Origin of the sequence: Bradyrhizobium sp. LVM 105, from assembly GCF_003957705.1 — a bacterium.
Classification (GTDB): domain Bacteria; phylum Pseudomonadota; class Alphaproteobacteria; order Rhizobiales; family Xanthobacteraceae; genus Bradyrhizobium; species Bradyrhizobium frederickii.
This window is the reverse complement of the sequence record NZ_QZMV01000002.1, coordinates 284,836-342,506: the sequence shown is the minus strand read 5'-3', so window position 1 is coordinate 342,506 and position 57,671 is coordinate 284,836. Positions and strand designations below refer to the sequence as shown.

Genomic DNA, 57,671 nt, shown 5'->3' with positions numbered 1-57,671 from the left:
CGCCGAATCGAAGCGGCCGCGAGTGGGGGTGTCCTCGACGTCGCAATAACTAAACAAGCGGGGATGGCAGGGGATGCCACAATGAACACGCCCGAATGCTATACCGTGATGGTCACTTGCGGCTCGTCTCTTGCGATTGTCGTCCTAATGGCTCGGGGCTTGGTAGGCGCGCACAAGCGCGGTGCTTGCGTACGGCAGACAGCCGCCCAGGCGAAGGCCCCGCTAGACCTGCCGGCATGGAGCCGACGTTCCTCCTGACCGCCGAATTGGAGCTCGCCAGCTTCGCCTGGCGCGCGCTGCGCCGCCACTTCCCCTCCGTGACACCACACTCCTGAAGGCAAGCCGTCCACTTTCAACCGCCAGTGGTTGTATCGGTGTTACTTTACGCTTCAGCCCTCGCGTGTGATTTCGGTAGCGTCCCGATGAAATTGCGTCTAGCCTATTGTCGATTGGTTCAAACGACGAGGCTTGTTAGGCGAGATTGTTGAATCCGCCAACGAGCGCGACATTCTTCGCGAGGATCAATGAAATCAGTGCCTTCGAACGTTGCTCCATGCTCGCCGAACACTGCCAATGACGGCGGTGTGACGACGTTGAGCAGTTGTGCGCAGCAGGACTCTGATCCCTCAATAAGCGCTGTCCCCGAGTTCGAAAGACCTTTCCGAGCCGTTCTTGTGGCTGACGTGGTCAGCTACACTCGGCTTATGGAAGCTGCGGAGGTCGAGACGCATAGTCGTTATCGGACCCTTCGTGTCAGCGTAATAGACCCCGCCTTGGTTAGTCGAAGAGGCGAGATTGTTAAAAATACTGGTGATGGTTTCGTTGCGGTGTTCGAGAGCCCGCGGGACGCCCTCCGCTGCGCCTCTGAGCTGCAGCGGGAAGTCACTGGGTTTGAGGCTCAGCAACCTCCCGAGCGCCGCATCGCTTTTCGCATCGGTGTCCATTGGGAGCCAGTTATCTTTGATCTGAACGATGTTTATGGACATGGCGTCAATATCGCAGCACGCCTGCAATCCGTCGCTCCCGCTGGCGGCGTTGTGGTCTCCTCTGTCCTTCTGCGGGTGGCCTCGGATCTGAGCGAGTTCAAGTTCGACGACTTGGGCGAACTCCATCTCAAGAACCTGTCACGGCCTGTTCATGCCTTTCTCCTCCTCATGCCGGGAGTAGACCGCAGTACAGTGCTTGGCGCTTCCAGCAAAGCCACGGGGCGCGCCAAGTTACCTTCCATAGCTGTTCTTCCATTCACGAATATCTCCTCGGAGGTTGGCGACAGCTATTTTGCTGAAGGCTTCGTCGAAGACATTATTGTAAGCTTGAGCAATATTCAGGAGCTCCTGGTCGTATCACGTGGGTCGACGATGCCATTTCGGCGGCGAATGATCGATCCCATTGAGGTGAGCGAAAAGCTCGGAGTTCGCTATTTCGTCAGCGGTCGCGTTCGCCGGTCGGGGAAGCGGATCCGGCTCTCGGTCGATTTGGTCGATGTCACCTCCGGCGCCGTAGTGTGGGCGGAAAATTATGACACGGACCTCGCGGAGGTCTTCGGTGTACAGGATGAAATCGCCACTCGCATCGTCGAGAAAATCGCCGCATATGTCCGCCGGGCCGAAGTCAAACGTGCGCTGCGAAAGCCTCCCAAGAGCCTGAACGCATATGACTATCTCCTCCGTGCGCTTGACCTGCTCTACAAATTTGATTTCGCGAGCTTTTCGCAAGCCAGGGGACTGCTCGAGAAGGCCATAGAGGAAGACCCTGAGTACGCGGCACCGTACGCGTATTCTGCGAAATGGCACAATTTCAACATCGCAGAGGGCTGGTCGGTAGATTTCGATGCGGATTCGGCTGAGGTGATCCGGCTGTCCAATTGCGCCATCGAAAGAGACCCGCACAACGCTCTCGCGCTCGCGATACAGGGGCACGGAAAGAGCATGTTCTTTCGCGACTACGACAGCGGATTGGATCTGTGTGAGCGTGCTCTCGCCGTATCCCCCAGCAACTCGTGGGCATGGGTGTTCAGTAGTGGGACTCCCGGATTCATCGGCGATGCTCTAACCGGAATTGCCCGGGCGGAACGCGCGATCCGGCTGTCCCCGCTTGGCCAACAGGCGTTTTTCAATTTCTGCCTGCTCGGCCAAAATCATTATCTGAACGCAGCTTTTGATGATGCCATCCGCTGGTCGAAAAAGTCTTTGAACCTCAGTCCGCGTTTTGGAAACGCCGCACGAGTCTTGGCCGCCAGCCTGGTCGCTGTTGGTCGCATGGATGAGGCGCGGCAAGTGTCGCTGCACCACAAGCACATCTTGCCCGCCTTTAGGGTATCGGACTACGCACGCCGTTGTCCGTTCAAGGAGCCTCAGGGGTCATTGTATGTGGAGCGTTTAAGAGCAGCTGGGCTGCCGGATTAAAGGGGCAGGAGCCCGGCTCAGGTTGTTAGCCCCACGATGGAGAGCAACTATGACTGATGTCGAAGGCGGCGGAGTCGGTGGTGGCGGTGGCGGTGGCGGTGGCGGCGGTGGCGGTGGCGGCGGTGGTGGTGGCGGCAACGGTTCAGTGAGCGGCGGCTACGTCGGCGGCGGAGTCCCCCCACGTCCCTTCCCAATCTTCGAGGGCCTGTGTTCCATCCAGCCTGACCGCTTGAATTACGAAGCGACATTCCCCGAATCCGCTTGGCGGCCTGACTTTTTTGCTCAGATAGCATTGGCCGAATTCGGCAGAACTGATTGGCAAAGCATAGATGTCAGGGGGCCGCCGACCAATCACGCTGTCATTTTTGCGGAAATCGAGGATCTTCTTGGGCCGGCGATGGATGATCGCGACGATTTGGCAAATGAGATCATTGACCAGGACGTCAGACTCGTCGGCTATTTTGCGCAGGTCCTCATGCTCTCGCCGTCGGCGCATCCCAATACGATCAAGATCATTGAGATGGCTGACCATGTCGGGCTGATGGTCGCCGTCTATTATAAGCTCAAGTTCAATCGTGGGCGGCCGCAACAGGTGTGTCCAGCGCTTTTCCCAATGATTGCCTCTCCCTGGCACGCCTCCTATCCAAGCGGACATTCGCTTGAGGGCCACCTGATGGCGTTGTCGCTGGGAGAGATTATGCCCGGCGCTAAGAGCGCACTGATGGCACTGGCCGCGCGCATCGGAAAGAATCGCGAGATCGCCGGCGTCCACTACTCAAGTGACACCGTTGCTGGGAAGGAAATTGCTGAATCCGTGTTTCCGTACCTCAAGGATTGCGCCACTTTTAGCGCGGTGCTCGATGCTGCAAAAAAAGAGCACTGAACGGAGTCCAACGCCGCGCCGCTGAAGTTGCATCCTTGACTGTGCGACGAAGCACCAAGCGACGAGCAGTACTTGAAATTGACTTATCGATTCCAGCCTCGAGGGGATTGCCATGGGCGAGTTGGAGGAAGTTTCCGTAATTGACAGAACGCGGATTCCGCTGGACCTGGGTTATGAGGAGCCGGAGCTGGAGACGACAACCGAGGCGCTGCATCCCAATTTTACGATGCAGCAACAGTGTCACACCTACTGGTGCTGGGCAGCCGTCGCTGCCAGCGTCTCGGGTTTTTACGATGAGGCCAGTCCATTCACGCAGTGCCTCATCGCCAATCTCGTGCTTAACCGGCAAGATTGCTGCGATTTCGCTTGCGGCGTTCCGAATTTGGAATTCGATGTGCCGCACACGCTTGGGTCACCACTCAACCAAGTCGGTTGCCTCGGTAAATTGGCCCTCGACCACCGCGCGACACGAATCGACGTGCAGCAGGAGATCAACGCAGGCCGGCCCCTTTGTGTACGCACGGTTTGGTCCGGTGGAAATGGAGGGGCGCACTTCCTGGCGATAGTTGGATATCTGCCGGATACTGACAGTTTGGTTCTTGAGGATCCCTTTTACGGCCCGACACCCGAGATCAACTATGACCTATTTTGCACACGGTACCAGCACGCGCGCGGTGTTTGGACGGATTCCTACTTCACAAAGGCTCCTGACTAGCAAATTGCCTCTACGGAAGGAGAGAACGAGATGCCAATTCATCCCAGCGATCCTCCGGCGGCCGCCGTCGAAGCCGTGAAACGAGCAGTGGCCAGCCGCGCGGGCAAATCGAGATTTCCGCGGTCCAATCTTTCCGTTGCAGACCTCGGTGCGGTCTCAATTTCTATGCCGCATCAGGTCGCCCACCTGCCACTTGGCAATATCCATCGCGCAGCCAGCCTCAGGATGGCCGCGATACTGGGTGACTGGAGATTTCTTGTTCATGAGACGAAGCGGCGCATCGTCGCCGACAATGATGAACGAGAGGAGCGCGTGCCAATTGCTGCTGCCACAATGGTCATGACCGCGACGGGGACGTATGAATTAGGTGAGTTGAATGAAGGGCCGTTCGTGGCGGCGACCGAGGAAGCGATTCGCCGCGCCGAGAAACTCCCCGAGGTTCAGAAAGGACGCTTCGAGGCCGTATTGCTCATCGTGCCGGCGGTCTACGTGGTAGCGCTCTGGCTACAAGATCGCGATGGCGATGCGGACCTATTGTTGACGATGCCGCCCTCGAACCCGGCGTTGATGCCGTACCGGCCGATGACGTCGCCCGCATTCCTCGACATCGTGCACAAGCTTGCTCAGAAGGCTCCTTCCGATGGCGTTACGAGAGGGTGACCGCGGTCCCCTCTTTTCGGGCGTCATGATCGAAATATTGAGAGTGTAAGCAATGCGCGAGAAACGGGGCGAAGGCGGCGCGACTTCACCAGGGCAGTCCGGAATTCGTCAAATGATGTGAGGCGCACGAAAATCCGCAGCACCGACTTCAGCCGCAAGGTGATGCAGTCGAGGCCATGGAAAAAGGATGCCGATAGGGTGTTTCGGGCGCTCAGAGGAAGCGAACGCGGTGCTGTGGCTATGCAGCGACGCTGCGAGCTATGTGACCGGCCAGTCCATCTCGGTCGACGGCGGCTTCGTCATGCGTTGAAGTCGTCTTCTGGCCTGTTGCTGACCTGTCGCGTGCCCGCCGATCCGGGGGCTTGTGACCCAAGGCGACTTTGAGTGCGCCAGTTGAATAAATTGTTAGGGAGATGCCGTACGCTAAATTCGTATGGGCACTAAACAATTCATTGCGCAAGCTTACGGCTCTTCAAAGATGAAGCGATTTCAGACACCACTGGTCCATCCACTCCCGGTCAAGCGGCCTCGTTTGGCTTGACGTTCTTCCTGTGCCAATGGCAGGACCGGCCTATGTGTCGCTGCACGACCCTCAGCCACCGGGCGTCTGGATCGGTGACGGGATCGAGCCGACATTGGTCGCCGGGCGCTCTATGAGTCCGCGGCAGAAGCCCAATGATTTCAATGCCCCCGCTACTGTGCATGGGGTTGTTTTCGCGCTTTTTGTTTTGAAGGTGCCGAGCCAGCCGCGCGTCAACGCCGTCCGCGCGGCGCCTCGGCCTTGGCCGGCGGCTCGGTCTGCGGCGCGCAGGTCGCGGCCTGCAGGGTTGCCTGCGCCTGCGGCATCAGGCCGGGCTCGGGGGCGAGCGCCTTCATCACGATCAGGCCGGTGGTGGTCGGGGAATCGATGATCAGGCGGTCGGCCGCGGTGACCTCTTCGTCCTCGGGCAGCTCGTTGTGCTGCGCCTCCGTCATCAGATCGAGCTCGATCACCTTGCGGCCCGCCGAGCGGTCGTTGATGGCGTAATAGGCGATCTCGTTACGGGTGTAGAACGACACCGAGGTGTAGGCCTGGCTGACGGGCACGGTGAGCTTGATCGGTCCGCCCGAGAGGTCGTAGCGGCAGATCGCCAGCGCAAAGGCCGGGTCCATGAACGGCATCGGCGACGTGTTGGGATCGGTGAGGGGAAGCTGGCTGACGCCGTTCACCTTCGTCATCGGCGTCAGCCGCGAATAGGCGTCCTGCGTCGCGATCCGCGGCAGCGCCAGCACGCTGACGAGATGGACCACGAGGCCCAGAACGATGCCGGCAACGATGGTGAACAGCAGCCGGATCATGAGCAGCCCACCGTCGAGATGCTGGGCATCGGCGCATCGCGCTGGGTGCGCGTGGCGACGCCGACCGGCGTGTCGTAGAGGCGCAGCATCAGGGCGTAGCGCTCGATGCCGCCGGTCGGCAGCCAGTTGCCGGCGCGCGAGCGCGAGGCGATGCGGATCTCGAACGAGCCGTCGGAGGACCGCACGATCTCCTGGCTGGTGAAGCCGTAGCGCTGCAGCGAATTGGCGACGAGATGGCCCTTGCGGTCGTAGAGCGTCAGCGTCCAGAACCGCGCCGGCGGCGTCACGCCGGAGACGATCACGTCGCAGCGGCCGTCGAGCGCCTTCTTCTTGTCGTCGGTGGTGGCGGTGAAGGCGACGCCGTCGCCGGTGCCGATCGGCAGCTCGCCGTTGCGCACGATGGTGGCGCGCGAATAGGGATCGACGTCGGCGGTGCCGGTGCGCGGCCGCGCGGTCCAGGCGCCGATGGTCAGCGCGCCGATCTCGGTGCCGCGCGTCGTCGTCATCCAGGTCGCGCCGACGCCGACCACCGTCGCGAGCAGAAGAGCCGTCAATGTGATCAGGATCAGACGCACGGGTTTCGATCAGTTCTTGCGCGGAGCCGAGGCGTTGGCATTCTCTTCCGCGTAGTTCTGCGGGAAGGCGAGCGCACTCGTCGCCGCGGATGGTTTGCTGTCGGCATCCGCCGATTTCTTGGCCGTCCGGGCGGCGTCATCCAGCAGCTTCTCGACCCGCACCAGGATGTCGGCGCCGCGCTTGGTCAGCACCGGCGGCGGACCGGGCTTGGTCTCCAGGATCTTCGGCGCCGCATTGGCCTGCGCGTTGCTGACATGCTGCGGCGGCAGCTTCTGGCCCATGCCGATGCCGGGGATCTCCCGGACCTCGACGCCCTGATGCGCCGCGAGCATGATGTCGTGCCAGGTCTGCGCCGGCAGCGAGCCGCCGGTCATGCGGTTGGTCGGCGAGTAATCGTCGTTGCCGTACCAGACCGCGCAGGTGAAATTGCCGGTGTAGCCGACGAACCAGGCGTCGCGATAGGCATTGGTCGTGCCGGTCTTGCCCGCGGTCGGAATGCCGTCGAGCGCGGCGCGGCGTGCGGTGCCTTCGCTGACGACGTGGCTCATCATGCCGGCCATGTCGGCGGCGACGGACGCGGGGATCGCCTGCCGCGGCTTCGGTCCGTCGCGGTCCCAGCGCCAGACGAGATCGCCGGTGCCGGTGCGCACTTCGAGCACCGCATGCGGCGTCACCGCCTTGCCGCGGTTGGGGAAGGTTGCGTAGGCCACGGCGTGCTCGAGCACGGTGACTTCGTCCGAGCCAATCGGCAGTGACGGCGTGTCCGGCAGCGGCGCCTTGAGGCCGAAGCGGCGCGCGACCTCGACGATCTTGGCGCGGCCGATCTTGGCCGGGTTCGGCGCCTTCGGCTGCTCCTTCTGGCCGATCGCGATCGAGAGCTTCACCGGCACGACGTTGATCGAGCGGGTGATCGCCTGCGTCAGCGTCACCGAGCCGGAATAGGAATGGCCATAATTCTGCGGGCACCAATTGCCGATGCAGACCGGGCCGTCGACCACGATCGAGTTCGGCGTGTAACCGTTCAGCAGCGCCGTCGTGTAGACGTAGGGCTTGAACGAGGAGCCGGGCTGGCGATAGGCGTCGGTGGCGCGGTTGAACTGGCTGGCGCCGTAGTCGCGGCCGCCGACCATGGCGCGGATGCCGCCGTCGAGATCGGCGACGACGGTCGCAGCCTGGGTCGCGTGATAGTCGCGGCCGAACTGGCGCAGCTGGTTCTCGACCGCGTCTTCCGCCGCCTTCTGCACGTTGGTGTCGATGGCGAGGCGCACCACGAAGACGCGCTCGCTGTAGGACTTCGGGAAGGTGTCGACCAGCTTGCGCATCTCGTCGAAGGCGTAGTCCAGATAATAGTTCGGCGAGGCCTCGTCGCGGCGGTCGACCGCGAAAGCCGGATTGCGGCGGGCGCCGAACACCTGGCCCTCGGTCATGAAGCCGGCATCGACGAGATTGTCGAGCACGACGTTGGCGCGGGCGCGGGCGGCGGGCAGGTTGATGTGGGGTGCGTACTTGGTCGGGGCCTTGAACAGGCCGGCGAGCATCGCGGCTTCCGCCAAGGTCACGTCGCGTGCCGACTTGTTGAAGTAGAAATGCGCCGCGCCGTCGACGCCGAAGGTGCCGCCGCCCATATAGGCGCGGTCGAGATACAGCTTGAGGATCTCGTTCTTGGTCAGACGCCATTCCAGCCAGATCGCGAGGAAGGCCTCGTTGACCTTGCGCTCGATGGTGCGCTCGTTGCTCAGGAACAGGTTCTTGGCGAGCTGCTGGGTGATCGAGGAGCCGCCCTGGCGGACGCCGCCGGCCTGCGCGTTGGTGACGAGGGCGCGCGCGGTGCCGGCGATGTCGATGCCGAAATGCTCGTAGAAGCGGCGGTCTTCGGTCGCCAGCGTCGCCTTGATCAGCACGTCGGGAAAGTCTTCCAGCGGGATCGAGTCGTTGTGCTTGATGCCGCGGCTGCCGATCGGGTTGCCGTAGCGGTCGAGGAAGGTCACCGCCAGATCGGACTTCTTCAGCCAGTCCTCGTCCGCGGTCTCGCGGAAGGCGGGGATGGCGAGGGCGAGCATCACGACCAGGCCGCCGAGGCCCAGCGTCGCCGCCTCCGACAGCGGCTCGATGAACACCCAGCGCTTCCAGCGCCCGACATAGAACCGGTCCATGAAGGTCGAGTAGCGCTCGTAGAGTTCGCGGATGCCCTTGGCCGAGGAGAACAGCGAGGAGTCGATGCGCGCATCGAGATCCAGGAAGAAATTCCGGATCCTCTGCTTCCAATGCGATGGTATGATCTGGCGCACCTGGAACCTTTGAGGCTCGCTTCAACAGCGTTCAAGCACCCGGCCGGGGCGGCGTCGAGACGTCTTGGGGGAATGTTGCGGCAAACCCAAGGCGCCCGGCCAGCATCCGAGGGACTTGCTGTTCCTTCTAGCCGAGCGGGGCCCATAAACCAATGGTCACGCTCGCGATTTTGAACAACAGGCCTAATTGACCCCGGTTCATTACGGGCCTCAAAGGCGCCTTGCTTGCACCATCGCGGCCGCACGCCCTAGAAGGCGTGGCCGTCACTTTTTCGAACCTTTGTTGAGGCGCATGACCGCAGCTCCCAAACGACCTTCAGGCCAGGAAGGATTCTTCTGGAAAACCAAGACGTTGGAAGAGATGTCGGCGGGCGAATGGGAAAGCCTGTGCGACGGCTGCGGCCGCTGCTGCCTGAACAAGCTCGAGGACGAGGACACCGGGCAGATCTATTTCACCCATGTCGGCTGCAAGCTGCTCGATGGCGCGAGCTGCGCCTGCAAGGACTATCCGAATCGGTCCGACAAGGTTCCGGATTGCGTCCGCCTGACGCCGGCCAATGTCCGCACCCTGAACTGGCTGCCGCCGAGCTGCGGCTACAAGCTCGTCGCCGAGGGGCGGGACCTCTATTGGTGGCATCCGCTGGTGTCAGGCGATCCCAACACCGTGCATGAAGCCGGCGTCTCCGTGCGCGGCCGGGTTGAAGGCAGCGAGGAGGAGATCCCGGACCAGGAGCTCGAGGACCACATCGTGCAATGGCCGGCCGTGCTGCCGAGACGGGCTCGCCTGAAGCGACCTCCGAAGGACTGAGCCGCCTTCCAGGGCAGGATCAGTCCTTTCGAGCGAAAACTCGTCATGCCCGGGCTTGTCCCGGGCATCCACGTTCTCCGTACCGCGCGAAAGATCGTGGATGGCCGGGACAAGCCCGGCCATGACGACGGAGACAGGTCCGACGTCGTTCATTCGGCTGATCAATTGTTCGGGATGGCCCGGGGGCGGGATGCACCCATGCGCGGCGGTGCCTGCCTGGGAAGGACTTTGCTGTCTACATTGGGCTGCATAGAACGAATCCTTCGCGGCGTTGCGCCGCCACACGACGTCCGAGCGAAATGAACAAGTTCGACCGGCAGGGCGCTTCTGCCGACCTCCAGACTTTGCCCGACGACATCGCCGAGGAGCTGTCCCGGCTGCCGAGCGAGGTCATCAGCGTCGACGACGCCCCGTCCATCACGCCGCCGGCGCCGCTGTCGCAGGACGAGGTCCGCACCATCGTCATCAGCCTGATGCTGACGATGTTCCTGGCGGCGCTCGATCAGACCATCGTTGCGACCGCGCTGCCGACCATCGGGCGCCAGTTCCAGGACGTCTCCAATCTCTCCTGGGTCATCACCGCCTATCTGCTCGCCTCGACCGCGGTCGCGCCGGTGTTCGGCACGCTCAGCGACATCTACGGCCGCCGCGCCATGATCATCATCTCGCTCAGCCTGTTCGTGGCGGGCTCGGTGCTGTGCGCGATCGCGCCGAACATGCCGATGCTGATCCTGGCGCGCGGCCTTCAGGGGCTCGGCGGCGGCGGCATCATGCCGGTGGTGCAGACCGTGATCTCCGACGTGGTGAGCCCGCGCGAGCGCGGCCAGTACCAGGCCTATTTCTCCAGCGTCTGGATGGTCGGCGGCATTTTGGGCCCCGTCATCGGCGGCGTGTTCGCCGAGCATCTGCACTGGTCGATGATCTTCTGGATCAACCTGCCGCTCGCGGCTGCGGCCATCGTGATGCTGCTGCCGAAGATGAAGAAGATCCCCGTGTTCCACCGCAAGCGCAAGGTCGACTGGCTCGGCGGCGTGCTGCTGATGGCCTCGGCCGTCGTCTTCATGCTGGTGCTGACCTGGGGCGGCACGCGCTATGCCTGGCTGTCGCCGACCGTGCTGGCGCTGGTGGGCGGCGCCGTCGCGCTCGCGGTCAGCTTCGTGTGGCACGCGCGCCGCGCCGACGAGCCGTTCCTGCCGCTGAAGCTGTTGACCGGATCGGTGGCGCCTTTCGCGCTGACCGCCGGCGGCTGCGGGCTCGGGGCGATCACCGGCCTCACGGTGCAGCTGCCGCTCTATTACGAGTCGGTCTACCATTTGAGCGCAAGCGAGGCGGGTCTTGCCCTGATCCCGCTTGCGGCGGTCTCGACCGTCGGCGCGGCCGTTGCCGGCCGCACCATGGCCCGTGCGAAACACTACAAGCGCGTCGCCATCGTCGGCACCTCCTGGGCCGCGCTGTGCGGCCTCGGCCTCACGTTGACCACCTTGCCGCTCTGGGGCCTGTTGACGCTGATGGCGGCGTTCGCACTCGGGCTCGGCACCACCTTTCCGGTCTGCGTGGTGTCGCTGCAGAACTCGGTCGCGCGCCCGCAGGTCGGCACCATCACCGGGGCGATGAACTTCTTCCGCTCGCTGATGTCCTCGTTCACGGTGGCCGCCTTCGCGGCGATCCTGCTTATCGCGCTCGGCGTCGACGTTCCGCTCGCCGGCGAGCATCACGCCGCGGGCAGCGTTGCGATCCCCGCCGACGATATGCGGCACGCCTTCCGCTACGTGTTCGGCGCCGCCACCGCGCTGATGACCACCGCGGCGCTGTGCCTGATCGCGATGGAGGAGCGGCCGCTGGCCGGGCCGTCGGCGCAGCAACCCGTCGAGATGGCGGAGTAGGGCTCAGCCCGCACCATCCGGCAAGCTGCTCTTCCGCGGCAGCAGAATCGTGAATTCGCTGAACTCGCCGGGCTTGGTCGCGACGTCGATCGTGCCGCCATGCTGCTTCACCACGATGTCGTGGCTCATCGACAATCCGAGGCCGGTGCCTTCACCGGCCGGCTTGGTGGTGAAGAACGGATTGAACATCTTCTCCTTCACCTCGTCCGGGATGCCGGTGCCGTTGTCGCGAATGCGGATCTCGACCTGATCGCCGCGGTCGCGGGTCGCGGCGGTCACGACCGGCTCGTAACCGGCCGCCTCGCTCTCCGCCTTGCGCTTGGCGACCGCATGGAATCCGTTTCCGATCAGGTTCAGAAGCACCCGCGTGATCTCCTGCGGGAACACATCGGCCGAGCCGGCCGCCGGATCGAGGTCGCGTTCGAGCGTCACGTCGAATTGCGGCTGCTCGGCGCGGGCGCCGTGATAGGCGAGGGTGAGGCTCTCTTCCACCACCGCGTTGATGTCGCTGATCCGATGCTCGCCGCCGCCTTCGCGCGAATGCAGCAGCATGTTCTTGACGATGGAATCGGCGCGCCGTCCGTGCTGCACGACCTTGCCGAGATTGTCCTTGAGAAGCCCCGTCAGCTCGTCGACCTCGGCGCGAATGTCGGCTGCGAGGCTGACCGGTGCCAGCACCTCGTTCAGCTCGTCGGTCAATTCGGCGGAGACCGAGGCAAAATTGTTGACGAAGTTGAGCGGGTTCTTGATCTCGTGCGCGATGCCGGCGGTGAGCTGGCCGAGCGAAGCCAGCTTCTCGGTCTGGACCAGCCGGTCCTGCGCCGCGCGCAGATCGTCGAGCGACTTGGCGAGCTCCCCGGTGCGGCTCGCGACTTCGTTGAACAGGCTGACATTCTTGATCGCGATCACGGCCTGATCGGCGAAGGTCTGCAGCAGGCGCACGTGATGCTCGGCGAAGGCACCGGTCGCACGGCGCGTCGCGATGATGATGCCGATGGCCTCGCCCTCGCTCATCAAGGGCGCGAACAGCATGCTGCGATAGCCGCGGGCGCGCGCGATGTCGCGCGCGGCCGGCTCGAGCTCGGTGTCGGGTAATTGCGCCGCCGCGCCATTGGCTACGAGCCCGTAAGGCGGAAACTGGGCGAACGGCACCGGAAACGAGGCCTGCAGCACGCGATCGCCGGCCGGATCGGTCGGTGTGAACGCGGCAAGGTGCGCGGCGCCGTCGGCATAGCGCAGCACCGCCGTGGAGAAGCCGCCGATCAGCCGGTTGGCGTTGGCGGCGATAGCGTCGAACACCGGCTGCACGTCGGACGGCGAGGCGGCCATTACCTTCAGGATGTCGGCCGTCGCAGTCTGGCGCTCCAGCGCCGCTTTCGTCTCGTTGAACAGGCGCGCATTCTCGATCGCGATCACGGCCTGGTCGGCAAAGGTCTGGAGCAGCTGCACGAGGTCGGGCGCGAACGCGCCTGTTACAGTGCGCGTGACGCTGATCATGCCGACCGGCGTGCCCCGGTTCATCAGCGGCATGAACAGCACGCTGCGGAAGCCGCGCAGCCGTGCAAGGTCCCGGTTCAGCTCAGGGACGTCGTCGGCCTCGCTGTCGGGAAACTGGATCGTCTCGCCGCCGCGCACCAGCGCGAAGGTCGGAAACTCCGTGATCTTGCGCGGGAAGGAGGCCTTCAGCCCTTCGTCCGCCTCCGGGCTGGTCGGCGTGTAGGCAACGAGGTGCAACTCGTCGCCGATGAACTGCAGCACGGTGGCGGAGAAGCCGCCCAGCAAGCGCTTGGAGCTCGAGGCAATCGCCTCGAACACCGGACGGGCATCCGAGGGCGAGGCCGCGATGGTGCGCAGGATCTCGGCGCTGGCGCTCTGACGATCCCGCGCAATCGCCAGCTCGCTGCGCAGCCGCGCATTCTCGGCTGCGAGTTCATCGGCGATATTGTTCGGAGAGTTGGTCATTCCTGATCCGGCCTGATGCCGCGACGCGCGCGGCACCCGGCCGGATTATCACATCTTTCGCGGCGGGAGCCAGCGCCGGGGTTCACCTCTCCCGAAGGGAGAAGTCGGATCGCATCGAAGATGCGGTCCGGGTGAGGGGTTACTGTCTCACGATGCGTTGCGGCCCCTCACCCGGATTGCACTGGACGGTGCTCCGCATCGCCAGGCGCAATCCGACCTCTCCCCGCTGGGCAGGGCTATCGCATATGGCGCTTTGCGGGGACCTGAGCGCACGCCTCGTCCTTCGAGACGCTTGCTACGCAAGCTCCTCAGGATGAGGCTAAGCAGCATTGGTGCCTGTTGAAACTCGTGCCACGCACCCGCATCCTCATCCTGAGGGCCCGCCAACGGCGGGCGTCTCGAAGGATGGCCACAGGCGAGATCGGCTCCATATGCGATTGCCCTGCCCGCTGGGGAGAGGTGGACCGCGGCGCAAGCAGTTGGACTCCATCGTCGGCGCCCGCCTCACGTGCCCGGCCGCGACACGTCCGTCTCCTTGCTGGTGATGAACTCGAGCAGCACCGGGACGCCATCCTGCGTCTTCTGGATGCCGCGCCTGATCGCGGGGACGATGTCCTCCGGCCGCGTCACCCGCTCGCCGTAGCCGCCGAAGGCGCGCGCCATCGCGGCGTAATCGCCGGAAATGTCGGTCGAGCGATATTTTTCGGTCGAGACCGGCATCACCTTCAACTCGATCGCCATCGAGAAATTGTTGAGCAGGATCGACATGATCGGGATGCGCTCGCGCACCGCGGTCTCGAAATCCATGCCGGTGAAACCAATGGCGGCATCGCCCCAGACGTTGATGCAGAGCTTGTCGGGCTTGGCAAGCTTGGCGCCCATCGCCAGCCCAAGGCCGTAGCCAAGTTGCGTCGTCTTGCCCCAGCCGAGATAGGTGAGGGGCTTTGTCGATTTCCAGAACGGCGAAAGCTGGTCGCGCGGGCTGCCGGCATCGTGCGTGATGATGGTGTTGTCGACGTCGACGGTATGCTGCAAATCCCACAGCACGCGATAGGGGCTCAAGGGGGCGTCGTTGCTGGTGAGCTTCGGCATCCATTTCGCCAGCCACTCCTGGTGCGAGGCCGCGATCTCGGCCGCGACGGCCGAGGCGTCGCGATCCGACGTGACGGTCTTGCCGATCTCCTCCAGCAGTGCGTCGAGCACCAGGCCCGCATCGCCGACCAGGCCGATTTTAGCCTCCACATCCTTGTTGAGGTGGTTGGGATCGAGCGTGGAATGGATAATGGTCTTGCCCTTCGGCATCGCGATGCCGAAATTCGTTTCCGTGAACGAGCAGCCGATGCCGAAGATGACGTCGGCTTCGCCGAGGAATTTCGGCACCGCGCGCGGCACCGCAAGGCCGCCGCTGCCGAGCGAGAGCGGATGCGTCTCCGGGAACGAGGATTTGCCGCCCAAGCTGGTGGTGACGGGGGTCGCCAGCCGTTCGGCGAGCCGCTTCAGCTGCGGCCAGGCCTGCGCGTAATGCACGCCCTGGCCGGCATAGATCACCGGCCGCTTCGCGTTGACGAGCAGGCTGGCGGCTTCCTTGACATGAACGGGATCGGCGCCGTAGCGGGTGCGCAGCACCGGCGTGTAGTCGAGCGGCTCCGGCACCTCCTCGTTCCACATGTCCGAGGGGATCTCGACGATCACAGGCCCGCCGCGGCCGTTCTTCAGCCTGGTGAAGGCGCGGCGAAAGATATTGGCGACCTCAGCCGCCAGGATGATCGGCTCGGACGATTTCGAAAACGGCTTCATCGCCTCGCTGGAATTGAAGCTCGGCTCGATATGCGCAAGCCTGCGCTGATAGCCCATCGGCAGCACCAGCACCGGCACGGATTCGCCGAAGCATTGCGCGACGCCGCCCATCGCATTCTCCGCACCCGGCCCGTGCTGCATGCAGAACGCGCCGATGCTGCGCCCCGACGTGACCCGCGAGATCGCATCCGCCATGTGGATGCCGACGCGCTCCTGCCGCACCATCACGGGGCGGATCTCGGCTTTCGCCGCGTGCTCGATCAGATGGTTGACCGGATAGCCGCAGAGGATCTCGATCCCCTCGCGCCGCATGATTTCCGCGATCGCGGTCCCGAGCTTCATGGCGTCTCTCTCCCTGGCGAGGCCGGTTGATCCGGCTGGTTGGGAAGAGAGGATCAGGAATTACGCGAGGCGTAAAGCGCGCGCGGCAGGTGCGGCGGTAGGCCAGCTATGCATCGCGGGCGTGCACTGGGTTCGGCTGGCGATGATGGCCGCAGCCGCTCGCCCTCGGCGGCACGCGCTCCAGCAGGCGAGAGGCCGCAACCAGATCCGGCGTCTCGAAGCCCTCGGCGAAGCCTTCATAGATCGGGGCCAGCAATCGGACAGCCTTGACCCTGCGGCCGGTCTCGATCCAGTGTGCGGCGAGATCGGTGGCGATGCGCAATTCGAATGTCGCCGCTCCGATGGCGCGTGCTTCGGCGAGTGCCTGTTGCAGCCGTTTTTCAGCGCGTAGCGGCTCGCCGGAATGGAGAAGGACCGCTGCGTCGACCCGCTGAAGTTCTGACCGGCACCAGCGTTCACCCTGACGTTCCTGATGGCCGATCGCCCGCGTGATGGCCTCGCGCGCCTCCGCGATCCGCCCTTGCCGCAAATAGGCGCGGGCGAGGACCGCGAGATAGCTGCCGATCCGCATCAGGAAGCGAGATTCGATCAACTCTTCGATCGCGGCTCGAATATACTCCACAGCGCGCGGATCGCCACGCAAGTCGCGAAGGCAGGCGGAGAAATAGCGCTCGACCGGAACCCAGCGCGAGATGCGCTCGCGTTCCAGGTTGCGACGCAGCCGCATCGTGTAGCTCTCGAGCGCGTCCAGATTGCCGGTTTCGAACGCCACAGGAAGGGCGGCGAGCCCAAGTGCGTTCGATTGCGACACCCAATGACCACTGCGGTCCGCGGCATCGACGGCGTCTTGGGCCAGCCTCGCCGCGTAGTCGGCCTGTCCTTGCATCCAGGCCACGAAGGGCAGGTTGAAGCGGACGGTGATGAACCGGTAGACCTCGTTCGCGTTCTTGCGCGAACGGCCCTCTGCCAGGGAATAGGTTGCCGCAAGACGATCCAGAACAGGGCGGCTCTTGCTCAATTGGCCGGCAAACGCGCGGGCCCAGGCCAGTGCCCGGTCGGCTTCGGACGTTGCCGTCAGGTCACGTTCCCGGTCGGCCAGCGCGGTGGCCTCCTCGAGATAGGTTATGGCGCGCGGGAGCTGGCCGATCTGCAACAGGTAAAAGGCAAAGCCCACCAGCGCACGTTGCTGATACTCGATGTTGCCGGCCCGCCGTGCAAAGGCGATCGCATCGAGCCAGGCAACCTCGTTCTCATTCGACATGTTGCGGGCGTAGAACAGGCTCCATCCAAGGGCGCAGGCGAGCTTTGCCTTCGACAGATCATCGCACGCGACCGTCTTGGCCAAAGCGAGCGCATCGTTCAACCGTGCCTGCGCTTCCGACAGGATGGAGGTTTCCGACCACAAGGTGATCGCCGCGACCGTGAGCCTGATTCCCAGGTGGGCATCGCCTGCGTCTCCGAATGCCCAAGAAAGCGCAGCTCTCAGATCGGCAATGCGACCGAGGTAGCGCTGGGTCCAATCGGCCGGCTCGCGCCAGTTCCACTCCACCTCGGACTGCTCGAACAGCGCGAGGACGCATTCTGCATGGCGGCGCAGTGCCTGGCCGCAGGCCGGATCGGCCAGGCGCCGCTCGGCGGCATACCGCCGCGTGCTGTCGAGCAGCCGATAGCGCAGGCTTGCGCCGCGTGCCTGCGCACTCAACAGCGATTTGGCGACGAGACTGCCGAGGCCGGTGACGACGTCGACCGGGGCGATCCCCGCCGCCTCCGCGACGAAAACCGCATCCTCGGCGTCAAAGGCTTCACTGAACACCGAAAGCAGGCAGAATAGTCTCGCTTCGTTCTGCGGCAGCAGACGGAAGCTCCAGTCGATTGTCGCCATCAGGGTTTCATGTCGCGGCGGCGCGCCCTCGGTGTCGGGGGCGCGAAAACCCAATTTCCGATCGAGCAGCGCCACCAATTCGCGAGGGGTGAACTTGCCGATCTGGGCCGCCGCCAGTTCGATCGCCAGCGGAAGGCCGTCGAGAGCGTGACAGATCGAGGCGACGTCCCCGCAATCGTCACCGGCGAACTGGTAGTCCGACCATTCGGCGGCGCGACGGACGAACAGCTGCACCGCTGGAAACCTGACGGCCTGATCGACGGTCAGGGCGAGGCCGGATTTCGGTGAGGCCAGCGAACCAAGCCGCACGATATGCTCGGTGGCGGTGCCGAGCGGCTCGCGGCTCGTCGCAAGCAGCCTGGACGGCGATGTATCCGTCATGAACTTGCCGGCAAAGATCGTGGCGGCGGGCAGCACATGCTCGCAATTGTCCAGGATGAGCAGCATCTGCCGCGGCCTCAAATAATCGAGAGCCGCAGCCAGATCGTTGTCCGTATTGCCTCTGACGCCCAGCGCCGTCAGCAGCGCCGCGCCGAACAGCGTCGGATCGGAGATCGTGGCGAGGTCGACGAAGCAGACGCCGTCGCGGCACCGTGGTGCAAACGCCTGGGCGACGGCCACCGCAACCGTCGTCTTGCCGATCCCTCCCGTGCCAGCCAAGGTCACGTGCCTGTTGTCGGCCAACAGATCCGCGATTTCGACGATGTCCGCTTCGCGACCAACGATGCCGCGCAACAATGGCGGATTGGACAGGGAAAGCGGATCGGCAAGCGCCAGATCGTCCTCGACGTCGCCGATGCCGATTTGCACGTCCGCGATGAACTTGTAACCGCGGCGCGCCACGGTCGCGATGTAGACGGGCTCGATCTGGGTATCCCCCAGCGAGCGCCGCAGGCTCCACATGTTGACCTTGAGATTGCTGTCGTGGAGGAAGGTACCCGGCCAGGCCGCCGCCATCAGGTCATTCTTGCTGACCAGATCGCCGCAGCGCTGCACCAGCACCTGCAGGAGCTCGAATGCGCGTCCGCCCAGCTTGACGGGGCGCCCCTCGAGAAGGAGCAACTGGCGGCGGGGAACCAGTCGAAATGGGCCGAAGCAGTATGTGAGTTCCCGTCGGCGTGTGCCCCGTTGTCGTGTCTCCGTGGCAGCCCGCATTGACCATTGCCATTCGATCGAAAAGATCGCCTGCAATTATCATGCGCTGCAAAGCTGTTGAAGTGAGCGGTTCTGAATTCGCACGATTGCCGCCGGAATTTGCCGGCAGAATGACTGCGACAAAACCGCTCGCGCGGGCCGGCTATTTCTTGGGCACGCCAAGAACCGCCATGCGCATGACTTCGACGCCGCCATCGGCAAGTTCCGGAAGCTTGGCGAACCACGCCTGCACATAAGGCATGGCATTATGTGCGTCGAAATCGGCTTGGCTGGCGAACACCTCGTAGAAGATGAAATGACCCGGTTTGGCGCGGTCTTCCTGGAGAAAATAGACCAGGTTCTTGGGATCGCCGCGAACCAGGTCGATCAGCGGAAGCGTGGCCGCACGCAACGCGTCTTCCTTCCCGGCCTTGGCGCGCACCTGGGCGACCACCGAATAGGCGCCTTCCGGAATCTCCTGATAGCGCACGCGCGGGGCTTCCTGGGCGACGACCGATGCCGCCGTCGTGGCCATCGAGGCAGCGAAGAGCAGGGCGCCAAGCGAATTGCAGACGAGCTTTTGCATGATGCAGTCCTTCACATTGAGATCATGGGCGCCTCGGCGGGCGACCAGCGGAAGCCGGTCGCCCGACGATTGATGGTCAGCGCACGATTGTCTGCTGGCGCTTTGCCAGGGCCTCGCTGAAGCGCTGCTTGACCGGGCCGAGCGCTTTGACGAATTCGAGCTGCTCGCCCTCAGGCCCCTTGCAATAGATCAGCTCCCAGCCGTTCGAGGGTTCCGCGGTCACCCGGTTCGTGTTGGCGCTGCGCGGAGCGGCCTTGCGATCCGCCTCCGTCATGACGCGGATGGTCCGGTTCGCTCTCACCTGCGTCATGCCGCGGCGCGCGGATTCGGCTTCGAGGTCGGCGATGAACTTGTTGAAGTCGACGTCGTCGCGAACGTAGAAGCAGATGTGCATCATGCGCGGGAAAGCCGGGCTCATGTGCTCCAACGGCTCGGCAAAGCTCTTCGCGCTGCCCATGGGCTGGTCGGCCTCGCGATATTGCAACAGTTCGAGCACCATGTTGTCGAACTGGATGAAGCGGACATCGAGCCGCTGCGCTCCGCTTCTGAGGTCGGGAACGCCGATGGTCCGCGGATTGACCCCGCGCACGTTCGCCTCGATCTCCTGGTCGGCCAGCAGCGTGTTCTGCACCCCGTCGCCCTGGAAGTCGCCGTGACGGAAGACCTCGGAGCCGCCCAGCACCTCCGTATAGAACTGATAGGCCCGCTCCATGTTCTGCACCGTCAGCCCGAAATGCTGGACGCCCTGCAGCCGCGCACCGAGCGGCGCCTCGTTGCGCTCGGCTGACGACATGCCGTCCGGCGCCGCGGACGCGGCTGACGGCATGCTTCCGACCGCAAGACCGGTGATCATCGCGGCGCCTGCCGTGCGAAGCAGGCTGCGGCGCTCGATTTCGGCAACGTTGCAGGTTTCGTCGGTCATTCTCGTCTCCTCGGTCTGTGGGTGATGTCATGTGCCGGTCAGCCGGCGTCCGGAAGCGGAGCCGCCGGATTGACGAGACCGGCCGATCGAAGTTCGCGCCAGAAATCGCCGGGTATTGATTGGTCAAGGGCCGCGCGATCCTCGGCGATGCGGCCCGGGCGACTCGCACCGGGAATGACGGCCGCCACCACCGGATTGGCGAGCGCGAACTGCAGGCCTGCCGCCTTCATGCTGATGCCGTAGCGGTCGGCGATCGCCTTGATGCGCGCCACCTTGTTGAGGATTTCCGCCGGCGCCGGCGCATATTCGAAATTCGGGCCGCCGACGAGCGCGCCCGAACTATAGGGGCCGCCGACGACGATCGCGAGTTCGTGTTCCGCCACCATCGGCATCACCCGCTGGAGCGCCCTTGCATGATCGAGCAGCGTGTAGCGGCCCGCGAGCAGGAAGGCATCGGGGCGCGGCTCTTCGAGCGCGAGCAGCAGTTCGATCGGCTCGACCCGATTGACGCCGAGGCCCCATGCCTTGATCACGCCCTCGTCGCGCAGCCGGTCGAGCGCTTTGAATGCACCCTTGCGCGCGCTTTCGAACACCGAAAGCCATTCGTCGCCGTAAAAGTCCTGCGCGACGTCGTGCACGAAGGCGATGTCGATGTGGGAGGTGCCGAGCCGCTTCAGGCTGTCTTCGATCGAGCGCAACGTCCCGTCCCGGGAATAGTCGTTCACGATCCTGTTCGGGCGCCCGTATTGGAAGACGCCGCCCTTCTCGCCGAGGTCGCGGGCGCCGACATCCTCGATCTCGTCCAGGATCAGGCGTCCGACCTTGGTGCTCACGACATAGTCGCTGCGCGGCCGGCCGGCGAGCGCAGCGCCCATGCGGATCTCGGCCAGACCTGCGCCATAGAACGGCGCGGTGTCGAAATAGCGGATGCCGTCGTCCCAGGCCGCATTCACCGTCGCGAGCGCTTCCTGCTCCGGGATGTCGCGGAACATGTTGCCGAGCGGCGCCGCACCGAAACCCAGTCTTCCCGGCAGAATATCCTTGAGGGCCATATTGCGAGTCCTTCGTCTGTGACCGCCGAGATCATCCGTGCGGCGCGACCGATCTCAGTCGGCTGCGGATGTGTCTGCGCTTCTGATGAACGCGGCGACCTCGCGCGGATGCGACAGCATCACCGCGTGGCTGCTTTTCATCTCCGTCACCTTCGCGCCCGAACGCTTGGCCATGGTGCGCTGTGCGGTCGGGGGGATCATGTGATCCTCGCTCGTCACCATGTAATGGGTCGGCTTCGTCTTCCAGGCGACGCGATCGACCTTGGTCTGCACCGCCTGCAATCCCCAGGGCAGCTGCGCCGCATTCATGAAACGGGTCGTGGCCGGGTCGACATCGGCCGCGAAGGAGGTGGGGAATTTGTCGCGGTCGACGAGGAGATAATTGCCTTCGGCGACCAGCGGAGCCTTGTGCTCGCCGGCCGGTGCCGGCGCTTCCGCCAGCGTGCTGACCGACTCCCCGACGTCGGGAGCAAATGCCGCGAGATAGACGAGGCTGCGAACCTTCGGATTGTCGCCGGCTTCCGTAATGACCATTCCACCATAGGAGTGCCCGACCAGAATGACCGGATGCCGCGCCTTGGCGATCACGCGTTCGGTCTCCGCGACATCGTCTCGCAGCGTGATCGTCGGCTGCTGGACGACCAGCACCTCATAGCCCGCCTTCGAGAGGATGTCGTAGGTGTCCTTCCAGCCCGAGCCGTCGACGAAGGCGCCATGGACAAGGACGATGGAAACGGCCCTCTCGGCCGCGACCGCGGGGAAGGCCGTTGCGATCGACATTGCGGCAAGCGCCGAGACAAGCGTCTTCATACCAGGCTCCATTCTCGATACGGCGGCGTTGCCGTTGATGAGCGCTTCATAGCGTTCGCGAGCACTGCGGTATTTCCGATTCCTGCGCGATGACCGACGCATCTTGCTCATCCGCAGCGCGATCGGCTTTCCAAGCCCGATCGCGCCGCGTTCCAAGCCTTTGCTTTGTCTGCCTTTTACCTCTTTTAACCGCGCCGCCTCTGGACTTCGCTATCGCCGCTTGTGAGAAATTCATAGATCGGCGTGGCGGCGGCCGGGGCCGCAACTCACCACCGGATGGAATGATCGCTCGCTCGCGATACGGAGCCGGGATTCGCCGCAACGAAGCGGAGGTCATGATGGCGCTCGTGACGCATGGAGATCAGAAATATCAGAACAGCGAGAAGCTCGCGGCGACGAGCGATTGGCCGGGGCTGAGCATCGAGCATCGCAAGTTCGAGGCGGGGCGCCAGGCAACGCCTGTCCCCATCTGCACCGAGCTCGTCATGCTGCTGTCAGGCGGCGGGATGGTGTGCCGCGCCGGCAATGGCGAAGTCCAGAAGAGCCTCGCCCGGCCGGGCATGAGCTACCTCGTGCCGGTGGGGACGCAGGAGAGTCACCTCGAGCTTTCGGACCGGATGGAATGTCTTCATCTCTATCTGCCGCCGGAGCTGCTGGATCAGAGCGCGCTTGCGGACTTCGATATCGATCCGGCGAAAGTCGAGATCGCCTACGCGCACGGTCTGGCGGACCAGATCCTCTTCCACATCTGCTCGCCGCTTCGCGACCTGCTCCATCGCCCGCGCCAGCCGACCGACGCGCTGTTCGTGGAGGGAATCCAGGTTGCGCTCGCGGCTCATCTTCTCGGGAGTTATACGATCGACCGCTGGCGCGCACCTGACAAGTCGCCGTCGCTCGATCCCAGGCGTCTCCAGCGCGTGCTGGACTACATCGGGGCTTCTCTTGCCGGCGATATCAGGCTCGAGGATCTGGCGGCCCAGGCTTGCCTCAGCCCGTATCATTTCTCCCGGTTGTTTCGCGAGGCGACCGGATTGTCGCCGCACCGTTACGTGACCGATCGCCGCGTCCAGGCTGCGCGGCACGAACTCGCGCGCGACCGCTTGTCCCTGGTCGAAATCGCCCTGGAATTCGGCTTCGGCTCCCAGGCCAATTTCACGCGCGTGTTCCGCAAGGCCGCCAGTCTTACGCCCGGGCAGTATCGCGAATTGTGCTGCGGCCAAGCCGAGGTGAAAGCCGATCCGGCAATCCGCAGGGATTGCGCATGATTCCGCAGGAATCGGGAATACGGCTCGGTGTGCATCAGGCAGTGCTGTTGTGCCGACGAGGTCCGCTAGGGGATATACCGACATGATCGAGCTCACGGTGAACGGGATCAAGCGCCAGGTCGACGTCGTCCCCGAGATGCCCTTGCTTTGGGTGCTGCGCGACGAGCTCGATATCACCAGTGCCAAATACGGCTGCGGGGTCGCGCAATGCGGCGCCTGCACCGTTCATATCGACGGCAAGGCGGTGCGGTCATGCCAGTCGCATATCGGCGAGGTCGCGGGCAAATCGGTCGTCACGCTCGAAGGCCTCGACAACAAGGACCAGCACCCGGTGATCCAGGCCTGGATCGAGCATCAGGTGCCGCAATGCGGCTACTGCCAGGCCGGACAGATCATGCAGGCCATCTCGCTTCTTGCACGGATCTCCAAGCCGACCGACGAGCAGATCAACCAGGTGATGTCCGGCAATCTCTGCCGCTGCGGAACCTATCCGCGCATCCGCGCGGCGATCCATGCGGCGGCGTCCAGGAAGATGGCGGAGAAGTGAGATGGGCCACATGCAGAGCCTTTCCCGTCGCGCCTTCGTTTTCGGCTCCGCCGCCGTCGCCGGCGGCATCGCCTTCGGCGCCTATGGTAGCGCTGAAGCGGCCGCACCGAGCGCCGATGGCAATCCACTCGCCGTCGGCCTCGGGCCGAACTCGGTGACCTTCAATCCCTGGGTCGAGATCAGTCCGGACAAGATCACGCTGATCGCCCAGCATGCCGACATCGGGCAGGGCGTCGGCTCGGTGCAGCCGATCATGATCGCCGAAGAGATGGACCTCGATCCCGGCCAGTTCGAAGTTCGCTTCGCCGTCCCCAGCCCCGCTTATTTCAACACCGGCTTTGCCGACGAGTTCGCGCCGTTCGTGGCCGCGGACCAAAGCCCGGCTGCGGAGGAAGCGCGCGCCAAGTCGCTCGAATGGCTGAGACAATCCGGCCTGCAGATGACCGGCGGGTCGAGCACGCTGCCGGACACCTACGACAAGCTGCGTGTTGCCGGCGCGGTCGCACGCGAGACGCTGAAGGCCGCCGCTGCCAAACGGTCGGGCGTCGCCGTGGCCGACCTGCGCACTCGATCGGGCCATGTGATCCTGCCGAACGGGACCAAGATCGCTTACGTCGATCTCTCTGCGGACGCCGCAAAAATTCCGCCCGTGCTCGATGCCAAGCCGCGCGATCCCTCGACATGGCGGATGTTGGGCAAGCCGATGATGCGGCTCGACATCCGCGACAAGGTGATGGGAGAGCTGAAATTCGGCATCGACCTGAAGATGGAGGGCATGCTGCACGCCTCCGTCAAGCTGAATCCCAACAAGGGGCAGCCGCTGAAATCCTACGATGCGACCAAGGCCCGGGCGATGCCGGGGGTCATGAAGGTCCTCGAAATCAAGAACGGCGTCGCGGTGATCGCCACCAACAGCTGGTACGCGATGAAGGCGGTCGACGCCATCGTTTGCGAGTGGGCGCCCTCCGTGTATCCCGCGGAGCAGGCCGACCATTGGAAGGTTTTGGAGTCGTCGTTCAAGCCTGAGTTCCTGGGAAAGGAATGGCGGAAGATCGGCGATATCGAGACCGGGCTGAAGACCGGGACACGCGTCGAAGCCGAATACCGCGCGCCCTATGTGGCGCATCAGCCGCTCGAACCGCTCAACGGGATCGGCCTCGTCACCGACAAGGGAATGGAGCTCTGGGTCGGCCATCAGAGCCCCCGCTTCGTGCAATATGTCGCGGCGACGGCGATCGGCCTCAAGCCGGAACAGATCACCTTCCACAATCAATGGACTGGTGGAAGTTTCGGCCATCGCCTCGAATACGAGAACGTCCGCGTTCTCGCCGAGATCGCCAATCAGATGAAGGGCACGCCGGTCAAGCTGGTGTTCTCGCGCGAGGAGGATTTCCTCCAGGACATTCCGCGGCAGATTGCCATCGCCCGGCATCGTGGCAGCGTGGACAAGGGCAAGATCGTCTCGGCCGACCTGCAATTGGCTTCGACGGCGCCGCTCAAGGGATTGCTCGAGCGTTCGGGCAGGCCATCAAAGGATCCCGACGGGCAATTGGCCGCCGGCCTGTGGAACGTCTATTACGACATCCCCCATTTCCGGGGCACGAGCTACGAGGCGCAAGGGTTGTCGCCATGCACTACATGGCGGTCGGTCGGCGCCTCCACATCGGGCTTCTTCACCGAAAGCTTCATCGACGAGCTGATCCACGCGGCCGGTCTCGATCCCATGAAGGCGCGGATTGCGATGTGCACCGTTCCGCATTACCGCAAATTGCTGGAGACGCTCGCGCAAATGTCGGATTGGAAGGGGCCGCTCGGCAACGGCCGCGGGCGCGGCGTCGCGTTCGTCGAATCCTTCGGGACGCCGGCGGCCGAGGTCGTCGAAGTCACGATGACCGACAGAGGCATCAGGATCGACAAGGTCTGGGTAGCAGTCGACGTCGGCAAGGTCGTGGACCCCGTCAATTTCGAGAACCAGGTGCAGGGCGGTGTCATCTGGGGGCTCGGCCACGCCATCAACTGCGAGCTCACCTATGCCAAGGGCGCGGTGCAGCAGACCAACTACAACCACCACGAAGCGATGCGGATCTATCAGTGCCCCGTGATCGAAGTGCGCGGGCTCGAGAACGATCCGAAGGTGAGGGGCGTCGGCGAGCCGCCGGTGCCGCCGGCCGCGCCCGCACTTGCGAACGCGATCTTTGCCGCGACCGGCAAGCGCATCCGCGAGATGCCGTTCAACAAGTTCATCGACTTTGTGTGAGGGCGGATCATGAAGGGATTTCTGATCGCAACGGTCCTCGCCGCTTCGTCGATTGCAGCGCTCACGGGACTGGTCGCGGCCAAGGACGAATCCAAGAAAGACGTCCTGCCGCCGGGCAGCGTCAATCGCGCCGAGGGGCTGGAGGCCTGGAAGCGGATCGAAGCGGTGGTGACCCATCCACGTTGCGCCAACTGCCATGTCGATGCCAAGGCCATCCCGATCTGGACCCCGGCCGGCGAAACCAAGCCGCGCGCGCATGGCATGAACATCCACGGCGGCGAGAGCCGCATCGGCGCCGAGGCGATCCCGTGCGCGACCTGTCACATGACCTCGACTCAGGCGAACGAGCCTGCGCCCGCACCGCCGCGCGCCGGCATCGACTGGCAGCTTGCGCCGGTGGCCTTCATATGGTTCGGCAAGAGCGGCGCCGAGATCTGCGCGCAGATGAAGGATCCCAAGCGCAATGGCGGCCGCGACGCCGCCGGCCTCGTCGATCATTTGCGGCACGATGCGTCCATGAACGGCTTCATCCCGCGGGGCTGGGCGCCCGGGGCAGGCCGTTCGACGCCGCCGGGCAGCTTCGAGGATCACGTCAAGGACATGGCCCTGTGGGGCGCCGCCGGACAGCCCTGTCCGAACTGACCGTTCTCTGAGTCGCGCCAAGACGATCCCAATCGTAGAGCCAGGATCCCGACAACGAAAATATTGATCGGCCAGTCCTGGTGCTCTGGCCGCCTGAACGCACAGCGTTATCGAAAGGAGAAAACCGTGACCCAACATGTCCTCTTCATTGTCACCAACGCAGCCGTGATCGGTCCGCATAGTCGCAAGACCGGCTTCTTTTTCGCCGAGGTCGCCCATCCTTTCGAGGTGCTCGACAGGGCTGGGGTCGCGGTGGAGTTCGCGTCCCCGGCCGGGGGATGGACGCCTTACGACGCGTACGACGAGAAAGATCCCGCTCAGAAGGATTTTCTCGCGAGCAAAGCCTTTCGCCGCTTGAATCACAGTCGCAAATTGTCCGAGGTGGACGCCGCCGACTACGACGCCATCCTGGTGCCCGGTGGTCTTGGGCCCATGGTGGACATCCAGCGCAATGCAGCAGTCCAGAGTGCCATTGTGCGTGCCTGGAGCACTGGCAAGCTCGTCGCCGCTGTTTGTCACGGGCCGTGCGCGCTGCTTGGCGTTGACCTTGGCGATGGCGTCCCTTTCGTGCGCGGCAAGAAGCTCACGTCGTTCTCGAAGAAGGAAGAGTACGACTACGCGCGCGATGATGTGCCTTACGAGCTCGAGGATGCGTTGAGGGCAGAGGGTGCCGAGTACTCATCCACGGCCAACTGGCAACCTCACGTCGTGGTCGATGGCCGGCTCATCACGGGGCAGAACCCCGCGTCGGCCGGAGCGCTGGGAAAAGAGCTGCTGGCCGCCCTCAAGGATAAGAGCACTGTCGCGAAAATCTGAAGATTCGCAGCGTACGGAATTCGAGAGGGATGGGCGCGGCATCCGAGGCCGCGCTTGCCCTCGCATGGGGAGCTATCGAATGACGCAATTGCCATCCAAGATTACCGCGATCCTGGTTGCTCGCCCGGGCAAGTCCGCTGAACTGAGCGCATTGCTTGTCGGCATGGCTCCGCATTCCAGGGCCGAGCCTGGCAACCTGCGTTGGGATGTCTGGCGCGACATATCGAACGAAGATCGCTACGTTCTCGACGAACTGTACCGCGACGTTGCGGCCGTCGAAGCTCACCGGGCCTCGCCGCATTACCAGGCCTATCTCGCCAAAATTCCCGAGTTGGCTGATCGGACGGCAGTGATCCTGGAAGCGGTCGAGGTTGGGGACAGGTGAACGGGATCGGCGAAGCTTCGTCGTCGCCGCATCTGCGGAACCTGCTCTCCAGATTTCTGCTCTGCTCGATCCGGGGTACAATCGGTTGTGTTGCCCGACGGGCAAAACACGCAAGCGCTGGGTCGAGAGCACTTCGCTAAAATATTCGTATTTACAGAAATTCGCTTTTGCCGTACAAGCCGACGCATCCCGCCCGCCAAAGGGGCGTTTCGCGATCGTCACGAAGCGCGGGCCGGGATGCGGTGGCCGCGACGGCGTCGGCGCGCGATGGGGCTGCAGGGCGGGAATCCCGTGAGCAGCGACCGGCGCGATACGACACGGCGCTGACAGCGTCCTTCGTTCGGTCCCGGCGGCGAGCGCACGCCAGTCCCGGGAATGCGGATGAGAGATGTGCGCGGACGGAGAAGTCGTGTGGTCCTGACGCCCGGGGTTCTGGCGTCAAGTCTTGGCGGAGATGTGGCGGCCAACCGGCACGTGCATCGATCATCCGCAAGGCGACGGGGGCAATAGTGCAACGCTCCCCGGGGAGAGCACGAAGGACACCGTGAAAACCATCGCGCAGGGAAGGCCGGGCGACCGGCATCACCTGTCGTCCACCCCGTGCGCTTTTTTGAAGCACACGCGGGACTTCGGGTGCCAGCCGGCGCCCGGCCTTCCCTGCGCCCTTGCTTGAGATGAGGGCGGAAGAAGCCAGCAAAGCTCGGGCGAACAGCCGCGAGGATGCGCAACCATGTTTATCGCCAAACAACGTTCTCGTGCCCCGGGCGCAGCGCAGCGTCCCTTCGACGATGCGCTGCAGAGCCGGGGCCCATGCAGCAGCGCGTGCCGCGGCCTTCTGGGTCCGGCTCTGCGCAGCAGCGTAAGCACGCTGCAGCGCGTCCGGGACACGAGAGGCGCGGGCTGTGGCCAAACACTCCGTCATTGCGAGCGAAGCGAAGCAATCCAGCATCTCTCCGCGGTGAGATCCTGGATTGCTTCGTCGCAAGAGCTCCTCGCAATGACGAGTTTGCGGCGAGGCTTTCGCGTTTCGGCGCCCCGCTACGCCGTCTCCTCCAGCGCGCGGCGCAGCCTGCGGATGATGACACCGCGGGCGCGGTCGTCGGCAGCGGCCCCCATCCTGTCGTTGATGTCGAGCATGAGCTCGGACATCTCATTGTGCCAGTCGAGACGGGTCACGGCCTCCGGCGCGAGCCGCCGGCGGCGATCGACGTCGAGCACGCGCGGCTCGGGCGCGGCGAGCTCGTAGATGTCGTCCAGCATCGGCTGATAGACCTTGGCGGCCGGAATGATGCGCTCGGCGACACGTTCGGCAAGTCCCGCGATCGCGCCTTCCTCGCCATGGACCAGGAACAGCCCGCGGGCGATGGGCCGGCGCGCCGCGATCCAGCTGGCGATGCCGGCGCCGTCGGCGTGGCCCGAATATTCGTCGATCATGCGGATGCGGGCGGCGACCTTGATCTCCTCTCCCTGGATCCGCACGGCCTTGGCCCCGTTCTGGAGGAAACGGCCGAGCGTGCCGTTGGCCTGGAAGCCGGCGAGCAGCACGGTGGCGCGTTCGTTCCAGAGCCAGCGCTTCAAATGGTGGCGGATGCGGCCGGCGTCGCACATGCCGCTTGCGGCGATGATGATGTGGAATCCGGACAGGCGCATGATCGCCTTGCTCTCGTCCGCGGTCTCGGTGAACTTGAGATGCGGCGAGTTGAGCAGGCGCGTGGCATCGACGGACGGGTCGAGGCTCTCGGCATGCCGGCGAAACACCTCGGTGGCGCGGATCGCGAGCGGCGAATCGAGGAAGATCGGTGCGGTCGGAATCTCGCCGTGCTCCATCAGGTCGACCAGATCGACGATCAGCTCCTGGGTGCGCTCGACCGCGAAGGCGGGCAGCAGCAGCGCGCCGCCGGCGGCCGCCGCATCGCGCACCTCAGCCGCGAGGTGCTCGCGGCGAAGGGCAGGGGTCGTGGCCTCGCGTACCCGGTCACCATAGGTCGATTCCGAGATGACGTAGTCGAAATCGGTTGGCGCTTCGGGATCGGGCTGCAGCAGCTTGGCCTCCGGCCCGACGTCGCCGGAGAGCAGCACGCGCAGCGGACGAGACGCGCCTTGCTCGGCGATCTCCAGCTCGATCGAGGCGGAGCCGAGCAGATGGCCGGCGTTCCAGTAGCGGGCGCGGACGCCCGGGATCACGTCGGTCCAGCGCTCGTAGTCGACCGCGCGAAACGACTGCAGCGATGCGATCGCGTCGGCTTGCGTGTAGATCGGATGCACCTCCTTGCGCCCGCGCGAGGCGTTGCGCCGGTTGAGCTGCATGACTTCCGATTCCTGGATGCTGCCGGCGTCGGGCAGCATGTAGGAGCAGAGATCGATCGTGCCGCGCGTTGCCAGGATCGGTCCCTCGAAGCCCGCGCGCACGAGCTTCGGCAACAGACCGCTGTGGTCGATATGGGCATGCGTGAGCAGCACGGCATCGATATCGGCGGGACGAAACGGAAAAGCGCCGTAGTTGAGCTCCTTCAGCGTCTTCTGGCCCTGGAACAGGCCGCAATCGACCAGGAAGCGGCCGCTTGCGGTCTGGAACAGATAGCTCGCCCCGGTCACAGTGCGGGCGGCGCCGCAGAATCGAACGGTGATGCTCATGGAATCGTCTCCGGAAGCTGTGTCGTCGGTAGCTCGGACCGCAAGGCGGCCGCGAGACTTGCGTCGAGCGCAATCGCATTGGTCGGATGCGGCACGCTGTCGGTCGAGCGGATCGACCGGATGCCGGCCTCAGTGAATGCAGGGATCATGGCCGGTGGGAACAGCGCATGCGTCACGACCGCATCGACGGCGCTCGCGCCCATCGCCGTCAGCGCCTTCGCCGCGGCAATCAGCGTCGTGCCGGAAGAGACGATGTCGTCCACCAGCAGCGCGGGCCGTCCGGACAGCAGGCCGGGATCGGCAAAGCCGATGGACACGGAACGATCGCCGTGCCGCGTCTTCTTCGCCACCGTATGCTGCAATCGCAGCCGGCGCGCGATGTCGTTCACCCAGGGCTCGGATTCCATGTCGGGTCCGATCACGACGGTTGTAGGGTCGATGCCGCCCGTCGCCAGCGCGCTCGCGATCGCCGGCATGGCGGACAGGTTCTCCGCTTCGATGCCCGGAAATACCGACCTGATGTCGGGAGTGCGATGCAGGTGCGCATCCACGGTGACGATGCGGTCGACGGTCCTTGCGAGAAGATCGCCCATGGCGCGCTGGCTGATGGCCTCGCCGGCATGAAAGGCAGCGTCCTGCCGCATGTAGCAGAGATAGGGCGCGACCAGCACCAGCCGCTTCGCGCCGCCCCGACGCAACGCCTCCGCGGCGAACAGCAGGGCGATCAGCTTGTCATTGGGTTGATCGAGCGGGGCATAGAGGAGGGTGGTGTCGGCGGCCGGCGCGACGGCGATGCGCAGCTCTCCGTCCGGAAAGCGATGCACGGCGATCTCGGCGCAGGACAGCCCGAGCCGGCCCGCAAGGCGCTTCGCCGCATCGCGGCCGCCGGGCAGTGTCTGGAGCGCGATCGTGCTCACGAGGTTGACCTGCCCTGCGGGGCCTCGTCACCGTTGACGACGTAGCCGGTCTCCTCGGCGGCGGCATCGGCAACCAGATCATGCTCGGGGCGGTCGAACGTGTAGACGCGATAGAGTGGCTCGCCCTGCTCGACGCGATCGCCGATCTTCTTGAAAAGGTGGATGCCGGCGCCCTTGTCGAGCGGCGCGCCGGCGGTGCGGGCGAGGCGGTTCAGACGCAGGCAGTCGATCGCGGACACGGTGCCGTCATGCGTCGCCTTGACGTCGAAGCTGAGCGATCCCAGCTCGTTGCTGCAGGTCGACGGGCCCTGGGCGTCGATGATTTTCTGCATCTGCTTCAGCGCCGCGCCGCTGTCGAGCAATTCGCGCGCCCTCGCATAGCCGGCGCCGCCGCGCAAGCTCGGATCGTATTCCAGCAGATGCGCGGCGAGCCGCAGCGATTTCTCGCGCAGGTCGCGCGGCGCATCGGGATCGTTGCCGAGCACCGCCATGACGTCATTGGCCTCGAGCACCGGCCCGATGCCGTTGCCGATCGGCTGGCTTCCGTCGGTCACGATCACCTCGACCGAGCGGCCGAAGCGGTCGCCGACGAATTCGAACAGCTTGCGCAGCCGCATCGCCTCGACGCCGTTGGTCACCTTGGCGGTCGGCCCGACCGGAATGTCGATCAATAGATGCGTCGAGCCGGCCGCGATCTTCTTGGACATGATGGAGGCGACCATCTGCTCTCGTGTATCGAGGCTGAGCGGACGCTCGACCGAGATCAGGACGTCGTCGGCGGGCGACAGGTTCACGTGCCCGCCCCAGATCAGGCAGCCGTTGCAGGCCGAGACGATGGCCTTCATCTCCTCGACGCCGACATTCACCCGCGCCAGAACCTCCATGGTGTCGGCGGTGCCGGCAGGCGAGGTGATGGCGCGCGAGGAGGTCTTGGGGATCGGCAGGCCGTGGGCGGCGACGATCGGCACCACGACCATCGAGGTGCGGTTGCCGGGGATGCCGCCGATGCAATGCTTGTCGACGACGACGGGGGTCGGCCACACCAATTGCGTGCCGGCCTGCGCCATCGCCCCGGTGAGGGCGAGCAGCTCGTCGCTGGTGATGAAGCTCGCCGAGCCGATCAGGAAGGCGGCGATCTCCATGTCCGAGTAGCGATAATGGGCGAGGTCGTTGATGATCGCGCCGATCTCGGCCGGGCTCAAGGTTCGCCCGCGGATCTTCGCGCGCACCGCCTCCAGGCTCTCCGGAGGCGAGGCGGGCCTGACCGTGACCTGCGTGCCCGCGCCTTGCGCGAAGCGCCGGAATGCCGGCTCGGAGAGTCCGATCTCGTCAGGCGCCACCAGCGTATCGTCGTCCGTGATCAGCAAGGTCGCCAGCATGACCTTGTCGCCGTGACGTAGCTCGACGCGGCTGAAGCCGCGGAAGATCTCGGCGCGCAGCGCCTTGGACCGCCTGGAGAGGACGACGACGTTCTCGCGGCCGGTATCGAGCCGGACGCGGCGGATCTTCAGTTGGGAGTGCGGAAGGTCTGGATGCATGGACAGGCCGGCAGGGAGGAAGCTCGGCCTTCATGTTTAGACGTGGCGGCGCTGATGCTGTTGACGCAGATCATGCCTGCGCGGCGGCACCGGGCGTTACTTGATCGCCGTGCTGACCGCGTTGAACTTGCTGTTGAGGAGGGCGCCGCCCGTGTTGTTCACGGCGGTCACGATCGCCAGCGCGATCCCCGCGGCGATGAGGCCGTACTCGATGGCGGTCGCACCATTCTCATCGGCAAGGAAAGACCTAAGCAAACGCATTGCCCAACTCCTGTTGATCCGATCCAACGTATGGTCGCGTCGTCATCGAATTCGTCAATAGATCGAATAAGCTTGGTGCGCCAAAAAATTAATCCCGCGCGATCGCGCCTCCGCTGATACGACGGCAGTCATTAAATTAAGGTTCCGCCGGTGCGTCCAAATGGATTCAAATCGACGGACCCTCGTGCGGGGCAAGCGCCGGGAGGCGGTTCGCCATGGCGGTCGTCTCGGGAGCAGGGTGCCGCTTAACGGATTGTTGAGGCTGTTTGCCGAGGCCAGCGCGTTCATCGGCGCCGGCCAGGCGCATTCAGGGCCCGCAGCATGGCGATACGGGCGAACATCACCCAGCCGCCGCCCGTCTCGGCCGCGTTGATCAAGGTCTCGACGGCGGTCTGCCAGTGCGCCTCGTGCTGGGCGTCCTCGGGCAGCTGCATGATGTAGTCCGCGGCGTCCTGGAGCGTGTGCAGCGTGCGCTTGCTGCTCACGCGAACGGGATCGTCGAACGCCGTCGACCAGGGCATGTCAGGCCGCCTGATCCGCGAGGAGTGACATCACGGCGTAATTGATGCGGCGCTGTCAGCCCGCCTTCTTCGCCCGCGCCGGCGCGCGGACCGGCTTGTCGGCTGCCTTCTTCGGGGCATCCTTCGCCTTTGCCGCAGCGTCCTTGCCGCCCTTGCCGGATATCGGCAGCAGCATCTCGCGCTGGCCCTCGACGCGCTTCTTCGGCTTCTTGGCCTTGGACTCCTTGGCGACCTTCGCCGCGGGCGCGACATCCTTCTCGTTCGCGATGCTCTTCTTCAGCGCGTCCATCAGGTTGATGACGTTGCCGCCGGTCTTCGGCGCGGCCTTGGCCGCGATCGGCATGCCGCTGCGCTTCTTGTTGATGAGATCGATCAGGGCGGTTTCGTAATGGTCCTCGAACAGCTCCGGATCGAACGCGCCGGACTTCTTCTCGACGATGTGCCTTGCGAGGTCGAGCATGTCCTTGGTGAGCTTCACGTCCTGGATATCGTCGAAATATTCCGTCTCGCTGCGGACCTCGTAGGGGTAGCGCAGCAGCGTGCCCATCAGCCCGCTCTCGAGCGGCTCGAGCGCGATGATGTGCTCGCGGTTGGTCAGCACCACCCGGCCGATGGCGACCTTGTCCATGCTGCGGATTGTCTCGCGGATCACGGCATAGGCGTCGTGGCCGACCTTGCCGTCCGGCACGAGGTAGTAGGGGCGGATCAGATAGCGGTTGTCGATGTCGGTCTTCGGCACGAACTCATCGATATCGATCGTGTGCGTGGAATCGAGCGCGATCTCGTCGAGCTCGTCCTTGGTGACCTCGATGTAGGTATCGGTGTCGACCTTGTAGCCCTTGACGATGTCCTCGGAGGTCACCTCGTCACCGGTCTCGGCGTCGACCTTGAGGTACTTGATCCGGTGGCCGGTCTTGCGGTTGATCTGGTTGAAGGAGACCTTCTCGGTATCCGAAGTGGCCGGATAGAGCGCAACCGGGCAGGTCACGAGCGACAGACGCAAAAAACCCTTCCAATTGGCGCGGGGGGCCATGGGCTACTCCAAACGCAACAGGGACAGAAGACAAGGATACCATCGTGGAACAACGAATCAAAGCAAGGTCGGTTGCTGAATCTTCCAACTGCGTTAACCGGCCGCGGGGCCGTGCGGTCGCGGCCCGATCCGAGCGTAAAAGCCGGAACATCGTATCCAATCACGCGTTGGCCCGGACATCAGCTGCGAGGAGGTCGCGGCTAACGAAGCGACATCCAGATTGAGGGCATCATGGCAACCACGCGAGAGCAGCGTCAGATCGTGGAAACTCCGACCGAGGCGCGCCAGGGCGAGCCCGGGCCTTCGGTGGCGGCGCTGCTCGCCATTTCGACCGGGCTAGCGATCCTGATCCTCGCCGTCATCTGGTTCGTGTTCTTCCGGACCTGACGGCCGAATTCACGGGAAGGGCGGACCTTCCGGCCTGCCGCGGGCACGCGGCACATTGCGCCCGTCCTGCTGCCGGTCCGTCCGGCCGCAGGGCGGGCGCAGTCGCGTCGGCGATGGACTTCGTATATGACCCAAAAGTATATGACCAAAAAGTAACGCGGCAGGTTCCCCGCGTTCATATTCAGTTCACGCCAGAATTGCTCATCTGGTGCGGTATTGTCGCGGTCTATTTCTGGAGAGAAGCGTGCGCCTGCTCGTTGTTGAGGACGACCCTGATCTCAATCGCCAGCTCACCAAGGCGCTGACCGACGCCGGCTATGTCGTCGATCGGGCCTTCGACGGGGAGGAGGGGCATTATCTCGGCGACAACGAGCCGTATGATGCCGTCGTGCTCGACATCGGCCTGCCGAAGAAGGACGGCATCTCGGTGCTGGAGGCCTGGCGCCGCAACGGCCGCACCATGCCGGTCCTGATCCTCACCGCCCGCGACCGCTGGAGCGACAAGGTGCAGGGGTTCGATGCCGGCGCCGACGACTACGTCGCAAAACCGTTCCACCTGGAGGAAGTGCTGGCGCGCATCCGCGCGCTGCTGCGCCGCTCCACCGGCCACGCCCAGAGCGAGCTTAGCTGCGGTCCCGTCACCCTCGACACCAGGACCGGGCGGGTCAGCGTGTCAGGCAATCCCGTCAAGATGACCTCGCACGAATATCGGCTTCTGGCCTACCTGATGCACCATTCCGGGCGGGTGGTCTCCCGCACCGAGCTGGTCGAGCATCTCTACGACCAGGACTTTGACCGCGACTCCAACACCATCGAGGTGTTCGTCGGCCGCATCCGCAAGAAGCTCGACGTCGACATCATCCAGACCGTCCGCGGCCTCGGCTATCTCCTGACCCCGCCGGCCACCTGACGCGCTCCGGGGCTTGACGGGTCGCCCGACAGGGGCCTTGGTCCGGTCATGACCTCCGACGCCCCGCCATCCTGCGCCTCCCGGGATATTTCCGATGGCCGCTAGCTCACTCGCCAACCGACTGTTCCTGTCGGCGACCGCCTGGCTCGTGGTGATCCTGGCCATCACCGGCGTGGTGCTCTCGTCGGTCTACAAGAACGCCACCGAGCGCGCCTTCGACCGCCGGCTCAACCTCTATCTGCGCACCCTCATCGCCGAGGTTGCGACCCCCGACGAGCCGCCGGACCGCCAGTTCCAGTCGCTGGGCGAGCCCCTGTTCGAGCTGCCGCTGTCGGGCTGGTACTGGCAGATCACCCGGACCGACACCGAGAAGCCGGAGGTGCGCTCCTCGCGCTCGCTCTGGGACAAGAAGCTGCCGAAGCTGGAGGAGCAGGGCAGTGAGCTCACCGCCGCCGGCATTCGCCTCGCCTATGTCGACGGGCCCGAGGGACAGAACCTGCGCATGGTGGAGCGGCCGGTCGACCTCGGCGCCGACGGCAAGTTTCTCGTCAGCGTCGCCGGCGACGACACCGAGATTTTCGACGAGACGCGCAGCTTCGACTATTATCTCGGCGGCACCTTCACCGCGCTCGGCATCGTGCTGCTGCTGACGACCGTGTTCCAGGTCCGTTTCGGCCTGGCGCCGCTCAAGCGCATCTCGGAATCGATCGCCGACATCCGCTCCGGGCGGGCGGAGCGGCTCGAGGGCGAATTCCCGGTCGAGATCGCGCCATTGGCGCGCGAGACCAATGCGCTGATCGATGCCAATCGCGAGATCGTCGAGCGCGCGCGCACCCATGTCGGCAATCTCGCCCACGCGATCAAGACACCGCTCTCGGTCATCGTCAACGAGGCCGGCGCCCACATTGCCGATCCGTTCGCGGCCAAGGTGATGGAGCAGGCGGACGTGATGCGCGACCAGGTCGCCCATCATCTGGAGCGAGCCCGCATCGCAGCGCGGGTTTCCGTGGTCGCGACCGTGACGGAAGTGGCGCCTGCCATCGAGGCGCTGCGACGGACTATGGAGAAGATCCATCGCGATCGTGGCATCGTGGTCGAGGCCAAGGCCGATCCGTCGGCGAAATTCCGCGGCGAGCGCCAGGATCTGGAGGAGATGGTCGGCAATCTCGTCGACAATGCCTGCAAATGGGCGGCCTCGCGCGTCTTGATCGAGGTGCTGGTCGAGGCGCCGCGCCAGGCGGGTGCGGGTCCGCGGCTGCGCATCGTCGTCGATGACGACGGCCGCGGCCTGTCCGAGGCCGAGCGCGCCCAGGTCTCCCGGCGCGGCCAGCGGCTCGACGAGTCCAAGCCCGGCTCGGGATTGGGGCTGTCGATCGTGACCGACCTCGCCGCGCTCTACGGCGGCAGCCTCTCGCTCAGCGGCGCGCCGACCGGCGGCCTGCGCGCCGAACTGGTCCTTCCGGGTATATAATCCTTTGTTCCGGCGTGATATTTCGTCCGCGCCAGGGGCCGGCCGACGCCAACAACCAGGGGGATTCGGCCCGACTTCCTAAACGGCTTCTTAAGTGGGCCCTCCTATGATCGCGCCCGGACGCATCCATGTCCGCCATTTTACCGTGCATTACCCGGGCGCATGAGCCAGACATCGATCGAGCGGCTGAGGGAATATCTCGCGCAGCTCCCGCCGCAGGCGCAGGCGCTGCTGATGCGGGAGTTCGAGCGCGCGCTCGAGCGCGGCCAGGACACGGCGGTGGCGACCCTCGTGCTCGAGCAGTTGCGCAAGATTGTCCGCAAGACCGAAGCCGATGAAGCCCCGCCGCCGCGCACGGACGATCTGTCGCGGCTGCTGTTCCAGGTTCTGGAACCGTTCCTGGTCGAAGCGGGCGTCCCGATCCGGGTCGGCCAGATTCGCCGCTCCTCGCTCCAGCCGATCTGGCAATGGCTCGGCCGCGACGGCGCGCCAGGCAAGATCAACGAATTCGAGGCCGCGCTGGCCCGTATGCCCGCCGATAGTGCGGGGCAGGTCGAGGCCTTGGCGCTGAAGCTCCAAGCCGCGGCTGCGGACGCCATTTTCGGGCTGACGGGTCCCGGCGGCGGCGACAAATCGCGCGCGCTGGCCCGGGTCGGCCCGCCCAACGTGATCGAGGACCTCTATTCGATCGGAGCGGTGCTCCAGGTCCGGGAGGCCGTCGCCAGCCTGAACGAGAGGCTGCCGCGGACCTTGCGCGCGTTCGGCGATTCCCAGATCGCCTCGGTGACGTCGGCGCTCAATATTCCGGTGCTCCAGACGCCGCAGATGCTGCCCTTCGCGCTGTCGATCGTGGTGCAGCGGATGACCGCGCCGTGGCAGATCATTCGCCTCGCCATCAAGATTGCCGCCTCCGACGACGAGATCCGCGTCGCGGCGACGCCTTACGGCGTTGCCGTCACGATCGCGCTGCACGATCTGTCCTGTGTCGCGGCCACCTTGCGCATGGACATCAAGCGCGGCCATTTCGACAACGTGGCCGGCAATCTCAAGGCGTTGCACGACGGCGTGCGCGGCCTGCGCACCGAGCTCGACCTGCGCAACGATTCCGCCTGGGGCAGGCAGCTCACCTCGATCCGGGCCGACATCTCCAATGCGCTGCAATCCGAGATCGACAGCGTTCCCGGCCGGGTCCGCCGCATCCTGCGCCAGCGGCCAGAGAAGGACATTCCGCCGGGGGCGCGGATCGACAGCACCGAGGTGGAAGAGACCGTGGCACTGATCGATTTCGTCGCGACCTGCCGCAATTATGCGAGCGAGCTGGCGATCAACGAAGTGACGCTGCGCACCTATTCCGACCTCCAGCAATACGTCGAACGCTCGACCGAGCAGCTGGTGCAGTCGTTGCGGGCCGCCGATCACAAGGTCCGCACCTATCGGCAACAGCAGGTGGACGCCGCGATTCGCTTCTGCCAGGTGCTGTTTGGCGACGACTACGCCTCGCTGATGAGCCGGGCCGCGCAAAACGCCGCTACGGGCGAACGAAAATCGTCGCGCGCGAGCTGATTGAGGCGTATATTTTGTAATCACAATTTCTGGTTGACGGTGCCGGTACCGCGCCGTACGGTCCCCGTGGAAATCCGGGGACTTCTATTCGTGCGCATGAAACCCGTCATCAGCTCGATCGAAATTGAGAACCGCGTCGTCGTTGCCAAGTATCAAAGGTTGATGGTCGGCGCCAAAGTGGTGGTGGTCGAGAAGGCAAGCGGTCGGCAATTGTCCGAGACCATCACGCGGGTTGCGTCCCCGGTTCCCGTTGGTGCGCTGCGCATCAGATTGCCGGAGGCCGTCCCCCCGGGAACGTACTTCCTGAAGGCCTTCAACGGCCACGGCGAGCAGGCCGCGCAAAGTGCGGATTTCGAGATCCGCTAAGCCGTTGGATTTGCATCGCTTCGAGACTGCTTGCGGTCGCGCCGAATTGACAATTGTCAATTGCCGCATCGTCCGGCCGTGGTGTAAAGGCACCTATGGGCGCGGTTCGTGCGCTGCCGGAAGCTTGCCAGATGACGCTATGGTTCGTGTTCGCGCTGATGACGGTCGCGGCGATTTTCGCCGTGCTTTGGCCGCTTGGCCGCAAGGGACGCGCGCAAGATCAAGGTAGCGAGGTCGCGGTTTACAAGGACCAGCTGGCCGAGATCGAGCGTGATCTCGCCGCAGGCATGATTCCGGCGCCCGACGCCGAGGCCGCGCGGGTCGAGATCAGCCGCAGGCTGCTTGCCGCGGCCGCGAGCGAGCCCGCGACGGCACCGACGTCGAACGTGACATGGCGCCGCGTGGCGGCCGTGCTGGCGCTCGCCGGCCTGCCGCTCGTTGCGCTCGGCGTCTACATGCCGCTGGGTTCGCCCAAATTACAGGACTTTCCGCTGGCGCAACGGGAGCGCGTGCCGGGCAGGGCGCAGTCGCTCGAGAACCTCGTCGCACAGGTCCAGCAACATCTGGAAAAGAATCCGACCGACGGCCGCGGCTGGAACGTGCTGGCGCCGGTGCTGCAGCGGCTCGGCCGTTTCGACGATGCGGTGCGCGCCTATCGCAACTCGCTCACCTACAATGGCGAGAGCGCGGAGCGCCGGGCCGATCTCGGCGAAGCGCTCTCGGCCGCCGCCGGCGGCGTGGTGACCGCCGAGGCCAAGACGGAGTTCGAGCGGGCCCAGGCCCTGGACGCGGACGATCCCAAGGCCAACTACTTCCTCGGCCTCGCCGCCGAGCAGGACGGTCGCAAGGACGATGCCGCGACGATCTGGCGCGCGCTGCTTGCCAAGGCGCCGGCCGATGCGCCCTGGCGCGCCCTGGTGCAGACCTCGCTGGCGCGGGTCGGCGGCGGCGGCACGATGCCGGCGCTGTCCGACGAGGCGATTGCAGCTTCCAAGGACATGGCCGAAGGCGATCGCAACGCGATGGTGCGCGGCATGGTCGAACGTCTGGCCACCCGGTTGAAGCAGAACGGCGACGACGTCGAGAGCTGGCTGCGCCTGGTGCGCGCCTATCTCGTGATGGGCGAGCGGGACAAGGCGATGGGGGCGTCGGCCGATGCCCGGCAGGCGGTTGCCAGCGACGGCGAGCGGCTTCGCCAGCTCAACGAAGGCCTCAGGACGCTCGGGCTCGGCGGATGACGATGTCGGGACGACAGAAGCGGAGAACGGATACGCCATGACGCGCAAGCAGCGACGTATGACCATCATCGGCGGCTCGCTCGCCGTGCTCGCGCTCGCGGCCGCGCTGGTGCTCAACGCCCTTCGCGACTCCATCGTGTTCTTCTCGACCCCGACCATGGTCGCCGAGAAGCACGTCGAGCCGGGCAAGCGGTTTCGTCTCGGCGGGCTGGTGCAGCCCGGCTCGTTGCAGCGCGGGGACAATCTCGCGGTGACCTTCGAGGTCGCTGACGGCAACGCCAAGCTGCCGGTGGCCTACAAGGGCATCCTGCCCGACCTGTTCCGCGAGGGGCAGGGCGTCGTCGCCGAAGGTGCGCTCGATGCCAACGGCGTGTTCAAGGCCGATACCGTGCTTGCCAAGCACGACGAGACCTACATGCCCAAGGACGTCGCCGATGCCCTGAAGAAACAGGGGCACTGGAAGGACGATTACGGCGGTAAGCCTTCTGACGGCGGCAAGACGTCTGATGCCGGCAAGCCGGCGACAACGGCGCAGGGCAATCCGCAAGGAGCGGTGCGGTGATCGCAGAATCCGGACATTACGCCCTGGTGCTGGCGCTCGGGCTCGCCCTGATCCAGTCGGTCGTGCCCCTGATCGGCGCGCGCCTGCGTGACGTCGCGCTCATGAACGTGGCGCGCTCCACGGCGCTGGCGCAGCTCCTGTTCGTCGGCGCTTCGTTCATCGCTCTCGTGATGCTGCACGTGAACTCGGATTTCTCGGTCGCCAACGTCTACGAGAATTCCCACTCGATGAAGCCGCTGCTCTACAAGATCACCGGCGTGTGGGGAAACCATGAAGGCTCGATGCTGTTGTGGGTGTCGATCCTCGCGCTGTTCGGCGGGCTGGTCGCCGCTTTCGGCAACAATTTGCCGCTGTCGCTGCGCGCGCACGTGCTCGCCGTCCAGGCCTGGGTCGCCAGCGCCTTCTATCTCTTCATCCTCGTGACGTCGAACCCGTTCCTGCGTATCGCGAGCCCGCCGATCGAGGGCCGCGATCTCAATCCGGTGCTCCAGGACATCGGGCTCGCCGTGCATCCGCCGATGCTCTATCTCGGCTATGTCGGCTTCTCGATCTCGTTCTCCTTCGCCATCGCGGCGCTGATGGAGGGACGGATCGACGCGGCCTGGGCGCGCTGGGTGCGGCCGTGGACGCTGGTCGCCTGGATCTTCTTGACGCTCGGCATCGCCATGGGCTCGTACTGGGCCTATTACGAGCTCGGCTGGGGCGGCTGGTGGTTCTGGGATCCGGTCGAGAACGCCTCGCTGATGCCGTGGCTCTCCGGCACCGCGCTATTGCATTCGGCGCTGGTGATGGAAAAGCGGAACGCGCTGAAGGTCTGGACCATCCTGCTCTCGATTCTGACCTTCTCGCTGTCGCTGCTCGGCACCTTCCTGGTGCGCTCGGGCGTCATCACCTCGGTGCACGCCTTTGCCACCGATCCCACCCGCGGCGTGTTCATTCTGCTGATCCTCTGCCTGTTCATCGGCGGCAGCCTGTCGCTGTTCGCGGGCCGCGCCACGTCGTTGAAGCAGGGCGGCCTGTTCGCGCCGATCTCGCGCGAGGGCGCGCTGGTCCTGAACAATCTGCTGCTCACGGTCGCCTGCGCCGTCGTGCTGTTCGGCACGCTCTATCCGCTGGCGATGGAGATGCTCGCCGACTTCAAGATGTCGGTCGGTGCGCCGTTCTACAACCTGACCTTTGCGCCGCTGTTTACCCTGCTGCTGCTGGCCGTGCCGTTCGGGCCGATGCTGGCGTGGAAGCGCGGCGACCTGCTCGGCGTGACGCAGCGCCTGTTAGCTGCGGGCGTTGCCGGGCTCGTCGCCGTCGCCATCGCCTGGGGCTGGGCGACGGGCGGCAGCACGCTGGCGCCGCTCGCGATCGGGCTTGGCGTCTTCGTCATCGCCGGCGCGGTCACCGACATCGTCGAGCGGACCGGCCTCGTGCGGCTGCCGTTCGCAACCGTGCTGCACCGGGCGCGTGGCCTGCCGCGCTCGTCCTGGGGCACCGCGTTTGCGCATGCCAGCCTCGGCGTGACGCTGATCGGGATCGTCTGCGAGACCACTTGGAACAGCGAATATATCGCGACGATGAAGCAGAACGACGTCGCCCACATCGCCGGCTTCGACGTGAAGCTCGACGGGGTGCTGCAGCGTCAGGGGCCGAACTACCGCGAGATGATCGCCGAGTTCAACGTCAGCCGCGACGGCGCGCCGCTCAGCGTCATGACGCCGTCCAAGCGCAGCTTCACCACCCGCGGCTCCTCGACCACCGAGGCCGCGCTGCTGACGCGCGGCGCGAGCCAGCTCTATATCTCGCTCGGCGACGCCAACGCCGAGGGCGCCATCGCCGTGCGCATCTATTACAAGCCGATGGTGCTCCTGATCTGGTGGGGACCGGTGCTGATGGCCTTCGGCGGCGTGCTGTCGCTGTCCGACCGGCGCCTGCGGGTCGGCGCGCCGAAGCCGGCGCGGGCCAAGCAGCGCCTCCAACCGGCGGAGTGATCCGATGCGCCGGATCATGACCGCGTTCGCCCTGCTGATGCTGCTGGCTTTGCCGGCAGCCCACGCGGTGCAGCCCGACGAGATCATGTCGGATCCGGCCAAGGAAGCCCGTGCGCGCGAGCTGTCGCGCGAGCTGCGCTGCATGGTCTGCCAGAACCAGTCGATCGACGATTCCGATGCGCCGCTGGCGCGCGACCTGCGGCTCCTGGTGCGCGAGCGCATCGGCGCCGGCGACAGCAATTCGCAGGTGCTCGACTTCCTGGTCGCGCGCTACGGCGAGTTCGTGCTGCTGAAGCCGCGCTTCGAGCGGCAAAACCTGCTGCTGTGGCTGCTCGGGCCGGTGCTGCTGATCGGCGGCGGCATGGCCCTGTGGCTGCAGATCCGGCGTCGCGCCCGTGGCGGTGCAGACCTACCAGCGCCGCCGCTCACGGCCGACGAACAGGCGAAGCTCGCGGCCTTGATGTCCGACGAGACCAAATCTCCGTAGTGACGCGACTGGCCACGTAATCCTACGTAGAGCGCCGGCTCGCCGCGGCGCGGTTCATGGTATTTTGACCTTTGTCTGGAAGCTTGTCGCGAGCTTCGATTCCAGACTCCGAGTGCCCCCATGTTCGCGAACAGCAATCTGACGATCCGCTTCCTGGTCGGCGCCGTCGTCGCTGCATTATTGTTTCTGCTGGGCATCGGCGGCGGCACCGGCTTCATTGCGGTGCTCTATCTCAACAACGAGATCACCAGCCTGTCCTCCGACTTCGCCGCGCTGAGCGGCCCCGCGCGCGACCATGCCATGCAGATCTATCAGCAGGCGCAGGCCGCGTTCTCCTACTTCCTGGCCGCCTGCGGCGTGATCGCCGTCGTCGCCTTCGCGATCTGCCTCACCACCTGGTTTGCCGTCCGCAACGGCATCCTCAATCCGCTGGCGGCGATCGTCCATGCGATGCGCGAGGTCGCCGACCAGAAGTTCGAGACGCCGGTTCCGGGGCTCGGCCGCACCAACGAGATCGGCCTGCTCGCCGGTGCGCTGGAGGTGTTCAAGACCAACGGCATCGAGCGGCGCCACCTCACCGAACGGCAGCTCCACGAAGCGCAGCACCAGGCCGAGCGATCGAAATTCCTGGACGACCGGATCAAGCGCTTCAACGACCTCGTTGCCAGCGTCGTCGACAGCGTGGCGTCATCGGCGGTGCACCTGAAGAGCAACGCCGAGACGCTGTCGCGGACGGCCAACGACACCAGCACCAAGGCCAATGCGGTCGCAAGCGCCGCGAGCCTCGCCAGCGCCAGCGTGCAGACGGTGGCAGGTTCTGCCGGGGAGATGACGAATTCGATCGGCACGATCAGCCGCCGCGTCACCGACGCGACCCAGCGCGCCGAAGGCGCGGCGTCCGAGGCGGAGAAGAGCCGCGACACCATCCACACGCTGTCGGATGCAGCCGACAAGATCGGCGAGGTCGTCCAGCTGGTGCAGGCGATCGCATCGCAGACCAACCTGCTGGCGCTGAACGCCACCATCGAGGCGGCACGGGCAGGGGAGGCCGGCAAGGGGTTTGCGGTGGTCGCTTCCGAGGTGAAGAATCTGGCGCATCAGACCAGCAAGGCGACGGAAGAGATCACCTCCCACGTCGCCAGCATTCAGGGCATCACCGCACAGACGCGCGACGCGATCGACGGCATCTCCAAGACGCTGGCGGAGATCTCCTCCATCATGTCCGGCATCGAGGTCGACACCTCCCAGCAGCGCAACGCGACGCAGGAGATCACGCGCAGCGCCCAGGACGCCGCGCGCGGCACCCTCGACGTCTCCAACCATATCGTCCAGATCACCTCGACCTCCGCGGAGACCGGCCGCATGGCCGCCGAGGCGCGGGATTCCGCGGTCGATCTGTCGCAGCAGGCCGAAACCTTGAAGCGCGAAGTCGACGAGTTCATCGTCAGCGTCAGAGCAAGCTAAGCGCGCCAAAAAGCCCACCCCCGCGCGTTCCGGGAACTCGAGTTAAGTTCCTGTGGAATCACAATTTTCGGCCTGCGCTAAACTGCCGCATCCGCGTTCCGCCTTTATTACGAAAGTTTAACCCCGCCGCCAGCGCACGGTAAGGCGGGAGCCCCCATCTTCAGGTCCGTAAGGTGCCGCCCTCAGGCATCACATGGATTTCAAGGCCCTGGAGATCTCTGCATGACCGACCGTATCGACCTCTCGAACCTTCCGTCCTACCGGCAGCCGCGCCGGTCGGTGTTCTCCGCGCGCAAGTTCGCGCTGATGGCCTCGGTCGTCGCCGGCCTTGGCGCGGCCGTCTATGGCTTCGGCCCGTCGAGCTCGCCGGCCGAGCTGTTCTCGAGCCCGGCGCATGCGCAGGTCAACAACGAGGTCCGCAAGGTCGAACGTCCCATCGGCTTCGCCGACATCGTCGAGCGCGTGAAGCCCTCGGTGATCTCGGTGAAGGTCAACATGAAGGAAAAGACCGCGAGCAACGATGACGGCGACGATTCCTCCTCGCCGTTCCAGCCGGGCTCGCCGATGGAGCGCTTCTTCCGCCGCTTCGGCGGACCGGACGGTTTCCCCCCGGGCATGAAGGGAGGCCGCGGCCGCGTCGTGCAGGGCCAGGGCTCCGGCTTCTTCATCTCGGCTGACGGCTTTGCCGTGACCAACAACCATGTGGTCGACGGCGCCGACAAGGTCGAGATCACCACCGACGAGGGCAAGACCTACACCGCCAAGGTGATCGGCACCGACCAGCGCACCGACCTCGCCCTGATCAAGGTCGAAGGCAGCTCGAACTTCTCGTTCGCCAAGCTCGCCGACAGCAAGCCGCGGATCGGCGACTGGGTGCTTGCCGTCGGCAATCCCTTCGGTCTCGGCGGCACCGTGACCGCGGGCATCGTCTCGGCGAGCGGCCGCGACATCGGCAACGGTCCCTATGACGATTTCATCCAGATCGACGCGCCCGTCAACAAGGGCAATTCCGGCGGTCCGGCCTTCGATACGAATGGCGAGGTGATGGGCGTCAACACTGCGATCTACTCGCCCTCCGGCGGTAGCGTCGGCATCGCGTTCTCGATTCCGGCGAGCACGGTGAAGAGCGTGGTCGCTCAGCTCAAGGACAAGGGCTCAGTCAGCCGCGGCTGGATCGGCGTGCAGATTCAGCCCGTCACGTCCGACATCGCCGACAGCCTCGGCATGAAGAAGGCCGAAGGCGCATTGGTGGCGGAGCCGCAGGCCAACGGTCCGGCAGCCAAGGCCGGCATCGAATCCGGCGACGTCATCACGGCGGTCAACGGCGAACCCGTCAAGGACGCGCGCGAGCTTGCCCGCACCATCGGCGGCATGGCGCCCGGCGCGACCGTGAAGCTCAACGTGCTGCACAAGGGTCAGGACAAGGTCGTCAACCTCACCCTCGGCCAATTGCCGAACACGGTCGAGGCCAAGGCCGACAACGACAATGACAACGGCAAGGGTGCGAGCAAGGGCACCGACGTGCCCAAGCTCGGCATGACCGTTGCACCCGCCAATTCGGTGGCCGGCGCCGGCAAGGAAGGCGTCGTCGTCACCCAGGTCGATCCGAAGAGCGCCGCGGCTGAACGCGGCTTCAAGGAAGGCGACGTGATCCTCGAAGTCGGCGGCAAGAGCGTCGCCACCGCCGGCGAAGTCCGCGATGCCATCAATACGGCGCGGACCGACAACAAGAACAGCGTCCTGATGCGCGTGAAGAGCGGCGGCCAGTCGCGCTTCGTCGCGGTGCCCCTCGCCAAGGGGTAAGCCTTTAGGAGGCTCTCGAGATGAAGGGTGTCGCCGGCATCAGTCGCCCCCGCCGCCGGCGCCCTTCGGGGAAGCAGCGTAACAATCGCTTCCCCTTGCTACCTTCCGGTGGAAAAACGCCCCCCTCCGTCGGAAGGCCTAGGGCGGTGAAGTCCCCCCAGCTTCACCGCCCGCCTTTTTTCCCATGCCAGCGTCTCCCCCTCGGCTTGCATGCGATTGCCGCTCGCGCCATGTTTAGAGAAGGTTGACCTCCTTGACCGCCGCCGAACGCACGATGCGCCTCCTCATCATCGAAGACGACCGCGAATCCGCCGACTACCTCGTGAAGGCGTTTCGCGAGGTCGGACACATTGCCGACCACGCCGCCGACGGCGAGGAGGGCCTCGCCATGGCCGAGAGCGGGGATTACGACGTGCTTGTGGTCGACCGCATGCTGCCCAAGCGCGACGGCCTGTCGCTGATCGGCGCGCTGCGCGACAAGGGCAACACGACGCCGGTGCTGATTCTCTCCGCGCTCGGCCAGGTCGACGACCGCATCAAGGGCCTGCGCGCCGGCGGCGACGATTATTTGCCGAAGCCCTATTCCTTCGCCGAGCTGCTGGCCCGGGTCGAGGTGCTGTCACGCCGCCGCGGCGGGCCTGCCGAGGACACGCTCTACCGCGTCGGCGATCTCGAGCTCGACCGGCTCTCGCACCGCGTCGCCCGCGGCAAGGACGAGCTGACGCTGCAGCCGCGCGAATTCCGCCTGCTCGAATATCTGATGAAGCATGCCGGCCAGGTGGTGACGCGCACCATGCTCTTGGAGAACGTCTGGGACTATCATTTCGATCCGCAGACCAACGTGATCGACGTGCACATTTCGCGCTTGCGCTCCAAGATCGACAAGGGCTTCGAGCGGCCGCTGCTGCACACGATCCGCGGCGCCGGGTACATGATCCGTGACGGGATCAGATAAGATACGGTACCTATTGCTGCCTCGCGCAGGCTCTTGTTGATCCGTTTCGGCTGCGACATTGATGTAATCCGCAGCAGTTGAATTCGGTGCGGCTTGAGCATGCGCTCGATGAAGGCATTGCGGCAGCCGCCGATCAGCGCCGCGTAGAAATCGGTCTTGGCCTCGAGGGAGGCATCCGACGAGGTCTTGCTTGGCCGCCGCCGCCTTCAGTCGTGTCAGGGCATCCCCGATCCGGCGCGCGACGTCCGGGTCGTGAAGCCTGGCGCATTCGCGGCCGGCGGATCCTTCGAGCACCGCGCGTGCCGACTGACGGTTCATGCGGCCGGTAGGCACTCCGCCGGTCTTCAATTCGTCCGCGTCAACACGCGCCGCGGCCTCGTGCTCGCCGTGACGCATGACGACAGTCCCGCCATGAAACTGCGCGGCTCGATCGGACCGGACCATGACGTCGTCAGGTCCGGTGCGATCGGCGCCGTGCGCGCGCTTAGCTGCAGCTCAGCGGCAATGGCTGGTCGGGATGCAGCTCGTACCAGTCATAGCAATCCGGATAGGCGCCGTAGAATCCATATCCGGGCCGGCCGTAGCGGTGAAATGCGTGCTGGCGGAGGCCGCCGGCATGACCGACGAAGCCGAGATGCTCGCCACCGAACCGGGCGCCGCCGCCAAAGCCGCCGTGGCCGCCGCCACCACCGCCGCCGTGCGCGTCCGCCGCGCCGATGGCCAGCGTCGAAGCGAGTGCTGCTGTTGCCAGAATCATGATGGCTCGTTTCATGGAAAACTCCTCTCGTACTGAGCTGCCCCGCCCATCCCGGAAGCCGCTGACGCATCGTGCTGCGCGCGCGAGGCTGCCGATGATTGGGCGTGTGATGCAAGAGAGGTAGGGGCGATGCACGGCAATCCAACTGAATTCGGTGTCATACATCGGTCGCGCTACTCGCGAAGGTGAACTCGCCGCGCGCTGCAGCGGCGTGCGCGCGAGGAGCGGGCTGAATCGACCAGCCCGCTCCCTGTCGTTCGACGTGCGGCGGCCGGCGGCGTCATCCGCACGGACGGGTCGACGCGATCAGAAGCTGCCGGTGCCCGGCTCGCACGGCACGTTGTTGCCGGTCCACGGCGCGGTGGCGAAGGCGCCGACACGCGGCGCCGGAACGCAGGCGCGTTCGCCCGGATAATAGAAGGGTCCGCTCGTTGCGACCGTATCGGCTTCCACGGCGGGCCGCCGCACGACGCCGTGATGCTCGCGCGCCATCACGGGCCCACCGAGCATGGCGGCCGCAATCAGTCCCATCGACAACAGTCTGGACGTGGTCATTCGCTCTCTCCATTGGTGACGTCGGGCCGAACAAGCCGGCTCGCCGTCGAGGTGCGAACAATCGGGCGCGATTCAAACGCACGATTTGCTCACTCGCGTTCAACGGCCTGTGAGCCGATGCGGCGCGCAGCCACGATCGTGCGAATGCACAACATCCGTGGCCCCGGAAACTACAGCGCGTGCGTTGAGGGCATATGTTCGATGCAGCGCAGTTCGCAGCGGAGCCCGCAAGATGATCACGACATTGGCAACACGCATCGTCCCTGCATTGGCGCTGCTCGTGAGGCGAGCCGTCCGCAACATGAACTGGAATTCAATGGCAGCGCCCGCGCAGCAAACCTATCTCGCACCACAGCGAGTGGCCGGCATCGGGCGGCGTCAGGGCCGCGGGTTCGGCGCGCGCGGACGCCGAACATGACGCTGCGCGCCGTTGTACCCCCGCTTCCTCACCGCGCGCCAAGACGCCGCGCGGAACGTGGAGCGAAGATCATGAACCGGATTCTCCTGATCGAGGACGACGCCGAGACTGCCGAGGCGATTGTCGCCGAGCTCGCCGATCGCGGCTTCGAGGTGCAATGGGCCGGCGACGGTGTCGAAGGGCTCGACCGTGCGCGCGCGTCGAGCCCGGATGCCATGATCGTCGATCGCATGCTGCCCGGCATGGACGGGCTGACCGTCATCGAGGCGCTGCGCAAGGATCAGGTCAGGACCCCGGTGCTTGTCCTCAGTGCGCTCGGTGCGGTGGATGACCGGGTGCGCGGATTGCGCATGGGCGGCGATGATTATCTCACAAAGCCGTTTGCGCTGGTCGAGCTGGTCGCGCGGATCGAGGCGTTGCTGCGCCGTCCGATCGACAGCCGCGAAACCATCCTTCATGTCGGCCCGCTCCAGCTCGACCTGATCGAGCGGACTGCGCGGCGTGCCGAGCGCGAACTCGACCTGCTGCCGCGCGAATTCCGCCTGCTCGAATACATGATGCGCCGGAACGATCAGCTGCTGACGCGCGCGATGCTGCTCGAGGAGGTCTGGAACTACAAGTTCGTTCCGGCGACCACGAACCTGATCGACGTGCATATGGGCCGGCTTCGCCACAAGGTCGACGGTCCCGGAGAGGCGCAGCTCATTCACAACGTCCGAGGCTCCGGCTTCGTCCTGCGCTTGCGGCGATAGGGGCGGCAGATGCACCAGATCCAGTTGATCCGCTCCAGCACGTTCCTCTGGGCCCTGGCCGTGGCGGCCGCTTTCGCGCTGTTCGTGGTCGCCCTGTTCGCGTTCATCTACTGGAAGCTCGACGACTATCTGGTCGCGCGATCCGATCGCATGATCACGACGCAGATCCGCTTCATCGCAGACCTGCCGCCGGCCCGCCGCATCAGCGCCATCGCGGATCATCTCGCGCAGGATTCCAGGGGCGTGCAGTACGCGGGACTGTTCGATGCCGCCGGCGCCAGGCTTGCCGGCAACATCGGCCGCGTGCCGCGTGAGCTGGGGCTGGACGGAGCAGTGCAGGGCGTGCGGCTGGATCTGCTCGAACAGCCCGCGGTCCATGTTCCGGTCGTCAGGGCGGTCGGCAGGCGTCTCGATGACGGCGATGTCCTCGTGCTGGGACGGAACGTGGATGAGACGCGCGAGATATCGAGCGTGGTGGGGGAGGCCCTGGCCCTGGGCCTGCTGCCGGCCTTCAGCCTCTGCCTGCTGGCTGGGGTCTGGCTGAGCGTCCGCGCCCAGAGGCGCGTCGAGGAGGTCAACCAGCGGGTTCAACGGATCGTGGCCGGCGAGCTGCGCGAGCGGCTTCCAGAGGGCAGCACGGACGATTCCTTCGCGCGGCTGGCCAGGATCGTGAACGGCATGCTCGACGAGATGGAGACCATGATCAATGCGCTTGCCGGCGTCGGCAACGACATCGCTCATGATCTCAGGACTCCGCTGACGCGCGTCCGTCTGGCGCTGGAGCGTGGGCGAACGCATGCGGCAACGCTGGAAGGGCTCCAGGACATCACGGACAAGGCCATCGTCGGCATCGACCAGTCGCTCGCGATCGTCACGGCCTTGCTGCGCCTGACCGAGATCGAGAACAGCCGTCGCATGGCCGGCTTTGGCGATGTCGCGCTCGATGAGATCCTGCGGGAGGTGTGCGATGTCTATGAACCCATCGCCGAAGACAAGCGCATCGGGCTCGGTGTCGTCATCGATCGCAATGTGCAGGTGTGGGGTGACCGCGACCTGCTGTTCGAGGCGGTCGCCAATCTCGTCGACAATGCCATCAAGTTCACGCCGCCAGGCGGAGGGGTGGAGCTCGCTCTGGAAGCAGGGGACGACACCGCGCTGGTTCGCGTGAGCGATACCGGGCCCGGCATCAGCGAACGGGAGCGTGAGGCGGTGCTGCGGCGGTTCTATCGCTCCGACAAGATGCGCAATACGCCGGGCGTCGGTCTCGGACTGAGCCTTGTGGCCGCGATCGTCAAGCTGCACGGCTTTCGGTTGATCATCGGTCCCGCTCCCGGTGGGCGGATCGAGATCCTCGCCTGGACCGGGAGAGCGGGCAAGCCCGTCACGCGCCGGCCGCGGACACTGGTACGCGCAGACGCGAGCGAGATGGGATGAGCCAGATGATGCACGAAGCTTTCGAGATCAATCAGCCGGCCTGGAACGTAGGAGTGACAAATGCAGACTAGCCACGAACTGGTGAGGCGCGATCCCGTCGCCGTGCCGGCCGCATCGGTGTCGACGCCGTTTCTCAGCGCCTATTCGGCGAGCATCAGGCGCTTTGACCTGCTCGAGCCGGGTCAGGAGCAGCAGCTGGCACGTCGCTGGCAGGAAACGCGGGACCGGAGCGCGGCGGACGCGCTCGTCACCAGCCATCTCCGGCTCGCTGCCAAGCTGGCCCGTGGTTACAAGGGATATGGCCTTCCGCTGGTCGATCTGATCGCGGAGGCGAATCTCGGCCTCGTGATCGCAGCATCACGCTTCGCACCCGGCCGCGGCGCGCGATTCTCCAGTTATGCGGTCTGGTGGATCAGGGCCGCCATTCACGAATACATCCTGCGGTCCTGGTCCCTGGTCAAGATCGGGACGACGGCCGCGCAGAAGAAGCTGTTTTTCAAGCTCCGCAGCGAGATTAGAAAGGCCACCGGCAGCGTGATGACAGGGCTTACGCCCGACGTCGCCGAACTGATCGCCCGGAAGCTCGAGGTGACGGCGCGCGACGTCATTGAGATGGACGCGCGGCTGAATGGCGACCTGTCGCTGAATGCGCGCGTCGGCGGCGAGGAAGGCGGCATCGAGCTGGAAGCCTTGTTGGTCGATGGGGCAGTCGATGCTGAGACGGTGCTGGCCGATCACGAGCAGACGGAACAGCGCAGCAGGGCTTTGCGTGTTGCGCTGGGCGGGCTTGCGGCGCGGGAACGTCACATCTTCGAGGCGCGGCGGCTGACGGAATGTCCTGTGACGCTCGATCAACTCGCCCGCGAATTGTCCATCTCCAGCGAGCGTGTCAGGCAGATCGAGATTCGCGCCTTTGCCAAGGTCAAGCGGGCCGTCATGCTCGCCGCGCGGGACGCGCCGCGCGCGGCCGCGTGCAGCGTCTGAATTCGTTTTCATTTGAACGGAGGTCCGGCCGTCCTCACCTGTTCGCCGATCTCGCGTCATTTTCTCCAGGCAGACCATCATGGGCATTGTTCGCTTCGCGCTACGGCTTCCGCACACATTCTATGTGCTTGCCGCGCTGATTCTGTTCCTCGGCGGCATCGCGATCCGCTCGATGCCTACCGATATTTTTCCGGAGATCCAGATCCCGGTCGTCACGGTCATCTGGAGCTATACCGGCCTGTCGACGCCGGAGATGGAGCAGCGCGTCAGCACCTACAGCCAGTACTCGATCAGCGCCAACGTCAGCGGCATCAAGAATATCGAGGCGCAGACCCTCAACGGTCTGTCGGTTCAGAAGATCTACTTCCAGCCGGACGTTAATCTCGATCTCGCGATCTCGCAGATCGTCTCGGCGACCAATGCGATCCGCGCCCTGATGCCGCCGGGCATCCAGCCGCCGATCATCGTGCAGTTCAATGCCTCGAGCGTGCCGGTGCTCCAGCTCAGCCTCGAGTCGAACAGCCTCAATGAGCAGCAGCTCTACGATTTCGGCATCTACCGGGTCCGCCAGCAGCTGGCTCCCGTTCCCGGCGTGACCTTGCCCACGCCCGCAGGCGGAAAATACCGCCAGATCATGGTCGACATCGATCCGAACAAGCTGCTGTCGCGCGGATTGACGCCGCTGGACATCGTCAATGCGGTGAACACCCAGAACCTTACGTTGCCGACCGGCACGACCAAGATCGGCGACACCCAGTACACCGTTCGCACCAACGCCACGCCGGCCACGGTCCAGGATCTCAACATGATCCCGGTCAAGTTCGCGAACGGGGCCACCATCTTCCTGAAGGACGTCGCCCAGGTCCGCGACGGCGCCCAGGTCCAGCAGAACATCGTGCGCGAGGACGGCCACCGCGCGGTCCTGCTCAGCGTCATCAAGAACGGAAATGCCTCTACCCTTGCCGTGGTCAACGGCGTGAAAGCGGCCCTGACGTCGATCCGCGCGTCAGCGCCGGCGGGGCTGAAGATCAACGAGCTGTTCGACCAGTCGATATTCGTCACCCATTCGGTCGATGGCGTGCTGCGCGAAGGTGCCATCGCGGCTGGCCTGACGGCGCTGATGATCCTGGTGTTCCTGGGATCGTGGCGATCGACGCTGGTGGTCCTGATCTCGATCCCGCTGGCGATGCTATCCTCGCTGATCGTCCTTTATTTCCTCGGCGAGACCCTCAACACGATGACGCTCGGAGGTCTCGCCCTCGCGGTCGGCATCCTCGTGGACGATTCGACGGTGACGATCGAGAACACGCACCGGCTCTGGACCGAGGAGGGCATGCCGCTGCCGGATGCGACCCTGCATGGCGCCGCCGAGATCGCGGTGCCGACGCTGGTCTCGACGCTCGCGATCAGTTGCGTGTTCACCTCGGTCGTATTCCTGGAGGGGCCGGCCAAATATCTGTTCACTCCGCTCGGCCTCGCCGTGGTGTTCGCGATGCTGGCGTCATACGGGCTGTCGCGGACGCTCACGCCGATCACCATCGGCCTGCTGCTGAAGGGGGAGCGGCGCCATGGTGAGGGCGAGCGTCCGTCGGGAATATTCGCGCGCGCCTCCGCGGCATTCGAGCGCGGCTTCGAGCGCCTTCGCGACGGGTATTCCGATCTCCTGCTGAAATTGCTGCGGCATCGCGCCATCGTGCCCGTCGTCGCCGCGCTGGTGCTGGTGCTCGGAGCCACCATGTTCGTCTATGTCGGCAGGGACTTCTATCCCCTGATCGACGGCGGCCAGATCCAGCTCCATGTTCGCGCCCCCGCGGGCACGCGGATCGAGCGTACGGAAGCGATTTTCCAGGCGGTCGAGGACAAGATCCGCGAAGTCATTCCCGAGCGAGACCGGACGTTGATCGTCGACAACATTGGCCTGCCGGCGCGTCCCTACAATCTCGCATTCACCGATGGCTCCACGATCGGGGTGAACGACGGCACCATTCTGGTGTCGCTGAAGGATGGGCACAAGCCGACTGCGGATTACGTCAGGAAGCTGCGGCAGGTGCTGCCATCCGCATTCCCGGAGGACACCTTCTATTTCCAGGCCGCCGATATCGTCACGCAGATCCTGAATTTCGGTCTTCCGGCGCAGATCGATGTCCGCACCGTCGGTTACGGCAACAACAATCTGGCCGTCGCCAAGGAGCTGCAGAAGAGTCTCGCGGCGATCCCCGGCGTGGTCGATGCGCATCTACAGCAGGAGGTCGATGCTCCCGCCTTCTACGCCGACATCGACCGCACCCGCGCCGCGCAACTCGGCCTCAACGCCAGCACGGTGGCGACCAACGTCAATGTCAGCCTCAGCTCGTCCGCGCAGGTTTCGCCGAATTTCTGGACGGATCCGACGTCGGGCATCCCCTATTACCTGGCGGTGCAGACGCCAGAATACAGGGCCAATTCGCTGAACGCCCTGGGCAACACGCCGGTGTCGGCCTCGCTCGCCGCAAGCGGGCAGACGGTGCCGGGCCTGCTCAGCAATGTCGCGACGTTCAAGCGGGGCACCGTTCCCACCAACTCGAATCAGGCCAATGTCCAGCCGGTGTACGACGTCTATGCCAGCGTGCAGGGCCGGGATCTCGGCAGCGTTGCGGCTGACATCGAGAAGGTGACGTCCACGCTGAAAAAGCAGCTCCAGCCGGGCAATTCGATTCAGGTTCTGGGACAGATCCAGAGCATGCATCAGTCGTTCCGCGATCTCGGGATTGGACTGCTGTTCGCGGCCATTCTGGTGTACCTGCTGATGGTCGTGAACTACCAGAATTTCGGCGATCCCTTCGTCGTCATCATGGCGCTGCCGGCGACATTCTGCGGCATCGTCACGATGCTGTTCATCACCGGAACGACGCTGAACGTGCCCTCGCTGATGGGAGCCATCATGGCGATCGGCGTGGCCTCGGCAAACTCCATCCTGCTCGTGACCTTCGCGCGTGACGAGCAGTTGAAGGGACACTCGGCCTTCCAGGCGGCGCTCAGTGCGGGCCGAACGAGGATCCGGCCAGTGCTGATGACCGCGGCGGCGATGATCGTGGGCATGATCCCGATGGCGATCGGCGGGCCGGGCGAGGAGCAGAATGCGGCGCTCGCGCGGGCGGTCATCGGCGGGCTGCTGTTTGCGACCCCGACCACACTGCTGATCGTGCCTTACCTCTTTGCAATGCTGCGCAAGGGCAACGACGGCAAGCCTCGCCAGGGCGTATTCGAGGAGCAACCGGAATGAGTGATGTTCGAGCAAGGACCGGTGACGAGGGGGCGAGCGACCGCCCGGGGGCAGAGAGCCTCCGGGTCGTGGAGCTTCCGGGCAAGAGCGCACGATCCGGACGCCGTTACGGTGGCGCGCTGCTCGGGGTAGGCGTGCTCCTGCTGGTCGCGGGCGGTCTCGGCATCGGCGGCTGGCGGCACTACGAGGCCGCGCGTGACGTGGCCGCGGTGGCAGAGCAGGTTCGGACCAACGTTCCGGAAGTTCGGGTGGCGACAGTCAAGCCCAGCGGCGACATCATGAAGGTGAGCTTGCCGGCGACGACGACTGCGTTCGAAGCAGCCAATATTTTCGCGCGGACCAGCGGCTATATCGAGAAGCGCCACGTCGATATCGGCGATCGGGTCAAGAAGGGCGATCTCCTCGCGGAAATCACCGCGCCCGAGCTGGACCAGCAGATCGCGCAGGCGCAGGCGACGCTCGCCCAGGACCAGGCTGCGCTTCAGCAGGCGCAGGCGAGCCGGGAGCTGGCCGACGTCACCAATTCGCGGGATAGCAATCTCGTCAAGCAAGGCTGGTTGACGGCACAGCAGGGCGACAACGACCGCCTCACCCTGCGCGCGCAGCAGGGCGCGGTGGGCGTCGCCCAGTCGAACATCACAGCGCAGGAGGCGCAGATTCGCGTCCTCCAGCAGGAGAAGGCCTACCAGCGCGTGGTGGCGCCGTTCGACGGTGTGGTCACCCAGCGCAACGTGGACAATGGCAGCCTGGTGCAAGCAGGCTCCACCTTCATGTTCACGATGATGCACTCCGACGTCATCCGAACCCAGGTCTTCGTACCGCAGGACGAGGCGTTCGGAGTCGGGCCCGGCGTCGATGCGGACATCCGCGTTCCCGAGATTCCGGGGCGGACGTTTGCGGGCAAGGTCACACGGATCGCGACCGCGCTGCAGCCGGGGAGCCGGACACTGCTGACCGAGATCGACGTCCCCAATCCCGATGGCCTGCTCAGTCCAGGCATCTATTGCACCGTCGAATTGTCAATCCCGCGCAGGACGCCGTCAGTGACGATTCCGTCCGACGCGCTGGTCTTCGATCAGAACGGCCTCCATGTCGTGGTCGTACGGAACGGCACGGTTCAATTTCAGCAGGTCTCGATCTCCCGGGACTTCGGTACCACGGTGGAAGTGCGCGACGGCGTCCAGGCCGGCGATCAGGTCGTGCTCAATCCCGCGGTCAATCTGGCAGAAGGCAGCAAGGTCGCCGTTCGCAAGACCGAAGCCAGCTAGGGACTACAGAGATGATACGGATCGTGTTTGCAGCCGTGATGGCTCTGCTGCTCGGCAGCTCTCCGGGCGAGGCACAGGTCGCAACGACCGGCAGCACGGCAATGGATCTGCCGACGGTGCCGGGCGCGATCGTGATCTCGCCGCTCAACGGCCCGGGGCCGTTTTCGGCGACGACCGTGTCGGGCGCGCCTGATACG

Annotated in this window: 50 protein-coding genes (1 of these 50 running past the window's edge); 32 read left to right on the top strand and 18 right to left on the bottom strand. The window is 65.0% G+C overall.

Annotation, left to right across the window (positions count from 1 at the left end):
* The first annotated feature begins 674 nt into the window (after window positions 1–674).
* The 5 genes from D6B98_RS06910 to D6B98_RS06890 all read left to right on the top strand — a co-directional run bounded on the left by D6B98_RS06910 (window position 675) and on the right by D6B98_RS06890 (window position 4,973).
* Window positions 675–2,405 (top strand): adenylate/guanylate cyclase domain-containing protein, encoded by a 1,731-nt coding sequence (locus D6B98_RS06910; protein WP_164718447.1) that lies wholly within the window; start codon window positions 675–677, stop codon window positions 2,403–2,405.
* A 49-nt stretch (window positions 2,406–2,454) separates the two neighbouring features.
* Window positions 2,455–3,288 carry a phosphatase PAP2 family protein gene (locus D6B98_RS06905; RefSeq protein ID WP_205680461.1) on the top strand — a complete coding sequence of 278 codons (834 nt, stop codon included), beginning with the start codon at window positions 2,455–2,457 and terminating at the stop codon, window positions 3,286–3,288.
* Window positions 3,289–3,400: 112 nt separating this feature from the next.
* Entirely contained in the window at window positions 3,401–4,003 is a 603-nt protein-coding gene (locus D6B98_RS06900) for a papain-like cysteine protease family protein (RefSeq protein WP_126256179.1), read from the top strand.
* Between the two features lie 30 nt (window positions 4,004–4,033).
* Complete coding sequence (locus tag D6B98_RS06895; RefSeq protein WP_126256178.1) at window positions 4,034–4,663, top strand: hypothetical protein; 630 nt, start codon at window positions 4,034–4,036, stop codon at window positions 4,661–4,663.
* Between the two features lie 187 nt (window positions 4,664–4,850).
* Entirely contained in the window at window positions 4,851–4,973 is a 123-nt protein-coding gene (locus D6B98_RS06890) for an SDR family oxidoreductase (RefSeq protein ID WP_245481282.1), read from the top strand.
* Window positions 4,974–5,416: 443 nt separating this feature from the next.
* Here D6B98_RS06890 and D6B98_RS06885 read toward each other — a convergent pair whose 3' ends face one another.
* From D6B98_RS06885 to D6B98_RS06875, 3 genes are read right to left on the bottom strand one after another with little or no spacing between them, the layout of a single operon-like run.
* Window positions 5,417–6,001, bottom strand: coding sequence for a DUF1254 domain-containing protein (locus D6B98_RS06885; protein ID WP_126256177.1), 585 nt, complete (start codon window positions 5,999–6,001; stop codon window positions 5,417–5,419).
* Entirely contained in the window at window positions 5,998–6,576 is a 579-nt protein-coding gene (locus D6B98_RS06880) for a DUF1214 domain-containing protein (protein WP_126256176.1), read from the bottom strand. The genes D6B98_RS06885 and D6B98_RS06880 overlap by 4 nt, the downstream gene beginning before the upstream one ends.
* A gap of 9 nt (window positions 6,577–6,585) precedes the next feature.
* A complete protein-coding gene (locus D6B98_RS06875; RefSeq protein WP_126256175.1) occupies window positions 6,586–8,865 on the bottom strand; it encodes a transglycosylase domain-containing protein in 2,280 nt (759 codons plus the stop codon).
* A gap of 292 nt (window positions 8,866–9,157) precedes the next feature.
* Here D6B98_RS06875 and D6B98_RS06870 point away from each other — a divergent pair, with 292 nt between their 5' ends.
* Window positions 9,158–9,673, top strand: coding sequence for a YcgN family cysteine cluster protein (locus D6B98_RS06870; RefSeq protein ID WP_126256174.1), 516 nt, complete (start codon window positions 9,158–9,160; stop codon window positions 9,671–9,673).
* Window positions 9,674–9,972: 299 nt separating this feature from the next.
* A complete protein-coding gene (locus D6B98_RS06865; RefSeq protein ID WP_126256173.1) occupies window positions 9,973–11,556 on the top strand; it encodes an MDR family MFS transporter in 1,584 nt (527 codons plus the stop codon).
* A gap of 3 nt (window positions 11,557–11,559) precedes the next feature.
* Here the strand turns inward: D6B98_RS06865 and D6B98_RS06860 are convergent, their stop codons facing one another.
* The 7 genes from D6B98_RS06860 to D6B98_RS06830 form a co-directional block, all read right to left on the bottom strand.
* Complete coding sequence (locus tag D6B98_RS06860; RefSeq protein ID WP_164718446.1) at window positions 11,560–13,518, bottom strand: GAF domain-containing sensor histidine kinase; 1,959 nt, start codon at window positions 13,516–13,518, stop codon at window positions 11,560–11,562.
* 504 nt (window positions 13,519–14,022) lie between these two features.
* On the bottom strand, window positions 14,023–15,711 hold the full coding sequence (locus tag D6B98_RS06855; RefSeq protein ID WP_283810152.1) for a thiamine pyrophosphate-requiring protein: 1,689 nt from the start codon (window positions 15,709–15,711) through the stop codon (window positions 14,023–14,025).
* Window positions 15,712–15,763: 52 nt separating this feature from the next.
* Window positions 15,764–18,694, bottom strand: a complete 2,931-nt coding sequence (locus D6B98_RS06850; RefSeq protein ID WP_126256745.1) for an ATP-binding protein — start codon at window positions 18,692–18,694, stop codon at window positions 15,764–15,766.
* Window positions 18,695–18,836: 142 nt separating this feature from the next.
* Window positions 18,837–19,259, bottom strand: a complete 423-nt coding sequence (locus D6B98_RS06845; RefSeq protein WP_245481278.1) for a putative quinol monooxygenase — start codon at window positions 19,257–19,259, stop codon at window positions 18,837–18,839.
* Window positions 19,260–19,335: 76 nt separating this feature from the next.
* Window positions 19,336–20,181, bottom strand: a complete 846-nt coding sequence (locus D6B98_RS06840) for a VOC family protein (protein WP_126256169.1) — start codon at window positions 20,179–20,181, stop codon at window positions 19,336–19,338.
* A gap of 38 nt (window positions 20,182–20,219) precedes the next feature.
* On the bottom strand, window positions 20,220–21,233 hold the full coding sequence (locus D6B98_RS06835; RefSeq protein ID WP_126256168.1) for an aldo/keto reductase: 1,014 nt from the start codon (window positions 21,231–21,233) through the stop codon (window positions 20,220–20,222).
* A gap of 54 nt (window positions 21,234–21,287) precedes the next feature.
* Complete coding sequence (locus D6B98_RS06830) at window positions 21,288–22,043, bottom strand: alpha/beta fold hydrolase (protein ID WP_126256167.1); 756 nt, start codon at window positions 22,041–22,043, stop codon at window positions 21,288–21,290.
* A 338-nt stretch (window positions 22,044–22,381) separates the two neighbouring features.
* Here D6B98_RS06830 and D6B98_RS06825 point away from each other — a divergent pair, with 338 nt between their 5' ends.
* From D6B98_RS06825 to D6B98_RS06800, 6 genes are all read left to right on the top strand, one after another.
* Window positions 22,382–23,308, top strand: coding sequence for a helix-turn-helix domain-containing protein (locus tag D6B98_RS06825; RefSeq protein ID WP_126256166.1), 927 nt, complete (start codon window positions 22,382–22,384; stop codon window positions 23,306–23,308).
* Window positions 23,309–23,390: 82 nt separating this feature from the next.
* On the top strand, window positions 23,391–23,855 hold the full coding sequence (locus tag D6B98_RS06820; RefSeq protein ID WP_126256165.1) for a (2Fe-2S)-binding protein: 465 nt from the start codon (window positions 23,391–23,393) through the stop codon (window positions 23,853–23,855).
* Window position 23,856: 1 nt separating this feature from the next.
* Window positions 23,857–26,112: a xanthine dehydrogenase family protein molybdopterin-binding subunit gene (locus D6B98_RS06815; protein WP_126256164.1), complete on the top strand. Its 2,256-nt coding sequence runs from the start codon at window positions 23,857–23,859 to the stop codon at window positions 26,110–26,112.
* A 9-nt stretch (window positions 26,113–26,121) separates the two neighbouring features.
* The gene (locus D6B98_RS06810; protein WP_126256163.1) at window positions 26,122–26,754 is read left to right on the top strand and encodes a hypothetical protein; all 633 of its coding nucleotides are present in this window, start codon (window positions 26,122–26,124) and stop codon (window positions 26,752–26,754) included.
* A 126-nt stretch (window positions 26,755–26,880) separates the two neighbouring features.
* Window positions 26,881–27,570: a type 1 glutamine amidotransferase domain-containing protein gene (locus D6B98_RS06805; RefSeq protein WP_126256162.1), complete on the top strand. Its 690-nt coding sequence runs from the start codon at window positions 26,881–26,883 to the stop codon at window positions 27,568–27,570.
* 79 nt (window positions 27,571–27,649) lie between these two features.
* On the top strand, window positions 27,650–27,955 hold the full coding sequence (locus D6B98_RS06800; RefSeq protein ID WP_126256161.1) for a putative quinol monooxygenase: 306 nt from the start codon (window positions 27,650–27,652) through the stop codon (window positions 27,953–27,955).
* Between the two features lie 1,038 nt (window positions 27,956–28,993).
* Here the strand turns inward: D6B98_RS06800 and D6B98_RS06790 are convergent.
* The 6 genes from D6B98_RS06790 to ku all read right to left on the bottom strand — a co-directional run bounded on the left by D6B98_RS06790 (window position 28,994) and on the right by ku (window position 34,859).
* Window positions 28,994–30,589 carry an MBL fold metallo-hydrolase gene (locus D6B98_RS06790; RefSeq protein ID WP_126256160.1) on the bottom strand — a complete coding sequence of 532 codons (1,596 nt, stop codon included), beginning with the start codon at window positions 30,587–30,589 and terminating at the stop codon, window positions 28,994–28,996.
* Entirely contained in the window at window positions 30,586–31,506 is a 921-nt protein-coding gene (locus D6B98_RS06785; protein WP_126256159.1) for a ribose-phosphate pyrophosphokinase, read from the bottom strand. Before D6B98_RS06785 ends, D6B98_RS06790 begins: the two co-directional genes overlap by 4 nt.
* Window positions 31,503–33,044 (bottom strand): thymidine phosphorylase family protein, encoded by a 1,542-nt coding sequence (locus D6B98_RS06780; protein WP_126256158.1) that lies wholly within the window; start codon window positions 33,042–33,044, stop codon window positions 31,503–31,505. The genes D6B98_RS06785 and D6B98_RS06780 overlap by 4 nt, the downstream gene beginning before the upstream one ends.
* Window positions 33,045–33,140: 96 nt before the next feature.
* On the bottom strand, window positions 33,141–33,305 hold the full coding sequence (locus tag D6B98_RS06775) for a Flp family type IVb pilin (protein WP_126256157.1): 165 nt from the start codon (window positions 33,303–33,305) through the stop codon (window positions 33,141–33,143).
* A 284-nt stretch (window positions 33,306–33,589) separates the two neighbouring features.
* Window positions 33,590–33,826: a hypothetical protein gene (locus D6B98_RS06770; RefSeq protein WP_126256156.1), complete on the bottom strand. Its 237-nt coding sequence runs from the start codon at window positions 33,824–33,826 to the stop codon at window positions 33,590–33,592.
* 55 nt (window positions 33,827–33,881) lie between these two features.
* Window positions 33,882–34,859, bottom strand: a complete 978-nt coding sequence (gene ku / locus D6B98_RS06765) for a non-homologous end joining protein Ku (protein ID WP_126256155.1) — start codon at window positions 34,857–34,859, stop codon at window positions 33,882–33,884.
* Window positions 34,860–35,090: 231 nt separating this feature from the next.
* On the opposite strand from ku, the gene D6B98_RS39750 reads away from it, so the two are divergent.
* The 12 genes from D6B98_RS39750 (at window position 35,091) to D6B98_RS06710 (ending at window position 48,044) form a co-directional block, all read left to right on the top strand.
* Window positions 35,091–35,246, top strand: a complete 156-nt coding sequence (locus D6B98_RS39750) for a hypothetical protein (protein WP_018315820.1) — start codon at window positions 35,091–35,093, stop codon at window positions 35,244–35,246.
* Between the two features lie 244 nt (window positions 35,247–35,490).
* Window positions 35,491–36,156: a response regulator transcription factor gene (locus D6B98_RS06760; protein ID WP_126256154.1), complete on the top strand. Its 666-nt coding sequence runs from the start codon at window positions 35,491–35,493 to the stop codon at window positions 36,154–36,156.
* Between the two features lie 94 nt (window positions 36,157–36,250).
* On the top strand, window positions 36,251–37,627 hold the full coding sequence (locus tag D6B98_RS06755; RefSeq protein WP_126256153.1) for an ATP-binding protein: 1,377 nt from the start codon (window positions 36,251–36,253) through the stop codon (window positions 37,625–37,627).
* Window positions 37,628–37,789: 162 nt separating this feature from the next.
* A complete protein-coding gene (locus D6B98_RS06750; protein WP_126256152.1) occupies window positions 37,790–39,190 on the top strand; it encodes a hypothetical protein in 1,401 nt (466 codons plus the stop codon).
* 96 nt (window positions 39,191–39,286) lie between these two features.
* Window positions 39,287–39,556 (top strand): hypothetical protein, encoded by a 270-nt coding sequence (locus D6B98_RS06745; RefSeq protein WP_126256744.1) that lies wholly within the window; start codon window positions 39,287–39,289, stop codon window positions 39,554–39,556.
* Window positions 39,557–39,687: 131 nt separating this feature from the next.
* Window positions 39,688–40,794 carry a c-type cytochrome biogenesis protein CcmI gene (ccmI, locus tag D6B98_RS06740; protein WP_126256151.1) on the top strand — a complete coding sequence of 369 codons (1,107 nt, stop codon included), beginning with the start codon at window positions 39,688–39,690 and terminating at the stop codon, window positions 40,792–40,794.
* A gap of 37 nt (window positions 40,795–40,831) precedes the next feature.
* A complete protein-coding gene (ccmE, locus tag D6B98_RS06735) occupies window positions 40,832–41,356 on the top strand; it encodes a cytochrome c maturation protein CcmE (protein WP_126256150.1) in 525 nt (174 codons plus the stop codon).
* Complete coding sequence (locus D6B98_RS06730) at window positions 41,353–43,335, top strand: heme lyase CcmF/NrfE family subunit (protein ID WP_126256149.1); 1,983 nt, start codon at window positions 41,353–41,355, stop codon at window positions 43,333–43,335. The genes ccmE and D6B98_RS06730 overlap by 4 nt, the downstream gene beginning before the upstream one ends.
* A 4-nt stretch (window positions 43,336–43,339) precedes the next feature.
* Window positions 43,340–43,822: a cytochrome c-type biogenesis protein gene (locus D6B98_RS06725; RefSeq protein ID WP_126256148.1), complete on the top strand. Its 483-nt coding sequence runs from the start codon at window positions 43,340–43,342 to the stop codon at window positions 43,820–43,822.
* Between the two features lie 120 nt (window positions 43,823–43,942).
* Window positions 43,943–45,286, top strand: coding sequence for a methyl-accepting chemotaxis protein (locus D6B98_RS06720; protein ID WP_126256147.1), 1,344 nt, complete (start codon window positions 43,943–43,945; stop codon window positions 45,284–45,286).
* 222 nt (window positions 45,287–45,508) lie between these two features.
* Entirely contained in the window at window positions 45,509–47,089 is a 1,581-nt protein-coding gene (locus D6B98_RS06715; RefSeq protein WP_126256146.1) for a Do family serine endopeptidase, read from the top strand.
* A 274-nt stretch (window positions 47,090–47,363) separates the two neighbouring features.
* The gene (locus D6B98_RS06710; RefSeq protein WP_126256145.1) at window positions 47,364–48,044 is read left to right on the top strand and encodes a response regulator transcription factor; all 681 of its coding nucleotides are present in this window, start codon (window positions 47,364–47,366) and stop codon (window positions 48,042–48,044) included.
* Window positions 48,045–48,528: 484 nt separating this feature from the next.
* On the opposite strand, the gene D6B98_RS06695 is transcribed toward D6B98_RS06710, so the two are convergent.
* Together D6B98_RS06695 and D6B98_RS39745 are read right to left on the bottom strand one after the other, a co-directional pair.
* A complete protein-coding gene (locus D6B98_RS06695) occupies window positions 48,529–48,816 on the bottom strand; it encodes a hypothetical protein (RefSeq protein ID WP_126256144.1) in 288 nt (95 codons plus the stop codon).
* 291 nt (window positions 48,817–49,107) lie between these two features.
* Window positions 49,108–49,356, bottom strand: a complete 249-nt coding sequence (locus tag D6B98_RS39745; RefSeq protein WP_164718445.1) for a hypothetical protein — start codon at window positions 49,354–49,356, stop codon at window positions 49,108–49,110.
* Between the two features lie 232 nt (window positions 49,357–49,588).
* Between D6B98_RS39745 and D6B98_RS39740 the strand changes: the two genes are divergently transcribed.
* The 7 genes from D6B98_RS39740 to D6B98_RS39735 form a co-directional block, all read left to right on the top strand.
* Window positions 49,589–49,774: a hypothetical protein gene (locus D6B98_RS39740; protein ID WP_164718444.1), complete on the top strand. Its 186-nt coding sequence runs from the start codon at window positions 49,589–49,591 to the stop codon at window positions 49,772–49,774.
* Between the two features lie 71 nt (window positions 49,775–49,845).
* Complete coding sequence (locus tag D6B98_RS06685) at window positions 49,846–50,526, top strand: response regulator transcription factor (RefSeq protein WP_135168150.1); 681 nt, start codon at window positions 49,846–49,848, stop codon at window positions 50,524–50,526.
* 9 nt (window positions 50,527–50,535) lie between these two features.
* Window positions 50,536–51,960: a sensor histidine kinase gene (locus D6B98_RS06680; protein ID WP_126256142.1), complete on the top strand. Its 1,425-nt coding sequence runs from the start codon at window positions 50,536–50,538 to the stop codon at window positions 51,958–51,960.
* Window positions 51,961–52,020: 60 nt separating this feature from the next.
* Complete coding sequence (gene rpoH / locus D6B98_RS06675; RefSeq protein ID WP_126256141.1) at window positions 52,021–52,944, top strand: RNA polymerase sigma factor RpoH; 924 nt, start codon at window positions 52,021–52,023, stop codon at window positions 52,942–52,944.
* 79 nt (window positions 52,945–53,023) lie between these two features.
* Entirely contained in the window at window positions 53,024–56,206 is a 3,183-nt protein-coding gene (locus tag D6B98_RS06670; protein WP_126256140.1) for an efflux RND transporter permease subunit, read from the top strand.
* On the top strand, window positions 56,203–57,474 hold the full coding sequence (locus D6B98_RS06665) for an efflux RND transporter periplasmic adaptor subunit (RefSeq protein WP_126256139.1): 1,272 nt from the start codon (window positions 56,203–56,205) through the stop codon (window positions 57,472–57,474). The genes D6B98_RS06670 and D6B98_RS06665 overlap by 4 nt, the downstream gene beginning before the upstream one ends.
* An 11-nt stretch (window positions 57,475–57,485) precedes the next feature.
* Window positions 57,486–57,671, top strand: partial view of a hypothetical protein gene (locus D6B98_RS39735; protein ID WP_164718443.1) — the beginning only. The gene runs 516 nt beyond the window's last position; only the first 186 of its 702 coding nucleotides appear in the window; its start codon is at window positions 57,486–57,488; its stop codon lies beyond the right edge, outside the window.

What these genes read in the sequence shown, in the direction of transcription:
- D6B98_RS06905 (WP_205680461.1), top strand. Translation starts at nt 2,455, where the DNA reads ATGACTGATGTCGAAGGCGGCGGAGTCGGTGGTGGCGGTGGCGGTGGC.
- D6B98_RS06900 (WP_126256179.1), top strand. Translation starts at nt 3,401, where the DNA reads ATGGGCGAGTTGGAGGAAGTTTCCGTAATTGACAGAACGCGGATTCCG.
- D6B98_RS06895 (WP_126256178.1), top strand. Translation starts at nt 4,034, where the DNA reads ATGCCAATTCATCCCAGCGATCCTCCGGCGGCCGCCGTCGAAGCCGTG.
- D6B98_RS06890 (WP_245481282.1), top strand. Translation starts at nt 4,851, where the DNA reads ATGCCGATAGGGTGTTTCGGGCGCTCAGAGGAAGCGAACGCGGTGCTG.
- D6B98_RS06885 (WP_126256177.1), bottom strand. Translation starts at nt 6,001, where the DNA reads ATGATCCGGCTGCTGTTCACCATCGTTGCCGGCATCGTTCTGGGCCTC.
- D6B98_RS06870 (WP_126256174.1), top strand. Translation starts at nt 9,158, where the DNA reads ATGACCGCAGCTCCCAAACGACCTTCAGGCCAGGAAGGATTCTTCTGG.
- D6B98_RS06865 (WP_126256173.1), top strand. Translation starts at nt 9,973, where the DNA reads ATGAACAAGTTCGACCGGCAGGGCGCTTCTGCCGACCTCCAGACTTTG.
- D6B98_RS06860 (WP_164718446.1), bottom strand. Translation starts at nt 13,518, where the DNA reads ATGACCAACTCTCCGAACAATATCGCCGATGAACTCGCAGCCGAGAAT.
- D6B98_RS06850 (WP_126256745.1), bottom strand. Translation starts at nt 18,694, where the DNA reads ATGCGGGCTGCCACGGAGACACGACAACGGGGCACACGCCGACGGGAA.
- D6B98_RS06845 (WP_245481278.1), bottom strand. Translation starts at nt 19,259, where the DNA reads ATGCAAAAGCTCGTCTGCAATTCGCTTGGCGCCCTGCTCTTCGCTGCC.
- D6B98_RS06840 (WP_126256169.1), bottom strand. Translation starts at nt 20,181, where the DNA reads ATGACCGACGAAACCTGCAACGTTGCCGAAATCGAGCGCCGCAGCCTG.
- D6B98_RS06835 (WP_126256168.1), bottom strand. Translation starts at nt 21,233, where the DNA reads ATGGCCCTCAAGGATATTCTGCCGGGAAGACTGGGTTTCGGTGCGGCG.
- D6B98_RS06830 (WP_126256167.1), bottom strand. Translation starts at nt 22,043, where the DNA reads ATGAAGACGCTTGTCTCGGCGCTTGCCGCAATGTCGATCGCAACGGCC.
- D6B98_RS06825 (WP_126256166.1), top strand. Translation starts at nt 22,382, where the DNA reads ATGGCGCTCGTGACGCATGGAGATCAGAAATATCAGAACAGCGAGAAG.
- D6B98_RS06820 (WP_126256165.1), top strand. Translation starts at nt 23,391, where the DNA reads ATGATCGAGCTCACGGTGAACGGGATCAAGCGCCAGGTCGACGTCGTC.
- D6B98_RS06815 (WP_126256164.1), top strand. Translation starts at nt 23,857, where the DNA reads ATGGGCCACATGCAGAGCCTTTCCCGTCGCGCCTTCGTTTTCGGCTCC.
- D6B98_RS06810 (WP_126256163.1), top strand. Translation starts at nt 26,122, where the DNA reads ATGAAGGGATTTCTGATCGCAACGGTCCTCGCCGCTTCGTCGATTGCA.
- D6B98_RS06800 (WP_126256161.1), top strand. Translation starts at nt 27,650, where the DNA reads ATGACGCAATTGCCATCCAAGATTACCGCGATCCTGGTTGCTCGCCCG.
- D6B98_RS06790 (WP_126256160.1), bottom strand. Translation starts at nt 30,589, where the DNA reads ATGAGCATCACCGTTCGATTCTGCGGCGCCGCCCGCACTGTGACCGGG.
- D6B98_RS06780 (WP_126256158.1), bottom strand. Translation starts at nt 33,044, where the DNA reads ATGCATCCAGACCTTCCGCACTCCCAACTGAAGATCCGCCGCGTCCGG.
- D6B98_RS06775 (WP_126256157.1), bottom strand. Translation starts at nt 33,305, where the DNA reads ATGCGTTTGCTTAGGTCTTTCCTTGCCGATGAGAATGGTGCGACCGCC.
- D6B98_RS06770 (WP_126256156.1), bottom strand. Translation starts at nt 33,826, where the DNA reads ATGCCCTGGTCGACGGCGTTCGACGATCCCGTTCGCGTGAGCAGCAAG.
- ku (WP_126256155.1), bottom strand. Translation starts at nt 34,859, where the DNA reads ATGGCCCCCCGCGCCAATTGGAAGGGTTTTTTGCGTCTGTCGCTCGTG.
- D6B98_RS39750 (WP_018315820.1), top strand. Translation starts at nt 35,091, where the DNA reads ATGGCAACCACGCGAGAGCAGCGTCAGATCGTGGAAACTCCGACCGAG.
- D6B98_RS06755 (WP_126256153.1), top strand. Translation starts at nt 36,251, where the DNA reads ATGGCCGCTAGCTCACTCGCCAACCGACTGTTCCTGTCGGCGACCGCC.
- D6B98_RS06750 (WP_126256152.1), top strand. Translation starts at nt 37,790, where the DNA reads ATGAGCCAGACATCGATCGAGCGGCTGAGGGAATATCTCGCGCAGCTC.
- D6B98_RS06745 (WP_126256744.1), top strand. Translation starts at nt 39,287, where the DNA reads ATGAAACCCGTCATCAGCTCGATCGAAATTGAGAACCGCGTCGTCGTT.
- ccmI (WP_126256151.1), top strand. Translation starts at nt 39,688, where the DNA reads ATGACGCTATGGTTCGTGTTCGCGCTGATGACGGTCGCGGCGATTTTC.
- ccmE (WP_126256150.1), top strand. Translation starts at nt 40,832, where the DNA reads ATGACGCGCAAGCAGCGACGTATGACCATCATCGGCGGCTCGCTCGCC.
- D6B98_RS06725 (WP_126256148.1), top strand. Translation starts at nt 43,340, where the DNA reads ATGCGCCGGATCATGACCGCGTTCGCCCTGCTGATGCTGCTGGCTTTG.
- D6B98_RS06720 (WP_126256147.1), top strand. Translation starts at nt 43,943, where the DNA reads ATGTTCGCGAACAGCAATCTGACGATCCGCTTCCTGGTCGGCGCCGTC.
- D6B98_RS06715 (WP_126256146.1), top strand. Translation starts at nt 45,509, where the DNA reads ATGACCGACCGTATCGACCTCTCGAACCTTCCGTCCTACCGGCAGCCG.
- D6B98_RS06710 (WP_126256145.1), top strand. Translation starts at nt 47,364, where the DNA reads ATGCGCCTCCTCATCATCGAAGACGACCGCGAATCCGCCGACTACCTC.
- D6B98_RS06695 (WP_126256144.1), bottom strand. Translation starts at nt 48,816, where the DNA reads ATGAAACGAGCCATCATGATTCTGGCAACAGCAGCACTCGCTTCGACG.
- D6B98_RS39745 (WP_164718445.1), bottom strand. Translation starts at nt 49,356, where the DNA reads ATGACCACGTCCAGACTGTTGTCGATGGGACTGATTGCGGCCGCCATG.
- D6B98_RS39740 (WP_164718444.1), top strand. Translation starts at nt 49,589, where the DNA reads ATGATCACGACATTGGCAACACGCATCGTCCCTGCATTGGCGCTGCTC.
- D6B98_RS06685 (WP_135168150.1), top strand. Translation starts at nt 49,846, where the DNA reads ATGAACCGGATTCTCCTGATCGAGGACGACGCCGAGACTGCCGAGGCG.
- D6B98_RS06680 (WP_126256142.1), top strand. Translation starts at nt 50,536, where the DNA reads ATGCACCAGATCCAGTTGATCCGCTCCAGCACGTTCCTCTGGGCCCTG.
- rpoH (WP_126256141.1), top strand. Translation starts at nt 52,021, where the DNA reads ATGCAGACTAGCCACGAACTGGTGAGGCGCGATCCCGTCGCCGTGCCG.
- D6B98_RS06670 (WP_126256140.1), top strand. Translation starts at nt 53,024, where the DNA reads ATGGGCATTGTTCGCTTCGCGCTACGGCTTCCGCACACATTCTATGTG.
- D6B98_RS06665 (WP_126256139.1), top strand. Translation starts at nt 56,203, where the DNA reads ATGAGTGATGTTCGAGCAAGGACCGGTGACGAGGGGGCGAGCGACCGC.